41 protein-coding genes, 1 tRNA gene and 2 pseudogenes are annotated in these 44,016 nt (G+C 38.3%); 18 read left to right on the forward strand and 26 right to left on the reverse strand.

The window, feature by feature from the left end; all coding sequences use genetic code 11:
• The 9 genes and pseudogenes from H4J63_RS10975 to rlmE form a co-directional block, all read right to left on the reverse strand.
• A pseudogene (locus tag H4J63_RS10975) lies at positions 1-928 on the reverse strand (IS4 family transposase); the annotation flags it as partial.
• A 129-nt stretch (positions 929-1,057) separates the two neighbouring features.
• A complete protein-coding gene (locus tag H4J63_RS10980) occupies positions 1,058-2,683 on the reverse strand; it encodes a methyl-accepting chemotaxis protein (protein WP_182196561.1) in 1,626 nt (541 codons plus the stop codon).
• Positions 2,684-2,881: 198 nt separating this feature from the next.
• Positions 2,882-2,966: transfer RNA gene (locus H4J63_RS10985), tRNA-Leu, on the reverse strand.
• A gap of 79 nt (positions 2,967-3,045) precedes the next feature.
• A complete protein-coding gene (secG, locus tag H4J63_RS10990; protein WP_024597872.1) occupies positions 3,046-3,399 on the reverse strand; it encodes a preprotein translocase subunit SecG in 354 nt (117 codons plus the stop codon).
• 1 nt (position 3,400) lies between these two features.
• Positions 3,401-4,150 carry a triose-phosphate isomerase gene (gene tpiA / locus H4J63_RS10995; protein WP_182196564.1) on the reverse strand — a complete coding sequence of 250 codons (750 nt, stop codon included), beginning with the start codon at positions 4,148-4,150 and terminating at the stop codon, positions 3,401-3,403.
• Between the two features lie 71 nt (positions 4,151-4,221).
• On the reverse strand, positions 4,222-5,571 hold the full coding sequence (gene glmM / locus H4J63_RS11000; RefSeq protein WP_024606173.1) for a phosphoglucosamine mutase: 1,350 nt from the start codon (positions 5,569-5,571) through the stop codon (positions 4,222-4,224).
• Positions 5,568-6,416 (reverse strand): dihydropteroate synthase, encoded by an 849-nt coding sequence (folP, locus tag H4J63_RS11005; RefSeq protein ID WP_024597869.1) that lies wholly within the window; start codon positions 6,414-6,416, stop codon positions 5,568-5,570. Before folP ends, glmM begins: the two co-directional genes overlap by 4 nt.
• A 78-nt stretch (positions 6,417-6,494) precedes the next feature.
• Positions 6,495-8,438, reverse strand: coding sequence for an ATP-dependent zinc metalloprotease FtsH (ftsH, locus tag H4J63_RS11010; protein ID WP_033012255.1), 1,944 nt, complete (start codon positions 8,436-8,438; stop codon positions 6,495-6,497).
• Positions 8,439-8,504: 66 nt separating this feature from the next.
• Positions 8,505-9,134, reverse strand: a complete 630-nt coding sequence (gene rlmE / locus H4J63_RS11015; RefSeq protein ID WP_182196567.1) for a 23S rRNA (uridine(2552)-2'-O)-methyltransferase RlmE — start codon at positions 9,132-9,134, stop codon at positions 8,505-8,507.
• Positions 9,135-9,222: 88 nt separating this feature from the next.
• On the opposite strand from rlmE, the gene yhbY reads away from it, so the two are divergent.
• A complete protein-coding gene (yhbY, locus tag H4J63_RS11020) occupies positions 9,223-9,519 on the forward strand; it encodes a ribosome assembly RNA-binding protein YhbY (RefSeq protein WP_182196569.1) in 297 nt (98 codons plus the stop codon).
• Between the two features lie 80 nt (positions 9,520-9,599).
• Here yhbY and H4J63_RS11025 read toward each other — a convergent pair whose 3' ends face one another.
• Together H4J63_RS11025 and H4J63_RS11030 are read right to left on the reverse strand one after the other, a co-directional pair.
• A complete protein-coding gene (locus tag H4J63_RS11025; RefSeq protein WP_182196572.1) occupies positions 9,600-10,100 on the reverse strand; it encodes a histidine phosphatase family protein in 501 nt (166 codons plus the stop codon).
• Positions 10,097-11,251 carry a serine hydrolase gene (locus tag H4J63_RS11030; RefSeq protein ID WP_182196576.1) on the reverse strand — a complete coding sequence of 385 codons (1,155 nt, stop codon included), beginning with the start codon at positions 11,249-11,251 and terminating at the stop codon, positions 10,097-10,099. Before H4J63_RS11030 ends, H4J63_RS11025 begins: the two co-directional genes overlap by 4 nt.
• 112 nt (positions 11,252-11,363) lie before the next feature.
• Between H4J63_RS11030 and H4J63_RS11035 the strand changes: the two genes are divergently transcribed.
• From H4J63_RS11035 to H4J63_RS11060, 6 genes are all read left to right on the forward strand, one after another.
• Positions 11,364-12,167 carry a hypothetical protein gene (locus H4J63_RS11035; protein WP_024597864.1) on the forward strand — a complete coding sequence of 268 codons (804 nt, stop codon included), beginning with the start codon at positions 11,364-11,366 and terminating at the stop codon, positions 12,165-12,167.
• A 477-nt stretch (positions 12,168-12,644) separates the two neighbouring features.
• Positions 12,645-13,427, forward strand: a complete 783-nt coding sequence (locus tag H4J63_RS11040; RefSeq protein ID WP_259365611.1) for a MipA/OmpV family protein — start codon at positions 12,645-12,647, stop codon at positions 13,425-13,427.
• Positions 13,417-13,800: a DUF3019 domain-containing protein gene (locus H4J63_RS11045; protein ID WP_024599162.1), complete on the forward strand. Its 384-nt coding sequence runs from the start codon at positions 13,417-13,419 to the stop codon at positions 13,798-13,800. Before H4J63_RS11040 ends, H4J63_RS11045 begins: the two co-directional genes overlap by 11 nt.
• Before the next feature lie 25 nt (positions 13,801-13,825).
• Complete coding sequence (locus tag H4J63_RS11050; RefSeq protein ID WP_182196581.1) at positions 13,826-14,530, forward strand: response regulator transcription factor; 705 nt, start codon at positions 13,826-13,828, stop codon at positions 14,528-14,530.
• Between the two features lie 19 nt (positions 14,531-14,549).
• Entirely contained in the window at positions 14,550-15,842 is a 1,293-nt protein-coding gene (locus H4J63_RS11055; protein WP_182196583.1) for an ATP-binding protein, read from the forward strand.
• Between the two features lie 203 nt (positions 15,843-16,045).
• Complete coding sequence (locus H4J63_RS11060; RefSeq protein ID WP_182196585.1) at positions 16,046-17,401, forward strand: sodium-dependent transporter; 1,356 nt, start codon at positions 16,046-16,048, stop codon at positions 17,399-17,401.
• Positions 17,402-17,480: 79 nt separating this feature from the next.
• Here the strand turns inward: H4J63_RS11060 and H4J63_RS11065 are convergent, their stop codons facing one another.
• Together H4J63_RS11065 and H4J63_RS11070 are read right to left on the reverse strand one after the other, a co-directional pair.
• Positions 17,481-17,930, reverse strand: coding sequence for a GNAT family N-acetyltransferase (locus H4J63_RS11065; protein WP_024599166.1), 450 nt, complete (start codon positions 17,928-17,930; stop codon positions 17,481-17,483).
• A 74-nt stretch (positions 17,931-18,004) separates the two neighbouring features.
• A complete protein-coding gene (locus H4J63_RS11070) occupies positions 18,005-18,748 on the reverse strand; it encodes a sporulation protein (protein ID WP_024599167.1) in 744 nt (247 codons plus the stop codon).
• 266 nt (positions 18,749-19,014) lie between these two features.
• Here H4J63_RS11070 and H4J63_RS11075 point away from each other — a divergent pair, with 266 nt between their 5' ends.
• Both H4J63_RS11075 and H4J63_RS11080 read left to right on the forward strand, forming a co-directional pair.
• Entirely contained in the window at positions 19,015-20,589 is a 1,575-nt protein-coding gene (locus H4J63_RS11075) for a cation:proton antiporter family protein (protein ID WP_182196587.1), read from the forward strand.
• Between the two features lie 351 nt (positions 20,590-20,940).
• Entirely contained in the window at positions 20,941-21,156 is a 216-nt protein-coding gene (locus H4J63_RS11080; protein ID WP_170071858.1) for a DUF3820 family protein, read from the forward strand.
• Between the two features lie 97 nt (positions 21,157-21,253).
• On the opposite strand, the gene H4J63_RS11085 is transcribed toward H4J63_RS11080, so the two are convergent.
• From H4J63_RS11085 to ilvY, 6 genes and pseudogenes are all read right to left on the reverse strand, one after another.
• Positions 21,254-22,501 (reverse strand): ATP-binding protein, encoded by a 1,248-nt coding sequence (locus H4J63_RS11085; protein ID WP_182196589.1) that lies wholly within the window; start codon positions 22,499-22,501, stop codon positions 21,254-21,256.
• A 25-nt stretch (positions 22,502-22,526) separates the two neighbouring features.
• Positions 22,527-23,219: a response regulator gene (locus H4J63_RS11090; protein WP_182196591.1), complete on the reverse strand. Its 693-nt coding sequence runs from the start codon at positions 23,217-23,219 to the stop codon at positions 22,527-22,529.
• A 14-nt stretch (positions 23,220-23,233) separates the two neighbouring features.
• On the reverse strand, positions 23,234-23,614 hold the full coding sequence (locus H4J63_RS11095; RefSeq protein ID WP_024594944.1) for a DUF3019 domain-containing protein: 381 nt from the start codon (positions 23,612-23,614) through the stop codon (positions 23,234-23,236).
• A gap of 1 nt (position 23,615) precedes the next feature.
• Complete coding sequence (locus H4J63_RS11100; protein ID WP_182196593.1) at positions 23,616-24,428, reverse strand: MipA/OmpV family protein; 813 nt, start codon at positions 24,426-24,428, stop codon at positions 23,616-23,618.
• 401 nt (positions 24,429-24,829) lie between these two features.
• Positions 24,830-25,876 (reverse strand): annotated as a pseudogene (locus tag H4J63_RS11105) (GGDEF domain-containing protein).
• Between the two features lie 116 nt (positions 25,877-25,992).
• Positions 25,993-26,898, reverse strand: coding sequence for an HTH-type transcriptional activator IlvY (gene ilvY / locus H4J63_RS11110; RefSeq protein ID WP_182196595.1), 906 nt, complete (start codon positions 26,896-26,898; stop codon positions 25,993-25,995).
• Between the two features lie 138 nt (positions 26,899-27,036).
• Between ilvY and ilvC the strand changes: the two genes are divergently transcribed.
• Positions 27,037-28,509 carry a ketol-acid reductoisomerase gene (gene ilvC, locus H4J63_RS11115; RefSeq protein WP_024589917.1) on the forward strand — a complete coding sequence of 491 codons (1,473 nt, stop codon included), beginning with the start codon at positions 27,037-27,039 and terminating at the stop codon, positions 28,507-28,509.
• 194 nt (positions 28,510-28,703) lie between these two features.
• Positions 28,704-30,623 (forward strand): methyl-accepting chemotaxis protein, encoded by a 1,920-nt coding sequence (locus tag H4J63_RS11120; RefSeq protein WP_024606188.1) that lies wholly within the window; start codon positions 28,704-28,706, stop codon positions 30,621-30,623.
• 88 nt (positions 30,624-30,711) lie between these two features.
• Here H4J63_RS11120 and H4J63_RS11125 read toward each other — a convergent pair whose 3' ends face one another.
• Complete coding sequence (locus tag H4J63_RS11125; RefSeq protein WP_182196598.1) at positions 30,712-31,041, reverse strand: GIY-YIG nuclease family protein; 330 nt, start codon at positions 31,039-31,041, stop codon at positions 30,712-30,714.
• A gap of 107 nt (positions 31,042-31,148) precedes the next feature.
• Here H4J63_RS11125 and H4J63_RS11130 point away from each other — a divergent pair, with 107 nt between their 5' ends.
• Positions 31,149-31,508: an outer membrane protein assembly factor BamE gene (locus tag H4J63_RS11130; RefSeq protein WP_004335706.1), complete on the forward strand. Its 360-nt coding sequence runs from the start codon at positions 31,149-31,151 to the stop codon at positions 31,506-31,508.
• 133 nt (positions 31,509-31,641) lie between these two features.
• Here H4J63_RS11130 and H4J63_RS11135 read toward each other — a convergent pair whose 3' ends face one another.
• Together H4J63_RS11135 and H4J63_RS11140 are read right to left on the reverse strand one after the other, a co-directional pair.
• A complete protein-coding gene (locus tag H4J63_RS11135; RefSeq protein ID WP_007584122.1) occupies positions 31,642-31,965 on the reverse strand; it encodes an RnfH family protein in 324 nt (107 codons plus the stop codon).
• Positions 31,962-32,402 (reverse strand): type II toxin-antitoxin system RatA family toxin, encoded by a 441-nt coding sequence (locus tag H4J63_RS11140; RefSeq protein WP_007584120.1) that lies wholly within the window; start codon positions 32,400-32,402, stop codon positions 31,962-31,964. The genes H4J63_RS11135 and H4J63_RS11140 overlap by 4 nt, the downstream gene beginning before the upstream one ends.
• A gap of 147 nt (positions 32,403-32,549) precedes the next feature.
• On the opposite strand from H4J63_RS11140, the gene smpB reads away from it, so the two are divergent.
• Together smpB and H4J63_RS11150 are read left to right on the forward strand one after the other, a co-directional pair.
• Complete coding sequence (gene smpB, locus H4J63_RS11145) at positions 32,550-33,029, forward strand: SsrA-binding protein SmpB (protein ID WP_010553883.1); 480 nt, start codon at positions 32,550-32,552, stop codon at positions 33,027-33,029.
• Positions 33,030-33,775: 746 nt separating this feature from the next.
• Positions 33,776-36,367 (forward strand): TonB-dependent receptor, encoded by a 2,592-nt coding sequence (locus tag H4J63_RS11150; RefSeq protein WP_182196601.1) that lies wholly within the window; start codon positions 33,776-33,778, stop codon positions 36,365-36,367.
• 59 nt (positions 36,368-36,426) lie between these two features.
• Here the strand turns inward: H4J63_RS11150 and H4J63_RS11155 are convergent, their stop codons facing one another.
• Both H4J63_RS11155 and fadR read right to left on the reverse strand, forming a co-directional pair.
• On the reverse strand, positions 36,427-37,032 hold the full coding sequence (locus H4J63_RS11155) for a peroxiredoxin (RefSeq protein WP_007378637.1): 606 nt from the start codon (positions 37,030-37,032) through the stop codon (positions 36,427-36,429).
• A 364-nt stretch (positions 37,033-37,396) separates the two neighbouring features.
• Positions 37,397-38,110 carry a fatty acid metabolism transcriptional regulator FadR gene (gene fadR / locus H4J63_RS11160; protein WP_004335692.1) on the reverse strand — a complete coding sequence of 238 codons (714 nt, stop codon included), beginning with the start codon at positions 38,108-38,110 and terminating at the stop codon, positions 37,397-37,399.
• Between the two features lie 542 nt (positions 38,111-38,652).
• Between fadR and dsbB the strand changes: the two genes are divergently transcribed.
• Both dsbB and H4J63_RS11170 read left to right on the forward strand, forming a co-directional pair.
• The gene (gene dsbB / locus H4J63_RS11165; protein WP_007584117.1) at positions 38,653-39,171 is read left to right on the forward strand and encodes a disulfide bond formation protein DsbB; all 519 of its coding nucleotides are present in this window, start codon (positions 38,653-38,655) and stop codon (positions 39,169-39,171) included.
• A gap of 1 nt (position 39,172) precedes the next feature.
• Complete coding sequence (locus H4J63_RS11170; RefSeq protein ID WP_182196604.1) at positions 39,173-39,475, forward strand: DUF6170 family protein; 303 nt, start codon at positions 39,173-39,175, stop codon at positions 39,473-39,475.
• Positions 39,476-39,499: 24 nt separating this feature from the next.
• On the opposite strand, the gene H4J63_RS11175 is transcribed toward H4J63_RS11170, so the two are convergent.
• Positions 39,500-39,796: a helix-hairpin-helix domain-containing protein gene (locus H4J63_RS11175; RefSeq protein ID WP_024589927.1), complete on the reverse strand. Its 297-nt coding sequence runs from the start codon at positions 39,794-39,796 to the stop codon at positions 39,500-39,502.
• Between the two features lie 314 nt (positions 39,797-40,110).
• Here H4J63_RS11175 and H4J63_RS11180 point away from each other — a divergent pair, with 314 nt between their 5' ends.
• The gene (locus tag H4J63_RS11180) at positions 40,111-40,428 is read left to right on the forward strand and encodes a YebG family protein (protein ID WP_007584105.1); all 318 of its coding nucleotides are present in this window, start codon (positions 40,111-40,113) and stop codon (positions 40,426-40,428) included.
• A 275-nt stretch (positions 40,429-40,703) separates the two neighbouring features.
• On the opposite strand, the gene putP is transcribed toward H4J63_RS11180, so the two are convergent.
• The gene (gene putP, locus H4J63_RS11185; RefSeq protein ID WP_101217622.1) at positions 40,704-42,182 is read right to left on the reverse strand and encodes a sodium/proline symporter PutP; all 1,479 of its coding nucleotides are present in this window, start codon (positions 42,180-42,182) and stop codon (positions 40,704-40,706) included.
• 332 nt (positions 42,183-42,514) lie between these two features.
• Between putP and H4J63_RS11190 the strand changes: the two genes are divergently transcribed.
• Positions 42,515-43,750 (forward strand): EAL and HDOD domain-containing protein, encoded by a 1,236-nt coding sequence (locus H4J63_RS11190; RefSeq protein WP_182196607.1) that lies wholly within the window; start codon positions 42,515-42,517, stop codon positions 43,748-43,750.
• Positions 43,751-44,016: the final 266 nt, after the last annotated feature.

Raw genomic sequence — 44,016 nt, forward strand, 5'->3', positions numbered from 1 at the left:
TCAAGAATGGCCTGTGCACCAAAAGCCTGTTTATCATCCAAAGAGCACAGCAGACCTTTTATTTTTCCAGGCCCCATTGGCTCAGGATAAAGAACCAGTCTGGCCTGCCAGCACTCAGGAAGCGAAGAGCCTTGTTTTCTGGCATGCGCAGATACACTCATCTCTACTCTACTTTGAAGTCATGCTCAGAGTAAGATTTAATGACGGTGTATTGCGTGTTGCTTTTAATCGGGACCATCCAGTGCGACTGTGGGTGTTGCTTACGGCAATTAATCAGTAGCTCAACGCTGAGATAACATCGGTCAAAAATAGTTAGACTGTTATCACTTACATGACTAAATAACTGCTTTGCGTAGTTCACCCCACCTTGATAACTGGGCCCGAAGGCAACGTGGTGTATCAACCGGCTACGCAAGGAGCTTAAGGCGCATAGGCGTACAATAGGATATTCTGTATGACGGTTTTTACTGTCCTTAATATAGTGAAAGTGCTCAGCAAGAGCAGGTGTATCAGGTGCACGAAATTGCGTTTCATCGACAGAAAATAACCGGAGTCCATACCACGTATCATCAGCATCTTCTTGTGTCCAATGGGCTGCACATAGGTGAAATAAGGCTTGGAGGGGGTTGCTACTCAGGCGCTGTCTCGCTTGAGGAATAGCACTTGGAGCAATCGTATCGCCCAGGGTATCAGTGAGTGTTAAATCTAACTTCTCAACAACGTCACTAATAGATCTGTCGCGAAAAAGACCCATTGCAATGATAAGCCAGACGACAAGCTCAGCAGGTAACTTACGTTTGCGAATACTTGCTTTATCTGTCTGCTCGAGCACATTAGAAATCCACTCAAGAGGGATATGTTTCTGAAATGTAGATAAAGAGTCAGGAGTGGCGAATATATCCGTATCAAGGAACCAATGACTAAGCATAAAAATACCCTCATAATCAAAAGATGATAAGGGTATTGTGAAGCAACCAAAAGATCGGTCAACCGATCAAAAATACCTTAACTGATCGGTGTTAACCCTTGGGTGGTTTTTTTATATACTTACTAAGCCCTACTCAATTCTAAACTTAGCTGTTGCATCTAATAGGTTATCAGATAAATAGTGTAGATTTTTAGCTACATCACGTACAGCTAGTAAAGAGTCCATAGTATCTTCGAACGATACATGCATATTTGAAACATTATCTACTACCATAGCAGCTACGGATGTTTGCTCCTCAGTCGCTGCTGCTATCTGCGAATTCATACCATTAATTTCTAACATTTGCTCTGCGATTTTCTCTATTGAAATACCTGTTTTTTCTGCGGCTGTAGCATTATCTGTTGCCATATCACGTGCTGAAGTCATAGCAGCTACAGATTCATTTGCGGCAGTCGTTAATGATCCCAATAGTTCACGTATTTCATTAGTAGAATGTGCAGTGCGAGAAGCCAGTTCACGAACCTCATCTGCCACTACAGCAAAGCCTCTTCCATGTTCACCTGCTCGTGCAGCTTCAATAGCAGCATTAAGAGCAAGTAAGTTTGTCTGATCTGCAATAGACGTAATTACATTCAAAATCTGCGATACATTTTTTGTATCGTCCGCAAGCTTATTAATAGTCCCTGCAGCTCGATTAATTTCATCGCTGAGCGTACGAGAAGCGGTAACTGACATCTGTACTTGTGTACGACTTTGTTCAACTTCTTTCTCGGCCGTTTCAGCAGCGTGAGAAGCGTTAGCTGCAGATTCTGATATATCACCAACACTCTGCTTCATTTCTTCCATAGATTGCTTAACAATTTCAGCATCAGTGGTTTGCTTTGTTGTAGCACGCTCAGCTTGTTCCATACCTTGAACTAGTCGTGTTGAGTTTTCCACTAAAGGCTCACATACAGCAATAACTTCAAGAACTGTTTCTCTTAGTAAGGAAATAAATGCGTTAAAATTAATAGAGACTTGGCCAATTTCGTCTTCTGAGTTAACAGATAGCTGTGTGCTTAAAGAACCATTGCCGCTTGCTAATAAACTAAGGTTGTTAGCTGCATCACTCGCAGATGAACCTATATTCTTAGCAATCCAAATAGCCATAAACAATAATAAAATTAATGAAATAATGGATACAGCTAACATTAGAGTTAATGCTTCATCAGAGCGCGCTTTAGTGTTGGCAACCAGTTCAAAAAAACGATTATCCGCTTTTTGTTGAGCGCCTTTAAAACTTTCTAAAACAGATCCATATAAACTTGTTTTAAGCTGCGCTTGTTGCTGAATCTTACTAAAATCAGCAGTACCGTTAACCATACCTGTAGCAATACTTGAGGATATTTTTTCATAATCTGACAACTCATTAATAATATCGTTATTAATGTAGGAGTTATTAAGCTGCGTTATTAAGGTAATATTAGACTCTAAAGTTTGATATACCTCGTCTGCTTTAACGATAAGGTCTTGCTCACCAAACGTAACCGCTTGGGTATAAAGTTCATCAAGTTTTTCTAAAAGCCCTACGTTTTGCGACGTTATTTTTACAACTTTATACGATGAGTTACTCATTTCATCGAGAGAAACCTTATTATCATTCATAGCTAAATAGTTTATCAATACGATCACTATAAAAGCCACTACCGCAATGCATGTTATTGCATGTATTTTTTTTGTTATGCTTAGGTTTTGAAAAGAGAAGCCTGAAGCCATACTGTGCTACCTTATTTTATTGTCTATATTTATTATCGGCGTGATATCTATAAGTGTGAGCTAAATTTGTAATATTTCTAGTTTTTTCTAACAAATAGAAGGATTATTTAACAACAACCACACACTGTCCAAAAAACAATCACAATAAATTACAGATACAAAAAAACCAGTAACATCACTGCTACTGGTTTCTAAATTTGGTGCGGATGGGGGGACTTGAACCCCCATGCCCTAAAGCACCACCCCCTCAAGGTGGCGTGTCTACCAATTCCACCACATCCGCATTTTAAACTTTCGCTCAGGTGTTAAACATGTGACTTATTTGAGGAAGATAAATCGTTTAACGATAGCTTTACGTTAAATTAGTTCGGTACTTCAGAGCTTTGCTCTTTTGTAGATGTTACTGGAACATCTTCTTCAACAGGAACTACTGTTTCTACTGCTGGAGCTGCTTCTAGGTTTTCCCATTCGTCGGTCTTTTTAATTTGACCAGCTGTTAGGTTTCCTAACACAATGCTTAAAACAAAAAATACCGTTGCTAAGCTTGTGGTTGTTTTTGTCATAAAGTTACCAGCACCTGACGAACCAAAAACAGTGCCTGATGCACCAGCGCCAAATGAAGAACCCATATCTGCGCCTTTACCTTGTTGAATTAAAACCATTCCAACTAAAGCTAAAGCCACAACTAAATAAACTACTAATAAAATTTCGTACATCTTATACAGTCCCTTTTGCACTTTTACAGATTGCAGTAAAAGACTCTGCCTTTAGACTTGCGCCGCCAATTAAGCCGCCATCTATATCTGTTTGTGCAAATAATAATTCGCTATTTTTTTCATTAACGCTACCACCGTATAAGATGGTAAGCCCTTGTGATAAATTGCTGTCAAGTGATGCAATTTTGTCACGGATAAATTTATGAACAGTTTGTGCCTGCTCTGGCGATGCAGTCTTACCTGTGCCTATGGCCCAAACGGGCTCGTATGCTATCACAGAATCTTTCAGTGCTGCTACACCTAATTCCTCTATTACTGCATCAATTTGTGCAGCAACTACTTGTTCGGTTTGACCGTTCTCTTGCTCGCTTTCGCTTTCGCCTACACATAAAATTGGTGTTAAACCAACTTGCTGTGCCCTAGCAAACTTTTCAGCGACTGTTGCATTACTTTCGTTATAAATACTGCGGCGTTCAGAATGACCAACGAGTACGTAAGTTGCACCTAAATCTTTTATAAGCTGCGCATCAACTTCACCAGTAAATGCGCCAGGTGTATTTTCAGAAACAGTTTGAGCTCCTGTAGAAACACCGCTAGCTACCATTGCAGATACAAGTGGGTATGGAGGAAATAAAACAATGTCCATCTCTTGTGATTTTACATCGTTAATGGCGTCAGACATTTGTTTAACTAACTCTAAAGAGCCATTCATTTTCCAGTTGCCTGCGACCATCGCCTTGCGTATTGCCATTATCCACTCCACATTAGAAAGCGGGCGAGATATTAACTTTTCTCGCCCAAAGTTACAAGAGGTTATTGTTATTAATCAGTTTGTTTGCTCATAGATTCTACAACAGCTGCAATTTTTTGAGCGCTGTCTATTACAATTTTTTCTTGCTCGGCTTCAACCATAACACGAACCACAGGTTCAGTGCCTGATTTACGCAGTAAAACACGGCCTTTATCGCCTAAAGCAAGCTCGACTTCTGCTACAGCTGAAAGTACTTCAGGTGCTTTTGTAGGGTCAGTTCCAGCGGTATAACGCACGTTTATCATTTTCATTGGATACTTGGTAAAACCAGCACCTAAATCTTGTAATGTACGATTTTGTGCAACCATAGCAGCCAGTACTTGCAAGCTTGATATAATGCCATCACCCGTGCTAATTAAATCTAGATTAAGTACATGGCCTGAGCTTTCGCCGCCAATTTTCCAGCCTTTTTGCTGTAGTAACTCCATAACATAGCGGTCCCCTACTTTACTGCGAGCAAACTCGATACCTTTTGCTTTTAAAGCATTTTCAAGGCCCATGTTAGACATAACAGTGCCAACTACACCACCACCCAAATTATCATCTTGGGCTGCTTGGCAAGCAATAATATAAACCAGATCATCACCATCAAAAACGCGGCCATTATGATCAACCATCATTACGCGGTCACCATCACCATCGTATGCAATACCTACGTCGGCTTTAAGTTCAAGCACTTTACGTTTAAGGGCATCTACGTGAGTAGCGCCACATTCATGATTGATATTAACGCCATTAGGCTCGCATGCATGTGTCATTACTTCTGCGCCAAGTTCACGCATAACAGAAGGTGCAATATGATAAGTAGCGCCATTTGCGCAATCGACAACAATTTTAAGACCTTCTAAAGATAGGCCTTGCGGGAACTGGCTCTTACAAAACTCTATATACCTGCCATCCGCACTAACTAAACGCGATGCTTTACCTAATTTATCTGAAGCAACACACGTCATTTTCTCATCAAGCATTGCTTCTATTTCAAGTTCTACTGCATCATCGAGCTTTAGACCTTGACCATTAAAAAACTTAATACCGTTATCATAATACGGATTATGTGAAGCACTAATTACAATTCCTGCCTCTGCACGAAATGTTTGAGCTAAGTAGGCTACAGCAGGTGTAGGCATAGGGCCCAATAATACAACATCAATACCGGCGGCGATTAAACCAGCTTCAAGTGCGGTTTCAAGCATGTAGCCCGAAATACGTGTATCTTTACCTATAATTACTTTTTTAGTACCACTTTGTGATAATACACGTCCAGCAGCCCAGCCTAACTTCATTGCAAACTCAGGGTTTATAGGAGCAGCGCCTACAAGTCCACGCACGCCATCGGTGCCAAAATATTTTCTTTCTTTCATTGTGAAATTCCTTGTTCGCAGGCTTGATATACACCAAGTACATCTGCGGTTTCTTTTACGTCATGTACACGAATAATTTTTGCGCCATTTTGCGCTGCGATTAACGCACCCGCTAAGCTGCCCGCTAACCGTTCATTTGTATCTCTATTTAATAAATTACCTATCATCGATTTACGAGATAATCCGGCCAATAATGGCAAACCTAACTTATTAAAATCATCAAACCTAGCCAATATTTGATAGTTATGACTAAGCGTTTTTCCAAATCCAAAACCTGGGTCTAGAATAAGTCGTTCAAACTTAATCCCAGCTGTTTCACATGCTTTAATACGTTCACTAAAAAACATATTTATATCTGCAAACAAATTATCGTAATGAGGTGCCGATTGCATGCTGCGGGGCTGCCCTTGCATATGCATTAAACAAATTGCTACATCTTCATACTGCGCAACCGTTTCTAAGGCGTCTATTTCTTGTAAAGCTCTTACATCATTAACTATGTCTGCCCCTGCGAGTATTGCTTGCTCCATTACCGGTGCTTTACTGGTATCAATTGAAATAGCGCAATCACTGTGCTGACGTATCGCTTTAATAGCAGGGATTACTCGAGAAAGTTCATCCTCTAAGCTGACATCTGGCGCGCCAGGGCGAGTAGATTCGCCCCCTATATCTAAAATTGTCGCACCGTCATCTAATAATTGCATAGCGCGCTTTAGCGCTATTTTGGGTTCTAAAAACTGCCCACCATCAGAAAACGAATCCGGCGTTACATTTAATATCCCCATAATAACGGGCTTTTCAAGATTAAGCGTACGCCCTCTCGGAAGCTTTAGTATGCTAGTCATTGCCAACCTTTATTCTTTTTCTAAATAGCTGATACAAAAAAGCCCCGAAGTTCGGGGCTTTCATTACTATTTTAACGATTATTCAGCTTTATCATCAAGGTTTGTTTCATCTTTTTTTGATGAATCGTCAGTATTTTGACTTTCATCAACTACTGGCTCTTGAGGTTCTTCCGCTTTTACCGGTTTTGCTTCATGACGGTCATGTGCATCACGCGGCTCACGCACTGGTTGGCGTGCCATTAAATCATCAATTTGCTTAGCATCAATAGTTTCGTATTTCATTAATGCATCTTTCATTGAGTGAAGAATATCAATGTTTTCTTTTAATATTTCTTCTGCTCTTTGATAGTTACGATCTGAAAATAAACGTACTTCTGCATCAATTATTTTAGCTGTATCGTCTGACATGCTAGATGAACGGCTACCACCGCCACCCATATACATTTCGTTCTGATCTTCAGCGTAAAGTAACGGACCTAGTTTTTCACTTAAACCCCAATGCGTAACCATTTTACGCGCTATATCTGTAGCTCGTTCAATGTCATTACTTGCACCCGTTGTTACTTTATCTGCACCGTAAATAAGCGCTTCAGCAATACGGCCACCATAAAGGCTAGAAATCATTGATTCTAAAAGCTCTTTTGAATGGCTAACACGATCTTGTTCTGGTAAGTACATTGTTACACCCAGCGCACGGCCACGTGGAATAATAGATACTTTATAAACTGGATCATGCTCTGGCACCATACGACCAACAATTGCATGGCCTGCTTCGTGGTACGCAGTCATTGCTTTTTCTTGCTCGCTCATCACCATGGTCTTGCGCTCTGCGCCCATCATGATCTTGTCTTTAGCAGCGTCAAATTCAGCCATACTTACAACACGTTTATTACCACGTGCAGCATAAAGCGCAGCTTCGTTTACTAAGTTTGCTAAATCCGCACCCGAGAAACCTGGAGTACCACGTGCTATAAGAGCCGCTTCTACGTTATCGCCTAATGGCACTTTACGCATGTGTACTTTAAGTATTTGCTCACGACCACGAATATCAGGTAAACCTACTTCAACTTGACGGTCAAAACGACCTGGACGAAGTAATGCAGGGTCTAATACATCTGGTCGGTTAGTTGCTGCAATAACGATTATACCTTCGTTACCACCAAAGCCATCCATCTCTACTAGCATTTGGTTAAGTGTTTGCTCACGCTCGTCGTTACCGCCGCCCATACCAGCACCACGTTTACGACCAACAGCATCAATCTCATCTATAAAGATAATACAAGGCGCCGCTTTTTTAGCTTGTTCAAACATATCACGTACACGTGATGCACCAACACCCACAAACATTTCAACAAAATCTGAACCCGAAATTGTAAAAAACGGTACTTTTGCTTCACCAGCAACTGCCTTTGCAAGTAGCGTTTTACCAGTACCTGGAGGACCAACCATAAGTACGCCTTTTGGAATACTACCGCCAAGCTTTTGAAATTTTGATGGGTCACGTAAAAAGTCGACCAATTCAGTAACGTCTTCTTTCGCTTCATCACAGCCTGCCACATCGGCAAACGTTGTTTTAATTTGGTCTTCGCTCATTAACCGAGCTTTACTCTTACCAAATGACATAGCGCCTTTACCGCCGCCGCCTTGCATTTGACGCATGAAGAATATCCACACACCTATAAGGAGTATCATTGGGAACCAAGAAATAAATATACTTGCTAAAAATGATTGTTCTTCAGGTTGTACACCCTTCACATTTACATCATTTTTAAGTAAGTCATTAATTAAATCTTCATCGTACATTGGCATCGTTGTTTGAAAACGCTCACCACTGCTCTTAGTACCAGTAATATTACCTGTACCACGGTCAATAATAACTTCTTGTAAAGAGCCACTACGGACATCTTTAACAAATTGAGTGTAACTAGTTTGACGATCAACTTGCTCGCCGCCATTAAAGCTCTGAAAGACTGACATCAGCACAACTGCAATCACCAGCCATAGTATTAAATTTTTCGCCATATCGCTCAAGGGGTTAACCTCTTGTATCCAATTAATTTAAGTTCAACTAAACGCCAAGCAACTGTACTACAGTTTGTATCCAGTCGCTACTATATATACTTCCCGAGAACGGGCACGTGAGGCATCAGGTTTGCGTATTTTCACTGCTTTAAAACTATTACGTACATCTTGCAAGTATTGATCAAAGCCTTCGCCTTGGAAAACTTTAACAATAAATGCGCCATTTTTCTTTAGTACTTGGCTACACATATCTAGCGCAAGTTCTACCAAATACATGCTACCTGCTTGATCTACTGAGTTATTGCCACTCATATTTGGTGCCATGTCAGAGAGTACCACATCAACATTTTTACCATCAATACGTTTTAACAACGCATTTAGTACAGCCTCCTCACGAAAGTCACCTTGTAAGAAGTCAACGCCCGCAAGTGAATCCATTGGTAATATATCACACGCAATTACTTGACCTTTGTCGCCTACTTTTTCAGCCAAGTATTGAGACCAACTTCCTGGCGCTGCCCCTAAATCAACAACGGTCATGCCAGGGCGAAGTACTTTATCTCTGTTTTGTACTTCATCTAATTTAAAAACCGCTCGGGAACGCCAGCCTTTTTTTTGCGCTTCTTGAACATATTTATCATCAAAATGTTCTTTCAGCCATCGCTGTGAACTGGCTGACTGTTTTTTATTTGTCATAAATTAACACGCAACTAATTAGTAATATTCTTTAGATGGCGTTAGAATACCCTTAATTCAAGCCATATTCAGCAAAATTTGTATAAACATGACATTATCAAACAAACAAAAGCAGTTTTTAAAAGGTCAGGCACATAGCCTTAAGCCTGTAGTTTTACTAGGTTCTAACGGTTTAACCGAAGGCGTAGTAGTAGAAATTCAAAGTGCATTAGAAATTCACGAATTAATCAAAGTTAAAGTTCCAACTGACGATCGTGAAACAAAATCACTAATTTTTGAAGCAATCGTACGTGAAACTGGTGCGACTAAGCTACAAACGATAGGTCACACTATTGTGCTTTATCGTCAAAGCGTTGAGAAAAAAATACATTTACCTCGTAACTAATTATTCCTGTTAAAGGATTTAGTGCGTTCAAATTGAAAAAACCAGCTTAATGCTGGTTTTTTATTATTTAACGTTTTAAATCAAAAGCTCATTTTATGATGGGTTAAATCATATTCGCTACCATTACTCCTCGGCTTCTTATTCAATATAAAGTACTGAGTAAATTGTGTTTCACTCATAGCTGGCACTTTTTCATTCGAAAGCAGCTCGGCTAGTTGCGATGTGGTATTACTGTGCCCTATAACAACAACTACACCTTTTAGTTTTAGTAACTCTTTTTTTAAATTACTTAGCTCACCTGCGTTATACACATTTACGTCGGTATTAAAATATGCCTGCAAAGGGGCCGCTGTTTGTAACGTGCGTTTATAGTTACTGCTGAAAATATGTATATTTTGATACTCTTTGAAAAAAGTAACTAAATTATTTGCACGTGCCTTTCCCACCTCTGAGAGCGCTGGATTTTTGCCCGTTAATTTTTCGCTATGACGAAACAAATATATTTTATCCGGTGCCGCAAGCGCCAAACTACTATTAGATAATATGACTAAACAAGTGATTACTAATATTATTTTATTCATATTTTTTTACCCCGTTTGTACTCTAATAGCCTGTCGATAAATTCAGTCGTTAGTTCATTAATTACGCCGGTTTCAGCGTTAACTATTAAGCTAAAACCAACATTTAAGTGGGGAAACACAACCAAATCACTTCTATACCCTTGCACCCAGCCACTATGATAATAAAGCGTTTCATCAGCATAGTTATAAACGCGCCAACCTAGCCCGTAATAAGCTTCGTTAAGGTGTTTTTTCCACACCCTACGATACATTTCTTTTTTTGTATTCGTATAAGGGCGTGTTTGTTTTGCGAGAGTATCCAATGACAAAACATCAGGGTATTGGCCCAGCTGCGCTTTTAGCCAAATAGCCATATCACTTGCGCTCGCATTTACACCGGCTGCTGGGCTCACTTTATAGTAATTTTTTTTAAGCTTAGCGCTATACCAACGTTTTTTACCACGCACGTGTGGTAGCGCGTAATTTTTGTCATTCGTCATTGATTCAAAGCCTAAGCTCGCATCATTCATTTTCAATGGCTCAAAAATAGCTTCTTTTAACCACTGTTTGTAACTTGTATCGGTGCTTTGTAATATCACATCACCTATAAGGCTAAACATAACGTTTTGATAGCCATAACATTCACCAGGTTTACAAATTGGTTTGACACTAAGTAGCTTTTCAACAATACCGGGGTAATCCATACGAGATTCAATTAAATTATCGTATGCATTAGGAACTAACCCGCTTGAATGACTTAAAAGATGAAACACCTTTAAATCATTTTCATATACAGTTCCTTTAAAATCAGGTATGTAATCACTAACAGGCTTATCTAACTCCAGTAGGCCGTTAGCAGCCAATTTAGCTGATAACGAGCCTGCAAATGTCTTAGAAACAGACGCAAGTCTAAAGCGGGTATGCTTATTAACTTTTTGTCCATTTCGTGTTTTAGTTACGCCCATAGTGTGGATGTAGTCTGAGTTGTTTATACTTACAATCGAAAGCGCTGCACCAGGTATACCTTTACTTTTTAATTTTTTTTGTGCGTAACGGCCGTATTTTTTTACAAATGCATCCCAATCAGGATCCGCTTTTGCCGCAAAACCCACAGAGCTAAACAACAAACACAAAGCAGGTAGGCTATACAATAAAGAGTTGAGATACTTCATTTTTATAAATTTTATCTTTTTAACCACATCTGCGCAGATAATATCATGAAGTTTTGTTTGGACTAACGTACAATACGACGATTATTTGGTTTTTAGCGGGTGTTTAGTACTTATGCGTTTTTTAGTTGTGTCACTTTTTATATTATTATCAACTGGTTGTGCTATTACAAAGCAGCCAGCCGAGCCATTGGCTATGCCGTTAAAGCCAACATTAAAAAGTCAGACCTATCAGCTTGAGTACACTACAGAGCACTCATCTCCAAAAGTTAAATCGGTTCAACTTCCTGCACATAAAGTAGTTAGAAACCAGACAGTAAAAATCATTACCGATAAAGCGAGCGTGACCGATAAACTTCTATCGCAAATTAGCCAAGCACTGAATGATAAACAACTAAAAGTGACAACTAAAAATAACAGCGACTATACACTGACAATTCAGCAACTCGATTTAACTTTTACAGACGATACCAAGTACGCAATAAAGCAACCAGAGAATCCTTTTACTTTATATTCAAATGTTGCACAACAATATCCAACCCAACAGTGCGCAGCTATGTTCGCACAAGTTAGTATGCGTCTTACGCACAAGTCATCGGGTGATGTTGTTTGGTTTGCTAAATCATCTATCGACAGTGCTAGTTTTCATCGCGAGCCGCTAATTTACAATTTTACCGAAGAGCAAAAAATAACTAATGAGCTTGAGGTTGTCGCTTTTGTTCATCAACAAAACACTGATGAAGCTCGCATTGAAAGACTTGGGAAAGACATTCAAATCCCTCAGTACAAAACGTTGTCAAAACTATCTAGTCTTACCAAACTTAGCGGTCCATGTAACAGAACAGAAGTAAGTGCATTAACACCTATGATGCAGTTTTACTTGAGCAGTATATTAATCGATAAAATTAAAGTTCAGTAAATTAGGGTCTCTTGATCTTTACTGATTAAAATTTGTTCAAACTAGGGGCTATTTAATCGCGGCGCGAGATTTGTAACCTAGTGGGCTCGATAACTGCTCCTGCGTTATTCTACTGGCTTACATCCATGTAAGAATAAGTAAAAACCGAGCAACAAAGAGTAAATAGCCCCAAGGAAGCACCCTTTGGGCAGCGCCTGTTTGGTATTAATGCTACGTTATCGCCTATTTATGGGGAATAACCACACTGTATAGGCTCTGCCTTGCCTAAATACCAAACAGACTGCTGCAAATTTAACCTTGAAAGATCAACAGACCTAACACTTACTACATTTTTTTACAGATTAAAGGAACGAATTAACAATATACTACGGTTAATAACAAATAATAATTAGGCCCTAAGGGATGAGAAACGCTTTGCTTAACCATACTTTACTGAGCATAACACTGCTTTTTTGCTGCATTTTTAGCACATCGAGTATGGCAAGTAACCGCTATTATGCAGATAATACGTTAGAGCCAACCCAAGGCTTTGCGTGGGATTGGAGTGCTGGCGCGGGCTTTTATATTGAAGATTCTTACCTTGTCGGCATTGAGTCTTACGACAAAGGCGTTGAGCTCGATTTAAGTCTTGCTGTTTCCTACGATAAATTTTACCTTGATTTCGATCACAATCAGCTCAGTGGCGGCCTTGTAATAGGCTACAGTCTTATAGATAAATTTGATTGGGGCCTAGATATATTAGGCACAAATACTCAAGCTGGATTTGACGAAAAAGGCCTAGGGTTTTATAACCACGGTGTTATACAAGAACTCCAAGGTATAAAAAAACGTAATTACGACTTTGACGTCGGCCTTCGACTTTCTCGTCGATTTGAAAATTCTCAATTCTCTTTTGAATACCTTCATGATGTATCTGGCGCGCACAATGGCTGGGTTATAAACAGCTTTTTTAGTCACATTTTGCCATGGCGAAACTGGGAGTTTAGATCGGGTGTTGGCTTAAGCGCCTACTCTGCTGACTTTACTAATTATTATTTTGGCATTGATAGCGATGAAGCCACCAGCCTTCGCCCTATTTACAGCAGTAATGCCAGTACCAGTATTATTTTTGAGTTCCATGCTGAGTACCCAATAAGCCAAGATTGGGTGTTTTTATCCGGCTGGCTTACCACATGGTTTTCTAAAGAAATTGACGACAGCCCAATTATTTCCCAAGGATATCAACATAAAGCCAAGGTAGGCCTACGTTATGTATTTTAGATGGATCTGTGTATTACTGATCTTCCCCAGTACCTTTACTGTTAAAGCTCAGGAACCTCCTGAAGCACTCATAGCACTACCCGACACGTGCGTTGCACTTCGCGAAGGGCGAAATTGCTATGCTGACGTTACGCTAACGTGGGAGCAACCTATCATTGGTAATTACTGCCTACGTGACGCCACCTCAAAGTACATAATGCAATGTTGGCTCAAGCAACAGAGCGGTACTTTTAATTATGCATTTGATTCACAGCAAAGTATTTCATTTGAACTATTTGACAGCAATACATCTAAAATAATTAGTGTTGCCGAAGTAAAGCTTCAATGGGTATATCAAAACAGGCAAAAAAAGCGCCGCTGGCGACTATTTTAATACCAATCGCATTAAGGATATTTTCATGGATAACTACGGCACTATTTTACTCGTTGAAGACGATGTATCTCTTGCTCAATGGGTTGCTGAATATTTAACAGAGCAAGGCTACACAACGCATGTTTGTCACAGAGGTGACGAAGTAATTAGCCAAGTCAAAACATTAAATCCAAATATCGTGCTCCTAGATATTATGCTTCCAGGGCAAGATGGTATAAGCGTATGTAGAGAGCTTCGTAGTTTTTATAATTCGCCTATCATAATGCTCACTGCACGCGATGAAGAAATGGATGAAGTTATTGGTCTAGAAGTAGGTGCAAGCGACTACATAATGAAACCTGTGCGTCCTCGTGCATTGCTAGCGCGTATAAAAGCAGCCCTTCGCCAAAAAAATGAGCCAAATACGCCACACGTTAACGAAAGTGTTATTAATGTTGGTGCGCTTAGTATTGATACTGAATCTAGAAATGTAAAACTTAACGAGCAAGACGTAAATATATCAAGTGCTGAATATTTACTGCTTCACTACCTTGCGAGTAACGCAGGGCAAGTAGTCTCTCGCGACGCTGTATTTAAAGCAACCAAAGGCAGAGAGTATGATGGGCTTGATAGAAGTGTTGATGTACTTATTTCTGCACTTCGTAAAAAGTTTAATGATGAGCCACAAAACCCTGAAAAAATTAAAACCATTTGGGGCCGTGGATATTTACTTGTTTCTACTGCGTGGTAATAAAGTGATGAATAAATAAATGAAAAAGTTTTATATATCGCTTCTAGGCAGTGCACTTTTATCTATTGTGGTATTGGGCTGGCTTATTGATGCTTTTAGTCAACAAGCGCATACCCCACAGGATGAATTTAGTCAGCAAAGTAAAATGATCATGGGTTTTAGCAAGCAGTTAGCTAACATACCCACATCTGAGCGCAGCGATTATGTAAAAAAACTGGCGCTAGAGTTTGATGTTTTAATTGATTACAAGCCTAATGAATCACTTGCTTTACCGCCTTCTTTATTATTACAAATGCATACGCCGGGTGGGCTGATTTTAGAAGATCAGCAAGGCTTTTATATGCTTTATAGCAGCGCTGTTTTAAATCCTTTTCACTTATCAATGCGTTTAGATAAAATTTTTGATAGCGAGCAACATAACGATATTATATTAACCTTACTCTTTTACGCAGGCTTATGTGTATTTATGGGGTTTATTATTGCGCCCTTAGCTAAACGATTAACCGTGTTAAATGAAGCCGCTAAAAAGTTTGCCTCAGGTAATGTTCAAGCCCGAATAAAAGTATCGCATTTTACTTACATAAAAGACGTAGAGCTTACTTTTAATCGCATGGCCAGCCAAATAGAGAAGCTTGTCGCCGAAAACAAGCTAATGGCCTCAAGCTTATCTCATGATATACGCACCCCTATCGCGTGCCTGCGATTTGGTTTAGATGCGGCATTAGATAGCCATGATGAGCAAAAAATAAAACAGTATTTAACCCGTATGGAAAATGATTTAGACCATATGGAATCGATGCTTAGTAGCTATTTAGCATTTGCTACTTTAGAGCAAAATGCTAATAAGCTGACCTATTCATCAACAAACATTAAGTCCTACCTTGAAGATATTTTAGTGCAACTTGCACCTAAGCTTGAAATGCAAATGCTTAGTGTACAGCTCAATAGTACCGATAAAATAATAAATGCAGATCTTCACTGGCTTGCTCGTGCAATTACCAATTTATTAACTAATGCCTCTGATTTCGCAAACCAACATATTTACTTAAGTGCGAAGTTACACGAACAACAGCTTATAATAACGGTAGAAGATGACGGCCCTGGCATAGCTCGAGAAAACTTTAGCAACGTATTTAGTCCATTTTTTAGAGAAGAGGCTCACCGTAACAGAGCTGATAAAAGTTACGGCCTTGGTCTAGCTATTGTTGAAAAAGTAGCCGACTGGCATCATGGCAGTGTTAAAGTTAGTAAAAGTACACAGCTAGGTGGTGCGTGTTTTACTCTCACTATTGCACAGCATCACAATTCGTAAAGCAATAGTTACAGACTGTAATTAACAATTATTAAACAAAATCAACTCGTTATTTTAAACGACCCGATAACAATAATTAAAATCGATGGTTATAACACGCATTTACTTATTAAATTGTGCCAGATCAGCAAATAAGCACTTTTTATTTTTTAACATTTCCAGTAGATTGTCAGCGCCGTCACACAATAGAGAAGTACAATAATATGAGCGCAGTTAGAGGCGAGTTTAGCTCTCGCTTTGGTTTTATTATGGCCGCCGCGGGTTCTGCCGTTGGTTTGGGCAATATTTGGGGATTCCCTACACAAACAGCAAGTAATGGCGGTGCTGCATTTTTAGTCGCATATTTAGTGCTTGCGTTCTTTTTAGCCTACCCCGCTTTAATGGCTGAACTTATGATTGGTCGTCATGGCCAAGCAAACGCGGTTTCATCACTTCAAAAAATATCTAATAAGCCATGGCAAAAACACTTTGCCTTTATTGTTGGTTTTGGCGGTATTTTATGTGCTGGCTTTATATTAAGTTTTTACGCCATTGTTGCTGGTTGGATGCTCAGCGCTACAGCTGAACCCATAGCTACTCTTGTTGGTGCCGACACAGCATCGACATGGCTAAGTGAGCAATCGCTTACCCGAAACATTATATTCACTATGGTTTTTATTGTACTAACTGTCGCTATTATCAGTAGAGGCGTTGAGAATGGTATTGAAAAATGGTCGAAACGCTTAATGCCTGCTCTTTTAGGTATTTTATTTGCACTTATTGCTTATGTAATGACCCAAGATGGCGCAATGGAAGGTTTAAAGGCTTACTTAGTTCCTGATTTTTCATCTATTTTTGACGCAAAATTATTAGTGAGTGCGCTAGGACAAGCTTTCTTCTCTTTATCGCTAGGTACTAGCGTAATGATTATTTATGGCTCGTACATTAGTAAAAAAGAAAACCTTGTTTCTTTAGGTGCCTATGTAACCCTTATTGATGTATTTATAGCTTTTGTAGCGGGTTTACTGATTATTCCGGCTATGTATGTAGCACAAGCTCAAGGCGTTGAAATATTCTCTGCCACAACGGGTAAACTACTCTCTGAAGATACGTTAGTATTTCAGGTACTCCCTGCTTTATTTGATGGAATGGGCGAAGTTGGCTTATTTGTGGGCTTTTCATTTTTTGCGTTAATGAGTATTGCCGCTTTAACGTCATCTATTTCAATGTTAGAGGCGCCAGTATCATACACTGTAGAGCGCTTTGGGATAAAACGCGTTCAGGCAACCTGGTTGATTGGAGCTTTAATTGCTATCGTTAGCATTATAATTGTGTGTAACCTTAGCAGCTTATTTGGCTTAGTGATTACTTTAACTACAAAAGTAGCTCAACCTTTGCTTGGCCTGATGTGTTGTATATTTGTAGGCTGGATTTGGTACAGAGGCTCATTACTTAAAGCAATTAAAGAAGGTAATCCTGAGGTCCATAACACATTGTTTTGGAAAATATGGCCTTGGTATACCAAGTTTGTGTGTCCACTTGCTATTGGTATGGTATTTTTACACTCACTCTTGAGCTAAATAATACCTTAACCTTAAATAGTCTTAAATTAAAATAGCCCACATTAGTGGGCTTTTTTTATAGCTGCTTAAATTGGATTTATTTAGAGAGTTTTAAAATCATATCTTGATGAGGGATACCGTCCTCTAGATATTCACTTTTATAATCTTCAAAGCCAAAAGAGCGGTAAAAATCAAGCAAGTAAGTTTGTGCACCTATATAAATATCTCGCTCAGGCCATTGTGCTTTACAGCAGTCTATAGCTTCAGTAATAAGTAAAGTAGCATACCCATTGCCACGCGCGCTTTCACTTACTAGCACGCGACCTATTGCGCTGTATTGTGCACTTTTTTCATAGCATCGCGCGTAAGTTTGTAGTTGCCCATGACTCAATGTATATAAATGCTGTGTATTTAAAGCAATGTCTACATCATCAAGTTCAGGGTAAGGGCACTCCTGCTCTACAACAAACACATCAACACGCCCCCGCATAATAGTAAAAAGAGTCTGTGTATCAAGAGCGTCAAACTGCTCACATTTAAACTGCATATCAAATCCTATAGGCAAAAAACCCAGCTTAGGCTGGGTTTATTAAAATCACTCGCTAGCTTAGTTAACTTATACTAAGTAAATAATCGCTCTAGCTGATCACACAGCTGCGATAAATTCACATGATCGTGCTCTATGGTCAAATCTACATAACCATCGCCTTTAAAGGCTCTGTCTAGCTCTATAAGCACATGTGTTTTATGTGCCTCTGGTACAAACGATAATTCAATCTCCTGAATGCCAAATAAGCTGCGGCTATTAGGTTTATACTCAAGTTCTTGATAGCATCCAGATAATGACTGAAAAGTTGAAGCCCGTAAGTGACCTTTTTCTACGTCAGCTTTCATTAAACTAAAACCTAACTTTTCCATCGCTTGCATACACGTTTTAACCGCTTCATTAGGGTAAATGTGTAAATGATCTTTATCTGTTGGGTCAAGTGCTAAGTCTATATCTAGGCCTGTTTCTAGCCATACATGTGATTGATTATAACCTGCATTAATTTCTGTAATAGGAGTTTCAGAATGAAGACGCGCTTCAAAAGGGATATTTTTAACTTCGCCAGGCTCAATTGTACCTATATCTGTAATTCGCCATTGCTCAATCACATGATTCGTAAAATAATCGCCATTATCACCTGCAACTTTAACACGAGTCATTAATAATAAATCTAAACCTGAAATATCTTGGCTCACATCACCTGCAGTAATGACTATTTGTGCGTTAAAAAGTTGACCTGGTTGTAGGTGTTCAGTTTCTAAAATAGTGTCTACCTTTGCAGCACCAATACCTACCGACGCTAAAATCTTTTTAAACATATACCTCTCCTTAAGCTGAGCGGCTGTATTATTTGCTCCAGCTTAAACTTCTTCGTTATTGCATCTTAACCATATTTAAAAGCGGTTGTCAGTGAAAAAATGTTATTTACATACTATTTACGATTAAATACGTGTTTAATGTGCATTTTTTATACGTGGCGGGGCAAGTAATTGATTAGACGCGTTCATTTTTAGGTCTATTTTTATTTTCAATGGTATAAATTTTTCGTTACACTGCAACCCCAAGTGAAGTGATATTAAGAATTATGGAACTAATCTATTTTGCCGCCGCGTTTGTTTGTGGTTTTGCTGTTTATCAATTAAAACTACCTCCTCTTATTGGCTTTTTATTAGCTGGTTTTGCTTTAAATTTGTCGGGTTACAAAAGCACAGAATTGCTCGAAACAATTGCAGCTCTTGGTGTTACCCTTCTTCTTTTTAGTATTGGTTTAAAACTAAAGGTAAACAGTTTAATTAAACCTCAAGTGTGGGCGCCTGCAACATTGCATATCATTTTTAGCAGCGCGTTATTTAGTGGCTTTATGCTTCTGCTTGGCGTTTTCGCCATTCCACTATTTGTTGATTTAAGTTGGCAAAGTGCTTTATTAGTTGGGTTTGCGCTTAGCTTTTCAAGTACCGTATTTGCAGTGAAAGTACTTGAAGAACGCGGGGAAATGGCAAGTTTACACGGCAAAATAGCCATTGGAATATTGGTAATGCAGGATATCTTTGCAGTAATATTTTTAGCTATTAGCACCGGTAAAATCCCTAATTTATGGGCTGTTGCATTAATAATTGCTTTGCCTTTATTACGACCTGTAATGTATGGCGTACTAAATCGCTCTAAACATGGTGAACTATTACCATTGTTTGGTTTTTTCTTTGCGCTAGTTGCTGGTTATCATGCATTTGAATTTGCAGGCCTAAAAGGCGATTTAGGTGCACTAGTAATAGGAATGATGTTTGCCCCTCACAAAAAGGCTGGCGAGCTATCAAAATCTCTACTTAATTTAAAGGACATATTGCTAGTTGGCTTTTTCTTAAGTATTGGTTTAAGCGCAGAGCTAACCACTAACTCCTTGATTGTTGCCATTATACTTATTTTAGTATTACCCATTAAAATAGCGCTTTACTATGTGTTCACTAATATATTCAAATTACGTGCGCGTACATCATTACTTACCGCTTTTAGCTTATCTAACTACAGTGAGTTTGGATTAATTGTATGTGCAGTGGCTGCGACTACAGGCATGATCACCTCTGAGTGGCTAGCTGTAATGGCAATTGCTGTTTCTATTACATTCATAATTGCTTCCCCATTAAATAAACGCTCAAATGAGTTGTATGTAAAAATAGAGCACTGGTTATTAAAGTTTGAAAGTAAAACTCGTTTAGCTGAGGAGCTACCCGTTAACCTTAATGATACGAAAATAGTCATTTTTGGGATGGGACGTATTGGTACTGGTGCTTATGAAACGATCAACGCGACTCACCCAAATGTTGTTGCAGGCATAGATATAAAGCCAGAGGTGGTAGACAAGCACGTTAACAGAGGCCGCAACGTCTTAATTGCTGATGCAACCGACCCTGACTTTTGGCAACGAGTAAATCACTCACAAGTAGAAATGGTTATGCTTGCAATGCCAAAGCATATGCAAAATATTTTTGCTTTAGAGCAATTACAGGCCTCTGGTTATAAAGGCCAAGTAACAGCTATTGCAAACTACCCAGATCAACAAAAAGAGCTTGAAGAAATGGGCGTTCATTCTACTTATAACTTTTATTTAGAAGCCGGTAGTGGTTTTGCAGAGCACGTTAAACAAGAGCTGTTTAACGAATAGTCCTCTTTTGTATCGTTTATAAATAACAAAGCCTTAAATTCATTAAGGCTTTGTTATTAGTTTTTAAATAAAAAACAATTCTATTTACATTCCTTTACAAGCCAATTCTCTATAGCAATAAAAAACAGGTAGACTAGCGATGTTGGTTAAATAAGAACCCATGTTCTAATAATAACTTAATTAGATCCCAGCTAATTAAAGTTCAACTAGGTTTATATTAATTAACATAAAATTATCAAATTAGAGGGCCTACTCCCTCGCAAAATAGGCTGTTTCTTGCCCGTCACAGCCTATTTTATATCTCTAAAATCCCTTACACTTACTCAGACTTTAAATACCTAAGTAATCTTTATGGATCCAAAACAATTAAAAATAGCGATAAATACTACAATGCCGTTTGGAAAATATGCAGGACGTCCATTATTGCTCCTGCCAGAACCTTATTTAGTGTGGTTTAACAAACAAGGATTTCCCGATTCAAAGCTAGGTAGCCAACTTGCGATGATGTACGAAGTAAAGCTAAATGGCCTTGAACAAATGCTAATGCCATTACTTGAAAAAAAATAAAGTAGTTGAGAACTTTTTTGAAGGTATGCGGTCTATTATATTGCTACTTGTTGATTTTGGTTTTTAACCGCAAAAAAAGCGCCTTTAGGCGCTTTTTTTATGTCTTTAATTTGAGGGGTAGATATACAATAAATTTAGCACCACCTAAGCTTGAGCTTTCTGCTTTACACTCTCCTTGGTGCCACGACACAATTTTAGCAACTATAGCGAGTCCTAAACCAAAACCACCAGTGTCCTTGCCTCTACTTTTATCTAATCGAGTAAAAGGCTTAAATACGTTTTCTCGCTCAACGGGGTCAATCCCTTCACCATCATCTTCAACAATCAATACGATGTGAGTTGCCTCTTGTAGCAATGAAATTTTGACTTGTTGATGAGTGTATTTGAGCGCATTGCCAATTAAATTTTGAAATACTCGCGCCATAAAGTGGCTATCACAGTAGTAATTTAAATGCTCAGGGAGGTTTATAGAGAGCGTTGTTCTAGCTTCAAAATTTAGCTTTTCAACAGTGGTTTTTACCAGCCCAGCTAAATCGCAGTTTATTGGCTGTAAACTTGGTTGTTGAGAGTCTAATCGCGCGTATTCAAGCATTTCAGAGACTAGTGACTCAAGCTCACTAATGTCTGTTTGCATGTTTGTTAGGTATTTTTCGCCTTTTTCATCAAGCATTTGCTCTTGTAACATTACAATTGCAAACTTTAAACGTGCTAATGGCGTTCTAAATTCATGTGATACCGATGAGGTAAGCTCTTGCTGCGCACTAAGTAAAAACTCAATACGTTGCTGCATTACCTTTAATGTATCTGTTATAGGTAAAAAGAAAGACTTAGAAGAGTCATTTAGTTGAAAGTCTTGCAAACCCTCTACCGCTTCACACGCTTTACGTAGCTTTGCAAAGTCACGCCAGAGTAAAAAGCTCCATAGCCCAACTGGTATACCTACAATAATAAGTAGTAATAAATACGGCCAAACTGAAGATGATTCTTGCGTTAATACACCTACCGGCCCTACCTGAAGTAATGAATCATTACCGAGATCTACATACCAAACAATGCGTTGTTGCTTATCATACAAATATAAGTAGTGATTTTGATTTAGCTGCGATTGTTGTTTTTGAGGGAGTATTAAATCACGTCGTTCAATCACTTTACTTTCAAAGTTATGCTTTAGCTTTTTAAGACCATTTGGGGTTTGCGAAAGCAACCACAGTGATTGCCCAAACTCATCGTCTAAGAAGACCTGCTGCTGTGACTCTTCATAGGGCCACAGCTGCTCAATAACACCACTTACAACAAATAATGAAACAATGATATATAAGTATAAGCTGGTAAACAGTTTTCCCATTACAGCCGATTAACCTTAAATAGTTCTAGAGATCCCACGCATCAGAAACAAATAAATAGCCTTGTCCCCATACAGTTTTTATACGATACGGCTTATCACTGTTGTCGCCTAATTTTTTACGAATTCGTGATACGCGTACATCCACAGTTCTATCAAGTCCGTCGTATTGACGGCCAATCATATGTTGGTGCACATGCTCTCTGCTTAGTACTTCACCCGCATTTGACGCTAATAGCCATAGTAGTTCAAACTCGTGCGAAGTTAATACAATCTCTGAATCACTTAGTTTTACAATACGGCTTGTTTTATCGATGACTAAATCACCAAACTGCAGTTCTTCACTAGATTTTACTATTGGTTGCCCACGTCGAAGTAATGCATTGATCCGCGCTAGTAATACACGTGGCTCTGCTGGTTTTATTACATAATCATCAGCACCAAGTTCTAAACCAAGTACTTGGTCGAAGTCTTCACCTTTAGCAGTCAACATTAAAATTGGTAGAGTAAATTTATCTCTTACTTGGCGGCAAACGCTAAAGCCATCTTTACCTGGCAGCATAACGTCTAGAATTATTAAATCGGGTGTATTGTTTTCTAGGTAATTAAACACTTCGTCACCGCGGTCTAACACTTCGACTTCAAGGCCATTATGTTCAAGGTAATCTTTTGTTAACTGTTGTAAACCGAGATCATCTTCAACAAGTAAAATTTTTGGCATTAGTTGCTCCTAAATTAAAAAAAGCTCCACGGAGAGCGAAGCCTACGCCTATTTTTTTTAGCATGGGCGCTTTGTACTTCAACCTGTGTTTTTGCTATTAACACACCCGTATGAGGATTGATTAAGGAGTATATGGTCTCCACCTGAACACGCGCTTTATAATTAAATTGCCCAGAACGCTGCTGCTGCCAGCATTGAAGTAGTTGTTCTTGTTGATACAAACAGACATCACTATAGGTGTTTAATAGCCATTTAAACTGTAAATCAAGATCGCAAAAATCCTGCTGTTCGGAAACCACGCAGACTTTTGGAGAAACACTAAAAACAGGGGTTTGTGCCACGCTAAAACCACTAAAAAAAGTGGTAATAAACACAACTAATATTGAATACTTCATATTAAAAAGTACGATCGAATCCTATAAATGCAGTCATTGAATAAGTACGTTCAAAGAGCGGACTGCCATCCATAGCCGAATAGTCGTAATATGCTACATGAAAACGAAGAGAGTCAGCCTTACTCAGTGGCCAACGGGCGTCGATTTTAGCATAAGGTTGCCAACTACTACCAACGTCTATTTTGCCAAATTGAGTTTCACCCTCATTAAGTCCATAAAAATAGCTATTTAGTTCCGCAGATTTATAGTTTATTCCAAGTGTTGGCTTTATTTTAAGCTTTCCTAGCACAGTATGATATTGCCACTGCAATGCACCGCGTACACCTCGATAAACATCGGTTATATCATGCAGAGCCTGAACTGAAAAAACATGGTCATCATTTACATAGTGATATGCAATACCCGCATCCAAGGCAATTTGCCGTTTATGCAAATTATCAATATCAGCGTAGCGAGAGGACGAGGCTTCATTTTGCATTACGAGCTGATTATTAAGAGCACTACTTTGCAATGCAAATACATTTTTAGGGTGCCAGTCTATAAAAAAGCGAGATTCAGAGTTGAGTTCACTAACTAGATTAAAGTGATGCTTTGGGGATTGTGAAAATGAATAGCCAAGGCGGCCATTATCAAAAAACCATTGCTCTGCATAAAATGCAATTTGTGGAATAAGCACAAGCGGAATATTATCTCCACCATGCAAAGGGTTGGTTATAACTCCAGCCCCAACGCTTAAACTCAAATGCAGACGATCGGTTGTTATATCTTGCTCTGTATAATCGTCAGCATGCTTGCTTGCCTGTGTTGCTTGCACCGAAAGGCAAGCAAACAAAGTGCTAAAACATAGAGCTGTTAATAAGGAGAAGGAATACCGCATCAGCGTACATCAAAGTATTAAATTAAGTAAGTACCCCATACTAGCAAGGTCTTTTTAAACTAGCTCTAGCTGGTTACAATTATTCACAATTTGTATACACAAATGTTAACTTTTGTGTTTTTGAAGTGACAAACCCTTCAAATTAGTTATGTGCGTTGGCTAAGCTGGCACTGCTTTGAGAAACTTTGGAAATGAGGGATAACCTCGCAAATGCTTTAATTCAAATAAAATCTGCAGGAAGCCAACTCTAACAACTTTTTTTTATTAACCTTACAAGCTACTAGGTTACCAAAGTTAATAGCGGCTTTAGCCGTAATAAATCAAGCTTCTGATGCTTATTAAATATCAGGGGCTATTTCTATTCGGTTTCGGCCATGTGTTTTTGCGATATATAAGGCTCTATCTGCACGCTCAACTAAAACTGAGCTATTAGTAAATGGACGTAAAATAGCTAAACCAAAACTTGCAGAAATAGCACGTTTAGCTGTTATATCATGCTTTTTACGAATCGCTAATTTCGCAATAGCTAAACGTATACAATCGGCAAACGCTATTATATCGTTAATAGTGTCAAAATAAGCTGTTATACAAAACTCTTCGCCACCGTATCTATATATATTTGCTGTTTCAGTTGTATTTCCTCTCACTTTTTTGGCAACTAACCTCAACACTTCGTTCACCCTTTTGATGACCAAAGTCATCGTTAAAACGTTTAAAGTGATCAATATCAAACATAATTAGTACGGCAAGAGAATCTTCCTGTGCTTTCTCTGAGTATTCAAAACAAAATTTTACGATACCTGAATCAAACTTACCTCGGTTATAAAACCCCGTAAGCGTGTCGGTATCAGCTGCTTCTTTTGAAATATTAAGTGCTTCTTTTAAATCTTTTATTTCGTTGTAAGCAACAGCTAACTTAGTTTGAAATTCTCTAGCATAATCCTGCATAGCAATAGAATCGTCGGTTAAGCGCTCTACACAACCTAATATTTCATTATAAGAATTTACATCAGCAAGCATATTTAATTCATTTTGTGAATCAACTAAACTTGTTGTAAAGCTTTTGGAATGCTCAAGCGTGGTGCTTATATCTTGCTGGACTTGCTCCATAGTTGTATGGAACTTTTCAGTCATTTCTTGAAAGAAAGCCAGATCGTCTTGCGTTAAATGCTTATCAAAAATTTCTTTTGCTTTGTCTTGTGAGCATGTTTGTTGCTCAGCAATAACATGGTCTAATTCAGCATTTAATGAAGGGTTACTCCCTTGAATGTAACAGTACAAATTGCATAGTTGATAGGCGTAACCGGCATGCGGTATTTTACCATCAAAGGAATCGCCTTTTTAAGGCATTGAGCAGAATGAGCAAGTGATACGGCGTGGTTCATAAATAAACTCTCAAGCGTCATTGTTTTTATTATTAGCACTCAATGTTAAGTAATAGTAAACTCATACGCAACCTATATTAATACTATTTAACTAATTTGCTTGCTCTGTGTGCATATTAAATTGCTTTTGCTTCTAAAGTTTGCGCAATATTCCACAACGCACTGATTGCAGGGTCATTTAACTCTTTTCTTAATACCGCCAAACCGATATCAAACCCTTCAGGTGCTTGCATTTTTGGTGTTAGTATTTGTACCTTATCCTGCAGCGGGCTATTATCTAGCACTATTTTAGGGACCATTGCGACGCCTAGCCCTAAGCTCACCATAGATACCATTGCTTCATGTCCTGCAACTTGGGCGTAGATTTTTCCGTGAATATTATTTTTGCGCCACCAGTGCTCTAACCTTTGGCGAGAAAAACCTTGTTCTGGGACAATAAACTCTAAATCAGACCAATTAATGTCATCACTATTTTGTGTAAGCTTTTGTGTGATCGGACATTGAATTTTTGGGCCAATTAATAAAAGTGGTGAGTGCCCAATATCAACAAAGGCAATTTGCGACGGTAATTTATTAGGCTTAGCTGCAATTGCCATTAATTCGTGGCCATCAAGTACACGATTTATAGCAAGTGCTGGGTCGCCTGTATTTAATGTTATCTCTATGTACTGATGCTGCGCACGAAGTTGTTCTAATATTTGATGTAAAAAACTATAAGATGCAGTTACAGAACAATAAATACTTACTTTGCCGTAAATATGCTGTTGTGGGTCTTTTACATTCGTTTTAAAACGTTGCCAATTAGCAAGCGTTGCCGTTGCGTAATCAATAAAGGACTCCCCCTCACGCGTTAATTTAACGCTTCGGTTATCGCGGATAAACAATGCTACTCCAACTTCTTCTTCCAAATGTTTTATATTTCGGCTCAAAGTGGGTGCGCTTATGTGGCAAAGCTCACTTGCGCGCCCAAAGTGAAGTGTTTTAGCCAGTGCTAAAAAGTAGTTTAAATGTTTATGATCCATGCCAAACCCAGTATTTCATATTATGAAACACTTTAATTCAAATATATCATTTTACGCAAGCAACGATTTTACATATGGTGTTTGTAAGCGCAATAAATCTTGCGCATCTAACAAACATGACTTTATAGGACACTAACAATGGCGAATTATTTCAATACCTTACCTTTACGCGAGCAATTAGCGCAATTAGCGCAATGTGAATTTATGGACGCAGGCGAATTTGCCGATGGCGTTGACGCACTTAAAGGTAAAAAACTAGTTATTGTAGGCTGTGGCGCACAAGGTTTAAACCAAGGCTTAAACTTACGTGACTCTGGTTTAGATGTTTCTTACACATTACGTGCTTCAGCTATTTCTGAGCGTCGCCAATCATTTTTAAATGCGTCTGAAAACGGCTTTACTGTTGGTACTTATGAAGAATTAATACCTACCGCTGACGTAGTACTTAACTTAACGCCAGATAAACAACATACCGCTGTAGTAAGTGCAATTATGCCACTTATGAAAAAAGACTCTACACTTGCTTACTCTCATGGTTTTAATATCGTTGAAGAAGGCATGCAAGTACGTGAAGACATTACTGTAATCATGGTTGCACCTAAGTGTCCTGGTTCTGAAGTACGTGAAGAATACAAACGCGGTTTTGGTGTACCAACTCTGATCGCAGTTCACCCAGAAAATGACCCTCAAGGTCTTGGTTTAGCACAAGCTAAAGCGTATGCAGCGGGTACGGGCGGACATCGCGCAGGTGTACTTAAATCATCATTTATTGCTGAAGTTAAGTCTGACCTAATGGGCGAGCAAACCATTTTATGTGGCATGTTACAAACTGGCTCTATTTTATGTTTTGATAAAATGGTAGAAAAAGGCGTTGATGCGGGTTATGCATCAAAACTAATTCAATACGGCTGGGAAGTAATTACCGAAGCACTTAAGTACGGTGGCGTTACTAACATGCTTGACCGCCTTTCAAACCCAGCAAAAGTAAAAGCGTTTGAACTAAGTGAAGAGCTAAAACTAATTATGCGCCCGCTTTATAATAAGCATCAAGATGACATCATCGACGGCACTTTCTCACGCACTATGATGGAAGACTGGAATAACGATGACGTAAACTTACTTAAATGGCGCGCAGAAACGGCAGAAACTAACTTTGAAAAGACCCCTGCTGGCGATGTGGAAATCTCAGAACAAGAATTTTTTGATAACGGTATTTTAATGGTAGCAATGGTTAAGGCAGGTGTTGAACTTGCATTTGAAACCATGACAGCAGCCGGCATTATCGAAGAGTCGGCCTACTACGAGTCATTACACGAAACGCCATTAATCGCCAATACTATTGCGCGTAAAAAGCTTTTTGAAATGAACCGTACTATCTCTGATACTGCAGAATACGGCTGTTATTTATATAACCATGCATGTTTACCATTACTTGCTGATTTTATGAAAAACGTTGATACAGACATTATCGGTAAAGGCCTTGGCGAGCACAGTAACCAAGTTGATAACCAAACATTAATTCAAATTAACGCTGCATTGCGCGAACACCCAGTTGAGAAAGTAGGTGCTAAATTACGTGGCTACATGTCAGCAATGAAAAAGATTGTTTAACCCTAAACAGTAAATGTTTCGCTTGTTAGAAACCAAGCCCGTATGCTTTTTGCATGTGGGCTTTTTTATGCTCATTCATAAAACTTTAATCATCCAACGCTACCTTTTATCCATCCCTTTATAGGCAATATTTAGATCAAAATAAATAATGTGCTAATATAGTCCTCTACTCAGTTGTAAAATTAATTAATATCATGACGATACAAAACCTTTCTATTACTCAAAAAATCACAGCTTTAGGCAGTGCTATTGCTATATGTGTAGCCGCGCTTATTGGCTTGACCTCTTTATACAGCTCAGAAGATATAATTGAGCAACGTATGATTGAGTCAGAGCTCCCTAGTAAATTGCAAACAATCAGCAATCACATAGGCGGTGAAATCAACGAGTTACTCGGTGCTGCTCAGCAACTATCATCAAACGAATTTATTTTACAATGGGCTCAATCAAACAACCAAGACGATACATTACTATTAAAAGAATTAAATCGCGTTGCCCAGCAATACGATTTAGCCACAGCATCTTGGGCAAATAGAGACACTGCACAGTACTGGAACCAGAATGGGTTTTTGCGTGTGTTAAAAAACGATGCAGCCGATGGCTGGTTTTTTGCTTTTAAGCAATCAAAACAACCTTACTCTATCAGTATTTATCAAGAGTCAGCCAATGATGTGAAAATGTTTGTAAACCATCAGCAGGCCAATGGTACTGGTTTAGCAGGTCTTGCAAAAAGCATCACTGATATGCAAAAGCTATTACAGCAATTTAAAATTGAGCAAACAGGCTTTGTATTCATTGCAGATAAAAATGGATTGATTCAGCTTCATAAAGATGCAAGTAAAGTAGCTAAAGCAAATATTGATGATTTGTATACTGCAAATATCCACAGCCAACTATTTAATAGTAATGGCTTTGCGCTAGAAGAAATTAATTTAAATGGCGAACCGACACTTGTAGCTGCTACGCCTATTAAAAACACCGATTTATATGTTGTAGCTCAAGTACCAAAAAGTGAAGTTTTCGCAAGTGTAAATACCTTACAATGGCAAATTTTTACCTTTACGATAATTACAGCATTAGTTGCGAGTTTAATCAGTTACTTACTTGCACGCTCACTTTCATCTCCACTTTCTAAAATGGCTGAGTTATTTTCACGATTAGGCTCAGGCGATGCAAATTTAGCGTACCGCTTACCAGAATCGAGCCAACCAGAGCTTAACAACCTAAGTAATGGCTTTAATCAGTTTATTAACAAAATAGAAACAGCCATTACTCAGGTTGCAAGCGAAAGCCACGATATACGTCAAAGCTCTGATCATGTATTTGAACAAGCCAAACGAAATTCTCAAGCAATAGATCACCAAAAAGAACAAACAATATCTGTCGCAGCAGCAATCAACGAAATGGGCGCCACAGTACAAGAAATAGCGCAAAGCGCAGCAAATACAGCTAAGTTAACCGATAACAGCCGCGAAAACACCATTCAAAGTCACAAACAAGTACTCCAAAGCCAAGCAACTATATCAGCCCTTGCCAGCGATATTGATGGCATAACAGAGCAAGTTACTTTGCTTTCTAAAAAAACGGTTGATATTGCAAGTATTGTTGACTCAATTAGAGGCATATCGGATCAAACTAATCTACTTGCTTTAAATGCTGCAATTGAATCTGCTCGCGCAGGTGAACACGGACGCGGCTTTGCTGTTGTTGCTGATGAAGTACGTGCACTGGCAAACCGTACATCGCAATCAACCACCGAAATTCAATCTATGATTGAAGAGCTTACAAGAATATCTGACGATGTAGTTAACGATATTGGTCAATCGAAAGATAAAGCTCAGCAAAGCGTTGGTGCTATGCAAAGCTCTGTTGAATTACTTGATACAATAACCGAAACAGCAAATGAGATAAACGATATGGCTACGCTCATAGCGACTGCAACTGAGCAGCAAAGTAATGTGGTTGCCGATGTAAGTCGTAATATTGAGCAGATTAGCGAAATTAGCGATAAAGCAATGAGCGAACAAATCAATACAGAGCAAGCTATTCGAGACTTAGCAAACAGCGCACAAACCCTTGATGCACTTGTAGCTACCTTTGAAAAGCATCGCTAAGCGACTCTAATATTACACGCCAGCTATGAGCAAAAACTATATTCGAAGATAGTTTTTGCTCATAGCTAATATGCTTAATTTATACAAACTAAGTGTTTTCACTATCGCCGCTATTAAACGCTAAAACGTACGCTTCCTTTTTAGCTCTAGGAAGCTTTTTTAATTGATACTCAAGCTTACTTGCTTCACTTTTATTACCTACTTGTTGTTGATGGATAAGTAAAAGAGGCCCTTTTCCTCTAAGGTTTTTAGCTCCTTTACCAGCCTGATGAGTTGCAAAGCGTTTTTCAACATTAGTCGTGATCCCTGTGTACCAATGACCAAATCGTGTTTCAACTATATATAAAAACCAAGTAGACTCAGTTTTTAAAATATTCGTTTCAATATGCTGTAAACTTTTTTCATTATCAGTGGTCAAAACATTACCTTAACGCCCTTAACATAAAACAATTGCTTAAAAGGGTTTTACCTTCAGTGACTAATCGGTATCATGCAGATTATAAAAAATAAGGATCACAACTAACAATGCAGTCGTTAAAAACTTTTTCTCTTTGGCTTATCGTCGCTTTAACACTTAGCTCAGCAGCAGGTTGCTCTAGCTGGGTATACCGAATTAACATCCCACAAGGCAACTTTTTAGAGCAATCGGATGTTGAAAAACTTCGTGTAAATATGACCCGAGAGCAAGTTGTTTATGTATTAGGTAGACCTATTGCCGAGGACGCCTTTGATAACAATACTTGGCGCTATATTTACAGCTTTAATAAAGGCCGTAAAAACGAACAAAATAAAGAGTTAGTAATTAACTTTGAAAATGAAAAGTTAGTTTCAATCTCAGGTGATTATGACCAACCTGAAAACTTTACTACACCGCTAGAGCAATAAACGTCTCAGGTAGTAAAAAAGGTGAGCATGGCTCACCTTTTTTATTGGTTTACTTAAAAAGCTTTTACCATTTTAAACGACGTTAGCGTGTGATTTAATCTGTTAAATTGTTCGAAGTTTATGCCGATTGGTATTACTTCTCGAGTGGGCGACCACCCGTTATTTTATTTGCACGCCCCTCTTCTTTTGCTTTTTCTGCACGTTTTCTGCGGGCATCTTTAGGATCTGCAATTAGTGGACGGTATATTTCTATACGGTCACCGTCTTTTAATTCATAGTTAGCTTTTACAGTTCGATTCCACACACCTAACGTTAGCGATGTGGCATCTATTTCTGGGCACTTTTCTATAATACCTGACTGAATAACAGCTTGCTCGACTGTAGTCCCTTGTGGCACTTCAATTGATAAACACGTGGCCGTGGTCGGTAATGCAAAGACCACTTCAACATTAATCATACTCGCGCTCCATAAACCTGTTTTGCACGTTGAGTAAATGCACTCACCATATTTTTTGCTACATCGTTAAAAATCTTTCCAAAGGCAAGCTCTATTAACTTACTTGAAAATTCAAACTCTAGGTGCAAATGAACCTTACATGCTTTGGCGTCAAGCTCTTGAAAATGCCAGCGCCCTTTTAACGTCTTAAACGGACCATCAACAAGGCGCAGTAACACGGTTTGCTCATCAACAAAGGTGTTTTCGGTGGTAAACCACTTTTTTATACCCGCCTTAGATATTTCTAAACTCGCGGTCATGTTATTATCGTGCTGTGAAACAATTTTTGAGTCTGAGCAATTTGGTAAAAACTGTGAATAAGCTTCTACATCATTAACTAGATCAAACATCTCTTTAGTGCTGTACATAACCAGCGCACTTTTTTCTATTTGTGGCATACTCACTCCCAACTGTGTGGGCGAATTTTAGCAAGCTTTGCGCGTTTCCCCAAATTTTCATGCTGCTTAAATTAAAGCTAAATTTTTAAAAGCATTATTAAAAAAATCGATGTAAAACATCTCACATTACGTATATTATAGGGCACTATGGCTAAGAAAAATTCATCAAAATCGACAAGTAATACCATCGCGCTAAACAAAAAAGCGCGACATGAGTATTTTTTACACGATAAGTTTGAAGCGGGTGTTGAACTACAAGGCTGGGAAGTTAAAAGTATCCGAGCTGGTAAAGTAAATATCACAGAAACTTATATTCACCTTAAAAATGGCGAAGCATTTTTACTTGGCAGTCAAATTCAGCCACTTATCAGTGCATCGACCCATGTAATTTGCGACCCGCTACGTTATCGTAAATTGCTATTAAGCAGACGCGAACTTGACCGTTTATTCGGTGCTACAGAGCGCGATGGCTATTCTTTAATAGCTACAGCGATGTACTGGAAAAAATGCTGGGTAAAACTTGAGTTTCATTTGGCAAAAGGTAAGAAATTACACGACAAACGCGAAGACGGTAAAGATAAAGACTGGTCGCGTGAAAAAGAACGCTTAATGAAGCATAAAGCATAAATAAAAACGCCTAATTTATTAGGCGTTTTTAATTTCACCTATATAAAAACTCAAAAAATACCAATTCGCTTAACTAAGTAATCTATTATGAGATAAGAAAATAGTGTCGATAACAAGACAAAACTTGTTATACCAATCTGCTTATATATGGGGTCTATTTAACGTTAAGAAAATTACGCTAGAACTAGGCAAAAATTTTTATATCTAGTTGTTCTAAATAAAAAATTTTTAACGACGTTATAGTGCAATTTAATTCGTTAAATTGATCAAAGATTTATGCAGGTTGATATTACTTAGCCATTATCAGCAATTACTCCTGCATTACCCCACCTCCGGTATCTAGCAGTCGTAAATCAGAAAATTCCAATGCCTTTAGCATCAACTTTAACCCCTCAAATTGATTAAGTATTACTGCGAATTGGTATTACATAATTGAATAAATTAAAAGCAGAAAAACAAACATAAGTTTTAATTTATAGAAATAAATTATTACAAATTATTTCTATCACTAGCTATTCCACACATGGCTTCATCTAGCTATATAATAATTATTAACTCTATGTCCTATTCACGCTTAGTTTCACCTAGAAAAAAAAGTATAAATAAGGTCATAAAACCCACAAAAAAGCATTGTAACTAATACTTAAATCACAAATTAAGCTAATTGCTAACACTTAAGTTACATGATATTAATACCCGCGCTTGTTAAGCAAATAATTTTACAATATATCAACAAGGACTTAAGGATGAAGCAATCAACTGCATTTACACCAAGCATTATTGTGGGCGCAACACTCGCATTATCAGCAGGTTTTACAACAACAGCCTACGCAGCAGAAGAAGCTAAAAAAGTAGAGCGAATTCAGGTTACTGGTTCTCGTATTAAGCGAACTGATATTGAAGGGCCTTCTCCGGTACAATCAATCGGTAGAGCTGAAATCGAAAACATGGGTTACGATAATTTACAGCAACTCCTCGAAAGAATGCCTGTAGCAGGTAGCGGTACTTTCTCTACTCGTGGTAACAACCAAGATTCAACCGCTAACGGTTCAGCTGCAGTAAGCTTACGTGGCTTAGGAGCCGATGCAACACTGGTACTAATTAATGGTCGCCGTGTATCAATTAGTGCCTTTGCTGAAGGTATCACCAACTCATTTGTAGATATTAACAGTATTCCTGTTTCTGCTATTGAGCGTATCGACATACTAAAAGATGGCGCTTCAGCTATCTATGGCTCAGATGCAGTAGCGGGTGTAGTGAACGTTATCTTAAAGAAAGATATTGATGGTGTTGAGATTAACCTAGGCTATGGCGGTACAGATGGTCCAAATTATGAAGAAACAACAGCAAGCCTAGTTTGGGGTACAACAAGCGAAAAAAGTAGTGCATCTGTTATTATCGATTACTTTAAAAACACATCTCTTTCTTCTGATGAAATGGGCAGCCTTGGCACTGCAAACCAAGCACCTTATGGTGGTGAAGATTTCCGTTCATCTCGTGGTTTCCCAGGCTACTTTATTGTCGATGACGTTAAAACAATCGACCCAGCCTGTCCTGCTGAAAATGCAACTTCAAGTGGTAGCTGTTTATTTGATTACGGCCCATATGGATATGTTGCCCCAGCATCGGAGCGTGTAGGCGCTATTTCACAATTTGAATACCGCTTTGATAACGGTATTACTGGCTTTTTAGAAATGGCTGTTCAGCATAATAGCTCTGTCGCGGCAGGTGCACCAACACCACTTGATGAAGATGCAGGCCTTACGGTACCCGCTAATCATCCAAACAATCCATTTGGTGAAGACATTCAAATTGGACGTTACCGTACAGTAGATGCAGGCGCTCGCCAATGGGACATTGAATCAGACACCTTACGCTTCGTTGCAGGGTTGAAAGGCGAAATAAACGATTGGAGCTGGGAGACAGCGGTACAAAAAGGTCGCAGTAAATCACTACAAACAGGCGATCGTACACAAGGCTGGGTACGCACTGACTTTCTACAACAAGAAATTGATGCTGGCAGATATAACCCATTTGGCGGCACATATAACGACCCAGCTGTAATTGACAGAATCACAACCAGCTTAGTGCGTCGTGGTGAGTCTCATATGACCTCTTTTGACGCTAACATTACAGGTGAAGCGTTTAGTTTTGGTGGCGAAGCTGTAATGATGGCCGCCGGTATTGAGTACCGTGAAGAAGATGTAAATGATATCCCTGATGATCAATTTCAACGTGGCTTAATATTTGGTACTGAATCAGTATCAGCTTCTGCTGATCGTGAACAATACGCTGCATATGTTGAGTTCTCAATCCCACTTGCTGAAAACCTCGAACTGCAATTAGCCGGTCGTTACGATGATTATAGCGACTTTGGTACAACAACAAATCCAAAAATAGCTCTGCGCTGGGCACCGACTGATAAAGTAACGGTTCGTGGTTCTTGGGCGCAAGGCTTTAGAGCGCCTTCGTTAGCGCAAATAGGCTTAGGTCCATCACAAAAAAGCCAATTTTTTGTTGATACACAGCGCTGTGAACAAACAGGATTAGATTGCCAAGCACTTGATTACAACATTGAGTTCTCTGGTAACCCTGATTTACAAGCAGAAGAGTCAGAATCATGGAACGTGGGCGTTATCTGGGCACCTACAGCTGAGTTTGGTTTAAGTGTTGATGTATGGAGTATTACTCAAGATAATAAAATCGACGAAGAAGAATTTGGTCCTATTTATGCTGCAGAATGTGGTAACCAAAATAGTACCGTATGTGTCCGTTTAGCCCCTACAGGCGGTGCAAGCTTAGGCACAATACAAAAAATACACAGCACATTTAAAAATTTATCATCGCAAGAAGTATCTGGTGTTGATGTTTCAGCAAACTATAACCACTCTCTTGATGACTTAGGTTTACTTAAATTTAATTTAGAGTGGGCATATCAGGATAAGTTTGAAAAAGATGGTCGTGATTACACGGGTGAATATGGTTACCCAGAGCATCGCTTTATTTTCTCAACCAACTGGGAAATTGGTGAGTTTAACACCAATATAAATATCAGTTATGTAGGCGAATTTGAAGATACGCCTGATATCGACTTTGATGGCAATTTAGACTTTGATAGTAATACTTCACGTATGATTGACTCACAAACGCTTGTTGATTTACAAACGTCGTACCGTATTACTGAGTCAGCTAAAATATCTTTAGGTGTTAATAACTTATTTGATGAAGAGCCACCATTTGCAATTGGTGATGGCGATGGCGATTTATACGGTTATGCATCAGCTGTGCATAATCCTCGTGGCCGCTACTTGTACACTAAAGTAAGCTTTTCTTTCTAAATAAACGACACAAAAAAACCGCCAATTGGCGGTTTTTTTATTTAAAACTAAGGGCTAAATTATAGCTCGCCTTCGTTTTCAGATAAGAACTTAGCAACGCCTTCAGGGCTTGCGTCCATACCTTTTTTACCTTCAGTCCAACCAGCAGGACATACTTCACCGTGTTCAGTGTGGAACGCTAGCGCGTCAACCATGCGAAGCATTTCGTCGATGTTACGACCTAGTGGTAAATCGTTCACTACTTGGTGACGTACATTGCCTTCTTCGTCGATTAAGAATGAACCACGAAATGCAACACCCGCTTCTGGATGTTCAACGTCATACGCTTTACAAATTTCGTGTTTAACATCTGCAACTAGTGCGTATTGAACTTTACCAATACCGCCGTCTGCAACAGCAGTGTTACGCCATGCGTTATGTGAGAATTGTGAATCGATAGAAACACCAATTACTTCTACGCCACGCTTTTGAAACTCTTCAAAACGCTTATCAAATGCAATAAGTTCAGAAGGACATACAAACGTGAAATCTAGTGGATAAAAGAAGATAACTGCTTTTTTACCTTTAATTGTTTCATGAAGGTTATAGCTATCTACAATTTCACCGTTACCAAGAACAGCTGCAGCGGTAAAGTCTGGTGCCTGGCGGCCTACTAATACACCCATTTTATTCTCCAAATATTTTGAGTTTGTTTTCAATTGCTTTCGCAATGCTGGTACTTATATGGGCGCTAAAAATTAAAAACCAATAGCGCACACATATAATTAACTGTCATTTTAAAGTTATTCACTACAAAAGAACAATCGCATTTAACGATGTGAGCAATCGAAAATAACGAACACTTACAACTTGCATTAATCTGCTTGAATAATAGGTCTATTTTGAAGTGTAAATTGCGTTGTAATTAGATAGAACTTTTGACGTTACTGAAGAAAGGTTAATACATTAAATTGTTTAAAAATTCATATAATGTGGTATTAATTTTTACAGGTACAAAAAAACCTGCAAATGCAGGTTTCTCGTTTAGATTTAATCCATTATATCTGAGGGCATATCACCTCGGATTTTTTGCCAAATCTCACCTGTTTGATGACCGTATTTACGCATCATCGAAATAGCACCATCGTGCTCTTTATTTTCTGCCAAGATTGTTAAATCTTTATAAAACTGACGAGCAAGTTCACGAGTTCCAGCATCAGAGAAGTAATGACAACCAATCTTTGAATAAAAACCTCTAAAACCGTTGAGTATTAATACATAAATACGGTTATTACCCGCAACGGCTAATTCGTGATGAACTTTGTAATCGTAGTCAGCAAATGCCTGCGCAGTATCTTCTAGCTCATGACTTTGTGATAAAATTTCAATTACACGTTCAGGATTTAACTTAATTGCAGCACGTGTATAAATAGCACTAATATTAGTACGTGCAGATAAAAGCTGATCTGTCAGCTCTGGCATCTTGTCTTCATCTAAGCGCGCTAGTGTTTCAAGAATATTTAAGCCAGACGTCTCCCAAAAGTTATTTACTTTTGTTGGTTTACCATGCTGAATTGTTAACCAACCATCACGTGCTAAACGCTGTAATACTTCTCTCAAGGTCGTTCTTGTTACACCAATTAACTCTGAAAGTTCTCGCTCGGCAGGTAGAATTGAACCTGGAGGGAAATCGCCGTTCCAAATAGATTCAACTATATATTCTTCAGCAAATCCTGCTGGGCTTTTCGCTTTAAAAATTCTCATCCAGTTCCCACTCGAATTAATCAACACTCATCGTTTTACACGAATAACTGACTGATTGTACCAGACGAAGCATAACTAACAAGTAAAGTCAGGTATATTAATAAGCAAATGAGTAGAAATTAAAGATTAATAAATAATAAAATTTAGGTTTCTCTAATATCGCTACAATGTATAAATATACAGAGCAATATTCATTGTAGGTACATTGTAATTATTGATATTTTATTTACACCATACCTAACTGAATCAACTTAAAACACATAAGTACATTAAAAAGGAACACCTATGCAACAGAGTGTTCTAACCGCAACTTTAAAGAATTGATTAGGCAATGTACCAATGTTGTATAAGTAAGCGATATAACTAAGCTTATGTATCAATGGGAACTAAGTAGAGCGTCATGTAGCCTCTGCTGAGGCTGCATTGAGTGATCAATAATTTCATCTTATAAAAAGCGACTTCGGTAGCTTTTTTTTCCTTTTTGTTGCCGCATACATTATCCTAGGTCATAATCTAACGTCTTATTTAAACGCGGAATTTTTATGAACTGGCTTGCGCAATTACCCACCCAACGTACCCCGTGGCTTTTATTTACAGCTATCGTTTTTTTACTTGAAGTGACCGCCCTTTTCTTTCAATACCAAATGGGATTGGCGCCTTGCATAATGTGCATATATCAACGAACAGCCGTACTGGGTCTATTAGGCGCAGGAATCGTAGGTTCGACTAAACCACAGAGCAAAGCAGTTCGTATATTAGCGTATGTAATTTGGGGTGTATCGAGTGTTTGGGGATATTTAATTGCTCGCGAGCATATTGATATGCAAACCACCACAGACCCTTTTGCATTTAGCTGTGAGTTTGAACCAAACTTCCCATCGTTTATGCCGTTACATGAATGGATACCTAGCTTTTTTCAGGCGACCGGGGATTGTGGAAATATAGATTGGCAATTTGTTGGTTTGAGCATGCCTGCTTGGATGGAAATTATATTTGGGATTTTCTCACTAACACTATTTATTATAGTTATTGGCCGTTTATTAATTAAAAAGTCGATTTGATATGTTTACATTTTTTTCAAGCCAATTAGATGAGCTTAAGCACCTAAAGGTACGCAAGCGCCAAGACGTAATAGCACTTTCTTTAAGTATGTTATCGCCAACTGATAAAGTGTTACTAAGTATTATTAAATTAATATTACTAAGTCCACTATTTTTAATATTCACGGTATTTAAAGGTTGGATATTAATCCCGTTTTTGATACTCGGCGGACTTTGCTACCCACTTTTAACAACACCTATTGAAATCAACTTTGCTAAAAAACACTTAAGCGATGCATTAAAACAATTTAATCAGGGCGCATAGCGCCCTGATTGTTATCTACTGCTATTAAAGTGAAATTTTCCCCTCTAATTTGGCTAATAGTTTTTTACCAATTCCTTTAACTTGCGATAAATCACTAACGCTTTTAAATTCGCCGTTTTCTTCACGGTAATCCACAATTGCCTGCGCTTTTTTCTTACCTATACCCGGTAGCTTAGCAAGCATATCTGCATCAGCATTATTTATACTAATTGTCTCAACTTGAGGCATTTGCTTAGTTACTTCCGATAGTTGTGCATATACGGTAGTTGCAGGTAGTAAGCATAATAAGCTTATTATGAATAAATTTTTTAACGTTTTCATCAAACTTGTCCCTATTCTTCTTTTCTTAATTTGGAATGTTGCTCAGGAAAACCAAAAAGTAAGGAACTGAAAAGCTCATCACTTAAAGTGTACCTAAACGCATTATCACTATGATCCGAAATCCTGAAAATGCAGCTGGTACAACAAAGTGATTGCTTAACTAAAGTAAAGTTACCGTTTTTTGTCAAATTTAAGACACCTAAAAATTAATACTTCGCGCTTGCAAATTTACGCCCAAACCATTACTGTACATAAAAACAGTAATCTAATGGTTTTTACAAACCACGGTGCCAAGCAATTTTGCAGGAGAAATCATGGCTGTTGTTGTTAAATATGTTGTAGAACGAAACGGAGTCGAGCGTATGACGTTTACTACCAAAAAAGAAGCTGATGCTTATGACAAGATGCTCGATATAGCAGAATCACTTGAGCTAATGCTAGAAAAGGTAGACGTACCGCTTAGTGAGCAACAAATTGAATCACTTGCATTAGAAATAGCGAAAAGCAAAGATGACTTTATGACCATATTAAAGGGCGGCAAAGATCCAGTTGTTACCAAAGCGCCAGCAAAAAGTAAAAAGTCAGATAACGTTGCATCAATTGAAGATAACAACGATAAAAAAGCAAGTTAACTCGTAGATTGCCCTCTCCTCGGACGGGACAAACTAAATAAAAAAGGGAGCAACTTAGTTGCTCCCTTTTTTATTATACCAATTCGCTTAATTAAGTGATCTATTTTGAGGATGGAAAAACGTGTTGATAGCTAGGCAAAAAATTTGATATTTAGTTGTTCTAAATGATAATTTTTTAACGCCGGTAACAACACGTTTAGCACCGCAAAATGATTAAGTCTTATCGCGGATTGGTATTACTTACTACTCATTTTAAAATGAATAGTAATTGCTATTTAAAGCTCTTTTTCTACTTCATCAAATAAAGCAGTGATGTTTTGCTCTGGCTCTTTTGTTACTAAGCTAACAACAACAATTGCGATACTCGCTAAAATAAAGCCAGGTACTATTTCATACATAAAGCTACTTAAACTTTCACCATTAATAGTAAACGGACCATAAATCCAAACAAGCACTGTAAACGCACCTACTAACATACCAGATAAGGCGCCAGCAAAATTCATACGTTTCCAATAAAGACTAAACAATACAAGTGGTCCAAAAGCAGCACCAAAGCCTGCCCATGCATTACTTACTAGGTCTAAAATAGAGCTATCTCTATCGTACGCTAAATAAATTGCAAACAGGGCAACAAATGCAACGCTAATTCGACCAACAGTAACTAATTCAAAGTCGCTAGCATCTTTACGTAAAAATGTTTTATATAAATCTTCAGTCAATGAACTTGAGCTTACTAGCAATTGCGATGAGATAGTACTCATAATAGCAGCCAAAATTGCAGCTAGTAAAAAGCCAGCAATAAGTGGGTGAAACAATAACTCAGAAAGAATTAGGAAAATCGTTTCAGGATCTTCAACTACAATATTATTTTCATAAGTATAAGCAGCACCAAATATACCAGTACCAACAGCACCAAGGGCAGCAACAATCATCCATGTCATACCAATACGGCGAGCTTTAGGCATATCCTTAACACTACGTACCGACATAAAACGAACGATGATATGTGGTTGACCAAAATAACCTAAACCCCATGCCATTGCAGAAATAATACCTAATGCAGAGCCTGCTCCAATCCAGTTAAGCATATCTGGATTTACACTATGTAAAGTAGATTCCAGAGGTTGTTCAAGTAAAGAGTATGCAACAGTAGGCACTAGAATCAGTGCGATGAACATGATACAACCTTGCACGAAATCAGTTAAGCTAACCGCTAAAAAACCACCAAACAAAGTGTATAAAACAACAACACCCGTTGTAATGTATAAACCCACTTCATAACTTAAACCAAATGAGCTTTCAAACAATTTTCCGCCGGCTACAACACCAGATGACGTGTAAAGAGTAAAGAAGACTATAATCACAACAGCTGATACAACACGTAATAAGTTTGACTTATCATTGAAGCGATTTGAGAAGTAATCTGGGATTGTTATAGAGTCATTTGCTTTTTCAGTGTACACACGTAATCTAGGTGCAACTAACAGGTAATTTAACCAAGCACCAATCACCAAACCAATTGCTATCCATGTACTACTAAAACCAGTAACAAACATCGCACCAGGTAGGCCCATTAAAATCCAGCCACTCATGTCAGATGCACCTGCAGATAGTGCAGCAACACTTGGTGATAGATTTCGTCCACCTAACATGTAACCTGATACATCGCCAGTAGATTGCTTATATGCATATAGTCCGATACCTAACATTACAACAAAATATAATGCTAGTGAAATAATCATTCCTGTTTCCAAATTAGCCTCCGCATAATTATTAATAACAGGCTCTTGATCCGAATATTGACTCTTAAAATATTATAATAAAGACACTATTAGGATAAAAACCATTCTCGCTGACTATATCATGCCTAACAATAAAATCTCCAACTTGTTGCTTCCAGCTGATACAAAAATACTCATGTTGAATAATTTTAAAGCGAATTGGTAAAATATAATAAATTAAATAGAAGAAACACCTTAATTTATAATGATAATTTATTAATCTAGCAAATATACGTAATGCTATTTTGAGTCTTTTGCCATATATTATTACAATAACTAATTACATTAATCTTACGGAACTATTTATGTATTTTTACGCTGCACGCCAACCAATTTTAGACAGAGATAAAAAACTCATCGGATATGAGCTTTTATTTCGCGATGGCGTTGATAACGTATTCCCCGATATAGATGGTGACGAAGCAACAACACGACTTATAGAGGGTAGCCAGTTTAATTTTGGTTTAGAAGATTTAACCGACAATAAACCTGCCTATATAAACTTCACCCTAGAAACACTATCAAAGGGTTACCCTACACTACTAGGTAAAGACACTATAGTTGTAGAAATACTTGAAACTATCCAGCCTGGTAAGCGTTTATTAGCTATCGTTAAAGATTTAAAAGATAAAGGTTACACTATTGCTCTTGATGACTATATTCATCAACCTGTATGGCGTCATTTTTACCCATTTATTGATATTATTAAAATAGACTTTTTAGCATCCGATATAGATACAATAAAAACGGTTCTAAACGATTTAAAACCGCACTCACATATTAAGTTACTTGCCGAAAAAGTAGAAACCTATGAAATTTACCAACAAGCTTTAGAGCTTGGGTTTGATTATTTCCAAGGATTTTTCTTCTCAAAACCTGAAATGGTACAAAGTAAGGCTCTACCACCATCAGAAATGGCATTAGCTGAATTACTTTACGAAACATCAAGTGTTGATATGGATCTTAAGAAAATCACTGATGTGTTTGAACGTGATGTAAACCTATCTTATAAATTACTTAGGTATTCAAATTCTGCCGCATTTGCAAGACGCGCAGAAATAAGTACCATTAAGCAAGCTCTTATAGTGCTTGGCGCCAATGAAATTAAAAAGCTATTGTCACTACTGTTTGCAGCACAAGTATCAGCAGACAAACCTGTAGAGCTAATTAGGCTATCGCTTACGCGCGCTCGATTTGCTGAATTGCTCGCTATATCCCATGGGCAGTTTAAAGATACCGGCATGGCATTTTTAACCGGTATGATGTCGCTAATGGATGCTATTTTAGATGAGAGTATGGAAAGCGTCATGAAAAAGCTTCCACTTTCTAATGATATAAAAGCAGCGCTATTAAACGATGAAGGCTTGCTAGCAAAATATTTAAACTTAGTTAAATACTACGAACAAGCAAACTGGTCAGATGCAAACGAACTAACGAAAGAGCTAAACCTAGGAGAAAAAGTTCCCGATGCCTATCATGAAGCGCTAGCTTGGGTTAATGAACAAATGCAGTTAGTAGTGAACGAAAAACAAACTACCTGAACTCTGGTTCAGATATTTAAATTTATTTTTCTCTAGCCAGAGATTTTCAGTGAAAACAAGGCGAACTTACGCGTCAATAGTTAGCCTATTGCAAGTAAATTCAACGTAGTTAGCGCTGAAAATAACTGCTTGAGATAGGTTTATTATCCAGAGTTCATATATGGTCTCCTCCAGTATTGCAAGGTGTCATTCAACGATAGCAGGGACAGGTTTGCTGTCATATATACGGTCTTTTAGTGAAGATTATTACTTCTGACCTTGATGTA

The organism is Pseudoalteromonas sp. 5Ae-yellow (assembly GCF_014077565.1).
In the GTDB taxonomy this organism is placed as follows: domain Bacteria; phylum Pseudomonadota; class Gammaproteobacteria; order Enterobacterales; family Alteromonadaceae; genus Pseudoalteromonas.

Coding starts and splice junctions, on each gene's coding strand:
- H4J63_RS10980 (WP_182196561.1), bottom strand. CDS start 2,683: ATGGCTTCAGGCTTCTCTTTTCAAAACCTAAGCATAACAAAAAAAATA.
- secG (WP_024597872.1), bottom strand. CDS start 3,399: ATGTACGAAATTTTATTAGTAGTTTATTTAGTTGTGGCTTTAGCTTTA.
- tpiA (WP_182196564.1), bottom strand. CDS start 4,150: ATGGCAATACGCAAGGCGATGGTCGCAGGCAACTGGAAAATGAATGGC.
- glmM (WP_024606173.1), bottom strand. CDS start 5,571: ATGAAAGAAAGAAAATATTTTGGCACCGATGGCGTGCGTGGACTTGTA.
- folP (WP_024597869.1), bottom strand. CDS start 6,416: ATGACTAGCATACTAAAGCTTCCGAGAGGGCGTACGCTTAATCTTGAA.
- ftsH (WP_033012255.1), bottom strand. CDS start 8,438: ATGGCGAAAAATTTAATACTATGGCTGGTGATTGCAGTTGTGCTGATG.
- rlmE (WP_182196567.1), bottom strand. CDS start 9,134: ATGACAAATAAAAAACAGTCAGCCAGTTCACAGCGATGGCTGAAAGAA.
- yhbY (WP_182196569.1), top strand. CDS start 9,223: ATGACATTATCAAACAAACAAAAGCAGTTTTTAAAAGGTCAGGCACAT.
- H4J63_RS11025 (WP_182196572.1), bottom strand. CDS start 10,100: ATGAATAAAATAATATTAGTAATCACTTGTTTAGTCATATTATCTAAT.
- H4J63_RS11030 (WP_182196576.1), bottom strand. CDS start 11,251: ATGAAGTATCTCAACTCTTTATTGTATAGCCTACCTGCTTTGTGTTTG.
- H4J63_RS11035 (WP_024597864.1), top strand. CDS start 11,364: ATGCGTTTTTTAGTTGTGTCACTTTTTATATTATTATCAACTGGTTGT.
- H4J63_RS11040 (WP_259365611.1), top strand. CDS start 12,645: ATGGCAAGTAACCGCTATTATGCAGATAATACGTTAGAGCCAACCCAA.
- H4J63_RS11045 (WP_024599162.1), top strand. CDS start 13,417: ATGTATTTTAGATGGATCTGTGTATTACTGATCTTCCCCAGTACCTTT.
- H4J63_RS11050 (WP_182196581.1), top strand. CDS start 13,826: ATGGATAACTACGGCACTATTTTACTCGTTGAAGACGATGTATCTCTT.
- H4J63_RS11055 (WP_182196583.1), top strand. CDS start 14,550: ATGAAAAAGTTTTATATATCGCTTCTAGGCAGTGCACTTTTATCTATT.
- H4J63_RS11060 (WP_182196585.1), top strand. CDS start 16,046: ATGAGCGCAGTTAGAGGCGAGTTTAGCTCTCGCTTTGGTTTTATTATG.
- H4J63_RS11065 (WP_024599166.1), bottom strand. CDS start 17,930: ATGCAGTTTAAATGTGAGCAGTTTGACGCTCTTGATACACAGACTCTT.
- H4J63_RS11070 (WP_024599167.1), bottom strand. CDS start 18,748: ATGTTTAAAAAGATTTTAGCGTCGGTAGGTATTGGTGCTGCAAAGGTA.
- H4J63_RS11075 (WP_182196587.1), top strand. CDS start 19,015: ATGGAACTAATCTATTTTGCCGCCGCGTTTGTTTGTGGTTTTGCTGTT.
- H4J63_RS11080 (WP_170071858.1), top strand. CDS start 20,941: ATGGATCCAAAACAATTAAAAATAGCGATAAATACTACAATGCCGTTT.
- H4J63_RS11085 (WP_182196589.1), bottom strand. CDS start 22,501: ATGGGAAAACTGTTTACCAGCTTATACTTATATATCATTGTTTCATTA.
- H4J63_RS11090 (WP_182196591.1), bottom strand. CDS start 23,219: ATGCCAAAAATTTTACTTGTTGAAGATGATCTCGGTTTACAACAGTTA.
- H4J63_RS11095 (WP_024594944.1), bottom strand. CDS start 23,614: ATGAAGTATTCAATATTAGTTGTGTTTATTACCACTTTTTTTAGTGGT.
- ilvY (WP_182196595.1), bottom strand. CDS start 26,898: ATGGATCATAAACATTTAAACTACTTTTTAGCACTGGCTAAAACACTT.
- ilvC (WP_024589917.1), top strand. CDS start 27,037: ATGGCGAATTATTTCAATACCTTACCTTTACGCGAGCAATTAGCGCAA.
- H4J63_RS11120 (WP_024606188.1), top strand. CDS start 28,704: ATGACGATACAAAACCTTTCTATTACTCAAAAAATCACAGCTTTAGGC.
- H4J63_RS11130 (WP_004335706.1), top strand. CDS start 31,149: ATGCAGTCGTTAAAAACTTTTTCTCTTTGGCTTATCGTCGCTTTAACA.
- H4J63_RS11135 (WP_007584122.1), bottom strand. CDS start 31,965: ATGATTAATGTTGAAGTGGTCTTTGCATTACCGACCACGGCCACGTGT.
- H4J63_RS11140 (WP_007584120.1), bottom strand. CDS start 32,402: ATGCCACAAATAGAAAAAAGTGCGCTGGTTATGTACAGCACTAAAGAG.
- smpB (WP_010553883.1), top strand. CDS start 32,550: ATGGCTAAGAAAAATTCATCAAAATCGACAAGTAATACCATCGCGCTA.
- H4J63_RS11150 (WP_182196601.1), top strand. CDS start 33,776: ATGAAGCAATCAACTGCATTTACACCAAGCATTATTGTGGGCGCAACA.
- H4J63_RS11155 (WP_007378637.1), bottom strand. CDS start 37,032: ATGGGTGTATTAGTAGGCCGCCAGGCACCAGACTTTACCGCTGCAGCT.
- fadR (WP_004335692.1), bottom strand. CDS start 38,110: ATGAGAATTTTTAAAGCGAAAAGCCCAGCAGGATTTGCTGAAGAATAT.
- dsbB (WP_007584117.1), top strand. CDS start 38,653: ATGAACTGGCTTGCGCAATTACCCACCCAACGTACCCCGTGGCTTTTA.
- H4J63_RS11170 (WP_182196604.1), top strand. CDS start 39,173: ATGTTTACATTTTTTTCAAGCCAATTAGATGAGCTTAAGCACCTAAAG.
- H4J63_RS11175 (WP_024589927.1), bottom strand. CDS start 39,796: ATGAAAACGTTAAAAAATTTATTCATAATAAGCTTATTATGCTTACTA.
- H4J63_RS11180 (WP_007584105.1), top strand. CDS start 40,111: ATGGCTGTTGTTGTTAAATATGTTGTAGAACGAAACGGAGTCGAGCGT.
- H4J63_RS11190 (WP_182196607.1), top strand. CDS start 42,515: ATGTATTTTTACGCTGCACGCCAACCAATTTTAGACAGAGATAAAAAA.